This is a genomic window from Microbacterium sp., from assembly GCF_036566905.1.
Taxonomy (GTDB): Bacteria; Actinomycetota; Actinomycetes; order Actinomycetales; family Microbacteriaceae; genus Microbacterium.
This window is the reverse complement of the sequence record NZ_DATCVK010000060.1, coordinates 1-57,671: the sequence shown is the minus strand read 5'-3', so window position 1 is coordinate 57,671 and position 57,671 is coordinate 1. Positions and strand designations below refer to the sequence as shown.

35 protein-coding genes and 1 pseudogene (1 of these 36 running past the window's edge) are annotated in these 57,671 nt (G+C 71.2%); 26 read left to right on the top strand and 10 right to left on the bottom strand.

Annotation, left to right across the window (positions count from 1 at the left end; translation table 11 throughout):
- Positions 1 to 224, bottom strand: the 5' portion of a protein-coding gene (locus VIP82_RS05120; RefSeq protein WP_331906311.1) for a GNAT family N-acetyltransferase. 97 nt of this gene lie to the left of the window's left edge; 224 of the gene's 321 nt are visible here — the first part of the coding sequence; the start codon lies at positions 222 to 224; its stop codon lies off the left edge, out of view.
- Positions 225 to 394: 170 nt separating this feature from the next.
- Here VIP82_RS05120 and VIP82_RS05115 point away from each other — a divergent pair, with 170 nt between their 5' ends.
- Positions 395 to 1,234 (top strand): SGNH/GDSL hydrolase family protein, encoded by an 840-nt coding sequence (locus tag VIP82_RS05115; RefSeq protein ID WP_331906309.1) that lies wholly within the window; start codon positions 395 to 397, stop codon positions 1,232 to 1,234.
- A 166-nt stretch (positions 1,235 to 1,400) separates the two neighbouring features.
- Positions 1,401 to 3,968 (top strand): DEAD/DEAH box helicase, encoded by a 2,568-nt coding sequence (locus tag VIP82_RS05110; protein WP_414684613.1) that lies wholly within the window; start codon positions 1,401 to 1,403, stop codon positions 3,966 to 3,968.
- Between the two features lie 17 nt (positions 3,969 to 3,985).
- On the opposite strand, the gene VIP82_RS05105 is transcribed toward VIP82_RS05110, so the two are convergent.
- On the bottom strand, positions 3,986 to 4,858 hold the full coding sequence (locus VIP82_RS05105) for an SDR family oxidoreductase (protein ID WP_331906307.1): 873 nt from the start codon (positions 4,856 to 4,858) through the stop codon (positions 3,986 to 3,988).
- A 239-nt stretch (positions 4,859 to 5,097) separates the two neighbouring features.
- Here VIP82_RS05105 and VIP82_RS05100 point away from each other — a divergent pair, with 239 nt between their 5' ends.
- From VIP82_RS05100 to VIP82_RS05090, 3 genes are all read left to right on the top strand, one after another.
- Positions 5,098 to 5,634, top strand: a complete 537-nt coding sequence (locus tag VIP82_RS05100) for a DUF1697 domain-containing protein (protein WP_331906305.1) — start codon at positions 5,098 to 5,100, stop codon at positions 5,632 to 5,634.
- A 249-nt stretch (positions 5,635 to 5,883) separates the two neighbouring features.
- The gene (recQ, locus tag VIP82_RS05095; RefSeq protein ID WP_331906303.1) at positions 5,884 to 7,893 is read left to right on the top strand and encodes a DNA helicase RecQ; all 2,010 of its coding nucleotides are present in this window, start codon (positions 5,884 to 5,886) and stop codon (positions 7,891 to 7,893) included.
- A gap of 194 nt (positions 7,894 to 8,087) precedes the next feature.
- Positions 8,088 to 9,116: an NAD(P)-dependent alcohol dehydrogenase gene (locus VIP82_RS05090; RefSeq protein WP_331906301.1), complete on the top strand. Its 1,029-nt coding sequence runs from the start codon at positions 8,088 to 8,090 to the stop codon at positions 9,114 to 9,116.
- A gap of 60 nt (positions 9,117 to 9,176) precedes the next feature.
- On the opposite strand, the gene VIP82_RS05085 is transcribed toward VIP82_RS05090, so the two are convergent.
- Entirely contained in the window at positions 9,177 to 10,457 is a 1,281-nt protein-coding gene (locus VIP82_RS05085) for a TetR/AcrR family transcriptional regulator (RefSeq protein ID WP_331906299.1), read from the bottom strand.
- Between the two features lie 162 nt (positions 10,458 to 10,619).
- On the opposite strand from VIP82_RS05085, the gene VIP82_RS05080 reads away from it, so the two are divergent.
- Both VIP82_RS05080 and VIP82_RS05075 read left to right on the top strand, forming a co-directional pair.
- Positions 10,620 to 11,924, top strand: a complete 1,305-nt coding sequence (locus VIP82_RS05080; protein ID WP_331906297.1) for an MFS transporter — start codon at positions 10,620 to 10,622, stop codon at positions 11,922 to 11,924.
- Entirely contained in the window at positions 11,924 to 13,720 is a 1,797-nt protein-coding gene (locus VIP82_RS05075; protein WP_331906295.1) for a glycoside hydrolase family 3 protein, read from the top strand. Before VIP82_RS05080 ends, VIP82_RS05075 begins: the two co-directional genes overlap by 1 nt.
- 133 nt (positions 13,721 to 13,853) lie before the next feature.
- Here the strand turns inward: VIP82_RS05075 and VIP82_RS05070 are convergent, their stop codons facing one another.
- Entirely contained in the window at positions 13,854 to 14,315 is a 462-nt protein-coding gene (locus VIP82_RS05070; RefSeq protein WP_331906293.1) for a GNAT family N-acetyltransferase, read from the bottom strand.
- 204 nt (positions 14,316 to 14,519) lie between these two features.
- Here VIP82_RS05070 and VIP82_RS05065 point away from each other — a divergent pair, with 204 nt between their 5' ends.
- The gene (locus tag VIP82_RS05065) at positions 14,520 to 16,229 is read left to right on the top strand and encodes a formate--tetrahydrofolate ligase (protein ID WP_331906291.1); all 1,710 of its coding nucleotides are present in this window, start codon (positions 14,520 to 14,522) and stop codon (positions 16,227 to 16,229) included.
- 34 nt (positions 16,230 to 16,263) lie between these two features.
- Here VIP82_RS05065 and VIP82_RS05060 read toward each other — a convergent pair whose 3' ends face one another.
- Positions 16,264 to 17,535 carry a GNAT family N-acetyltransferase gene (locus VIP82_RS05060; protein WP_331906289.1) on the bottom strand — a complete coding sequence of 424 codons (1,272 nt, stop codon included), beginning with the start codon at positions 17,533 to 17,535 and terminating at the stop codon, positions 16,264 to 16,266.
- A 78-nt stretch (positions 17,536 to 17,613) separates the two neighbouring features.
- On the bottom strand, positions 17,614 to 17,970 hold the full coding sequence (locus VIP82_RS05055) for a VOC family protein (RefSeq protein WP_331906287.1): 357 nt from the start codon (positions 17,968 to 17,970) through the stop codon (positions 17,614 to 17,616).
- Positions 17,971 to 18,164: 194 nt separating this feature from the next.
- Here VIP82_RS05055 and VIP82_RS05050 point away from each other — a divergent pair, with 194 nt between their 5' ends.
- Positions 18,165 to 20,270: an acyl-CoA dehydrogenase family protein gene (locus VIP82_RS05050; RefSeq protein ID WP_331906285.1), complete on the top strand. Its 2,106-nt coding sequence runs from the start codon at positions 18,165 to 18,167 to the stop codon at positions 20,268 to 20,270.
- 114 nt (positions 20,271 to 20,384) lie between these two features.
- Here VIP82_RS05050 and VIP82_RS05045 read toward each other — a convergent pair whose 3' ends face one another.
- Positions 20,385 to 20,789, bottom strand: a complete 405-nt coding sequence (locus VIP82_RS05045; RefSeq protein WP_331906283.1) for a glucose-6-phosphate dehydrogenase — start codon at positions 20,787 to 20,789, stop codon at positions 20,385 to 20,387.
- 173 nt (positions 20,790 to 20,962) lie between these two features.
- Here VIP82_RS05045 and VIP82_RS05040 point away from each other — a divergent pair, with 173 nt between their 5' ends.
- From VIP82_RS05040 to VIP82_RS04975, 14 genes are all read left to right on the top strand, one after another.
- Positions 20,963 to 21,532 carry a DNA-3-methyladenine glycosylase I gene (locus VIP82_RS05040; protein ID WP_331906321.1) on the top strand — a complete coding sequence of 190 codons (570 nt, stop codon included), beginning with the start codon at positions 20,963 to 20,965 and terminating at the stop codon, positions 21,530 to 21,532.
- A 39-nt stretch (positions 21,533 to 21,571) separates the two neighbouring features.
- Positions 21,572 to 22,180 (top strand): TetR/AcrR family transcriptional regulator, encoded by a 609-nt coding sequence (locus VIP82_RS05035; RefSeq protein ID WP_331906281.1) that lies wholly within the window; start codon positions 21,572 to 21,574, stop codon positions 22,178 to 22,180.
- Between the two features lie 9 nt (positions 22,181 to 22,189).
- Complete coding sequence (locus tag VIP82_RS05030) at positions 22,190 to 24,463, top strand: LLM class flavin-dependent oxidoreductase (protein WP_331906279.1); 2,274 nt, start codon at positions 22,190 to 22,192, stop codon at positions 24,461 to 24,463.
- Between the two features lie 179 nt (positions 24,464 to 24,642).
- A complete protein-coding gene (locus VIP82_RS05025; RefSeq protein WP_331906277.1) occupies positions 24,643 to 27,018 on the top strand; it encodes an ATP-binding cassette domain-containing protein in 2,376 nt (791 codons plus the stop codon).
- Between the two features lie 227 nt (positions 27,019 to 27,245).
- Positions 27,246 to 33,314, top strand: a complete 6,069-nt coding sequence (locus VIP82_RS05020; RefSeq protein ID WP_331906275.1) for an Ig-like domain-containing protein — start codon at positions 27,246 to 27,248, stop codon at positions 33,312 to 33,314.
- A 244-nt stretch (positions 33,315 to 33,558) separates the two neighbouring features.
- Positions 33,559 to 39,627 (top strand): Ig-like domain-containing protein, encoded by a 6,069-nt coding sequence (locus VIP82_RS05015; protein WP_331906273.1) that lies wholly within the window; start codon positions 33,559 to 33,561, stop codon positions 39,625 to 39,627.
- 41 nt (positions 39,628 to 39,668) lie between these two features.
- Positions 39,669 to 40,640 carry an AAA family ATPase gene (locus VIP82_RS05010; RefSeq protein ID WP_308866111.1) on the top strand — a complete coding sequence of 324 codons (972 nt, stop codon included), beginning with the start codon at positions 39,669 to 39,671 and terminating at the stop codon, positions 40,638 to 40,640.
- On the top strand, positions 40,640 to 41,902 hold the full coding sequence (locus VIP82_RS05005) for a DUF58 domain-containing protein (RefSeq protein ID WP_331906271.1): 1,263 nt from the start codon (positions 40,640 to 40,642) through the stop codon (positions 41,900 to 41,902). The genes VIP82_RS05010 and VIP82_RS05005 overlap by 1 nt, the downstream gene beginning before the upstream one ends.
- Positions 41,899 to 44,418: a transglutaminaseTgpA domain-containing protein gene (locus VIP82_RS05000; protein WP_331906269.1), complete on the top strand. Its 2,520-nt coding sequence runs from the start codon at positions 41,899 to 41,901 to the stop codon at positions 44,416 to 44,418. The genes VIP82_RS05005 and VIP82_RS05000 overlap by 4 nt, the downstream gene beginning before the upstream one ends.
- Entirely contained in the window at positions 44,415 to 45,767 is a 1,353-nt protein-coding gene (locus VIP82_RS04995) for an RDD family protein (protein WP_331906267.1), read from the top strand. Before VIP82_RS05000 ends, VIP82_RS04995 begins: the two co-directional genes overlap by 4 nt.
- Complete coding sequence (locus tag VIP82_RS04990; protein ID WP_331906265.1) at positions 45,767 to 46,621, top strand: PP2C family protein-serine/threonine phosphatase; 855 nt, start codon at positions 45,767 to 45,769, stop codon at positions 46,619 to 46,621. The genes VIP82_RS04995 and VIP82_RS04990 overlap by 1 nt, the downstream gene beginning before the upstream one ends.
- Complete coding sequence (locus VIP82_RS04985) at positions 46,621 to 48,033, top strand: FHA domain-containing protein (RefSeq protein ID WP_331906263.1); 1,413 nt, start codon at positions 46,621 to 46,623, stop codon at positions 48,031 to 48,033. Before VIP82_RS04990 ends, VIP82_RS04985 begins: the two co-directional genes overlap by 1 nt.
- Entirely contained in the window at positions 48,030 to 49,733 is a 1,704-nt protein-coding gene (locus VIP82_RS04980; protein WP_331906261.1) for a serine/threonine-protein kinase, read from the top strand. Before VIP82_RS04985 ends, VIP82_RS04980 begins: the two co-directional genes overlap by 4 nt.
- The gene (locus VIP82_RS04975; RefSeq protein ID WP_331906258.1) at positions 49,730 to 50,482 is read left to right on the top strand and encodes a hypothetical protein; all 753 of its coding nucleotides are present in this window, start codon (positions 49,730 to 49,732) and stop codon (positions 50,480 to 50,482) included. Before VIP82_RS04980 ends, VIP82_RS04975 begins: the two co-directional genes overlap by 4 nt.
- 45 nt (positions 50,483 to 50,527) lie before the next feature.
- On the opposite strand, the gene VIP82_RS04970 is transcribed toward VIP82_RS04975, so the two are convergent.
- From VIP82_RS04970 to VIP82_RS04960, 3 genes are all read right to left on the bottom strand, one after another.
- Entirely contained in the window at positions 50,528 to 51,001 is a 474-nt protein-coding gene (locus VIP82_RS04970; RefSeq protein WP_331906319.1) for a recombinase family protein, read from the bottom strand.
- 93 nt (positions 51,002 to 51,094) lie between these two features.
- Complete coding sequence (locus VIP82_RS04965) at positions 51,095 to 52,936, bottom strand: cation:proton antiporter (RefSeq protein WP_331906256.1); 1,842 nt, start codon at positions 52,934 to 52,936, stop codon at positions 51,095 to 51,097.
- A gap of 37 nt (positions 52,937 to 52,973) precedes the next feature.
- Entirely contained in the window at positions 52,974 to 53,996 is a 1,023-nt protein-coding gene (locus VIP82_RS04960) for a malate dehydrogenase (protein ID WP_331906254.1), read from the bottom strand.
- A gap of 92 nt (positions 53,997 to 54,088) precedes the next feature.
- On the opposite strand from VIP82_RS04960, the gene ypfJ reads away from it, so the two are divergent.
- The 3 genes and pseudogenes from ypfJ to VIP82_RS04945 all read left to right on the top strand — a co-directional run.
- Complete coding sequence (gene ypfJ, locus VIP82_RS04955; protein ID WP_331906252.1) at positions 54,089 to 54,958, top strand: KPN_02809 family neutral zinc metallopeptidase; 870 nt, start codon at positions 54,089 to 54,091, stop codon at positions 54,956 to 54,958.
- Positions 54,955 to 55,923 (top strand): annotated as a pseudogene (gene pip, locus VIP82_RS04950) (prolyl aminopeptidase); the annotation flags it as partial. The gene ypfJ and the pseudogene pip, both read left to right, overlap by 4 nt.
- Positions 55,924 to 56,342: 419 nt before the next feature.
- On the top strand, positions 56,343 to 57,671 hold a 1,329-nt coding region (locus VIP82_RS04945; protein WP_331906250.1), incomplete at its 3' end, for a DEAD/DEAH box helicase.

The following is a 57,671-nucleotide window of genomic DNA, read 5'->3' as shown; positions in this document are numbered from 1 at the left end:
GTCTCGCCACGGCGCGCGGCATCCGCCATCGCCTCGCCCACGACGGTCTGCGCGAGGCCGCGTCCGCGGAAGGCCGGGTCGACCTCGGTGTGCGGGAAGTGCAGGCGTCCGCGGGCGTCGGCGCGGAACACGGTGAACCCTGCGAGCACATCGTCGACGTGCACCTCGTATCGGCGGTCTTCGTCGTTGCGGGTCACGAGGACCTGGGCATCGGTGTCGGTCACGGGAATCCTTCCGTCGTCCTTCTCAACGTACGTCTCCGCCGCGTGATTCCGCCAGCGGAAGTGCACGCGCACCCCTGGCGGGACGGATGCCGCAGGTCTATCGTCGGCATCACCGCGGTGTGCGGTTCGATTCGGGGGAATCGATCCTGTCAGGGATTCGAAGGGGAATCATGAAACGACGTCTTTTGGCCGCGCTCGCGGCCGTCGCACTCGGAGCCGGCATGCTCATGGCAGGTGCGGCCGGGCCCGCCACGGCGTCACCGCTGATGGTCGCCAAACACGTCGCGCTCGGCGACTCGATCGCCGCGGGCCAAGGCGGTGGCGCCCCGCTGGACGCGTGCGTCCGGACCGACGGCGGCTACGCGGCGCAGCTCGATGAGGAGCCGAAGTTCAACCTGCTGCGCAATGCGGCGTGCAGCGGCGCGACGATCGCGGACACCCTGTCTCAGCTGTCGCAGCTGAACCGCGGGACGACCGTCGTGACGCTCACTGTCGGCGCGAACGACCTCGGTCTGGATCAGGTCTACGCGACCTGCTCGATCGCCGCTGCCGGCGGAGATCCCGCGCCCTGCCTCGCCGCGATCCAGAGCGCCATCAGCTCGGCACCGGGGATCGTCGCTCCGCTCACGTCCCTGATCGGCGCGATCGCCGAGCGCGCGCCGGATGCGACGATCGTCGTCACCGGCTACCCGTATCTGCTCGAGTCGCCGCCGGACCTTCCGCAGTTCGCTCAGCTCGCCGCGCTCGTCGCCGCGGTGAACGGTGCGACCGACGCGCTCAACGCCGCCATCCAGGCCGCCGTCGCCACCGCTGCTGCCGGTGGTATCGACGTCGTCTACGTGGACGTGGTCGACGCCTTCGCGGGGCACGGCGTGCAGCTCGTGCCGGGTGTGCCCAGCGATCCGTGGTTCGGAGTCGACCCGGTGGGCGACCCCGCCGGCTACCTCCACCCGACGTACGAGGGGTACACCGCCTACACCGACGTCATCCTCGAGCAGCTGGGGCGCTGAACGGTGCTGCGGCGGCAGCGCCGCAGCATCCGCCTTCGTCTGAGCCGCCGGGCGCCGCCACCGCTTCCGGAGGGGCGGCGTCCTCCGTCTCCGCGTCCCGGAACGGGCCCGCTTCGACCGACTTCGTGACACCGGCGCGGATGCTGCGACCTGGCAGACTCGGACGGTGACGCTTCTCGAGACCATCGCGACCGCAGCGGAGGCGTCCGGCGCGCGCGCAGGTGGCCCCGACGCCGACGCGCTCTACGACGCGTTCGTCGAGTGGGCGGCAGACGAGGGCTTCGCCCTGTACCCCGCACAGGACGAAGCGGTCATCGAGATCGTGTCGGGCTCGCACGTGATCCTGTCGACGCCGACGGGCACGGGCAAGTCGCTGGTGGCCGTCGCGGCGCACGCCGCGTGCGTGGCCCGCGGTGGCCGCACTTATTACACGGCGCCGATCAAGGCGCTCGTGAGCGAGAAGTTCTTTGCGCTCGTCGACATCTTCGGCGCCGCGAACGTGGGCATGGTCACCGGTGATTCCTCGGTGAACCCCGATGCGCCGATCGTCTGCTGCACGGCCGAGATCCTCGCCAACCTCGCCCTCCGCCAGGGTGCGGGAGCCGGCGTGGACCAGGTCGTGATGGACGAGTTCCACTATTACGGCGACCCCGACCGCGGCTGGGCCTGGCAGGTGCCGCTGCTGCTGCTGCCGCGAGCCCAGTTCGTGCTGATGTCGGCGACCCTGGGCGATGTCTCCGCGATCGCGGAGGACCTGGAGCGCCGGACCGACCGGGTCGTCTCGCGGATCACCGGCGTCGATCGCCCCGTGCCCCTGCACTTCTCCTACGCCCGCACGCCGGTGCACGAGACCGTCGAGGAGCTGCTGCAGACCGGTGAAGCGCCGGTGTACATCGTGCACTTCTCGCAGGCTGCCGCGATGGAGCGGGCGCAAGCCCTGTCGAGCATCCGGATCGTCTCCCGCGAGCAACGGGACGCCATCGCCGAGGCGATCGGCGGGTTCCGCTTCACGACGGCGTTCGGCCGCATCCTGTCGCGGTACGTGCGTGCCGGCATCGGCGTGCACCACGCCGGAATGCTGCCGCGGTACCGCCGGCTCGTCGAGACGCTCGCGCAGCGGGGTCTGCTGCGCGTGATCTGCGGCACCGACACGCTGGGCGTCGGCATCAACGTGCCCATCCGCACGGTGATGATCACGGCGCTGTCGAAGTACGACGGCACGAAGATGCGCCAGCTGTCGGCGCGCGAGTTCCACCAGATCTCGGGCCGCGCCGGCCGGGCCGGCTACGACACCTCGGGCACCGTCGTCGTGATGGCGCCCGAATGGGAGATCGAGAACGAGGCCGCGCTGCGCAAGGCCGGCGACGACGCCGCGAAGCGCAAGAAGATCGTGCGCAAGAAGGCTCCGACCGGCGTCGTCAACTGGGGGCTCGGCTCCTTCGAGCGCCTCGTCGACGCCGATCCCGAGCCGCTCGTGCCGCAGCTCTCGCTGACCGCCGCGATGCTCATCAACGTCATCGCTCGCGGCGGCGACGTGTTCGAGAACGTGCGGTCGCTCGTCTTCGACAACCACGAGCCGCGCGCCAGGCGCTACGAGCTCGCACGCCGGGCGATCGCGATCTTCCGCACGCTGCTCACGGCCGGCGTGGTCGAGATCGACCGGGGCGGAGGCACGGATGCCGCGGGCCGCGGCATCCGGGATCAGATCCGCCTCACCGTCGACCTGCAGCCGAACTTCGCCCTCAACCAGCCGCTCTCGCCGTTCGCGCTCGCCGCGATCGGGCTGCTGGACCCCGAGGACGCACCGGGCGCGGCCGGGACCGGCCACTATGCGCTCGACGTCGTGAGCGTCATCGAGGCGACGCTCGACGATCCGCGCCAGATCCTCTCGCAGCAGGAGTACCGCGCGCGCGGCGAGGCCGTCGCGGCGATGAAGCAGGACGGGCTCGACTACGACGAGCGCATGGCTGCGCTCGAGGAGGTCACGTACCCGAAGCCGCTCGAAGAGCTGCTGGGGCAGGCCTTCGAGGTGTTCGCGTCGAGCCAGCCGTGGATCCGCGACTTCGAGCTGTCGCCGAAGTCGGTGGTGCGCGACATGTTCGAGCGGGCGCTGTCGTTCTCGGAGCTCATCTCGCTGTACCAGCTGTCGCGCAGCGAGGGGCTCGTGCTGCGGTACCTGTCGGACGCGTACCGCGCCATCCGGCAGACCGTGCCGACCGAGGCCCAGACCGACGAGCTGCACGACATCGTCGCGTGGCTGGGCGAGGTCGTGCGGCAGGTCGACTCGAGCCTCGTCGACGAGTGGGAGGCGCTCGTCAACCCCGTCGAAGACCCCACAGCACCCGTCGTGCCGCCGGCCCCGCCGTCGGTGCTGACCAACCGGCGCGCGTTCGGCGTCCTGGTGCGCAACGAGCTGTTCCGCCGGGTACAGCTGGCCGCGCTGCAGCGCGACGACGAGCTCACCGAGCTCGATCCCGACGTCGACTGGCCGGCCGCGCTGGACGCGTACTTCGACGAGCACGACGAGATCCTCACCGGCGGACCCGCCCGCTCGCCGCGACTCGTCACGGTGGACGAGACGGATGCCGCGACATCCGGTGTCTGGCGCGTCGAGCAGACGATCGACGACCCCGCCGGTGACCACGACTGGCGCATCCGCGGCGTCGTCGAGCTGGCGGCATCCGAAGAGACCGGCGCGGCCGTGGTGCGCGTGACCGAGGTCGTCCGGCTCTGAGCCGCGCAGGCGGGGGCTCAGCCCAGGCCGAGACCGCCGTCGGTGGAGAGCACCTGGCCGACCACCCAGGCCCCTTCGGGTGTGGCGAGCCAGCCGATGAGCCGCGCAGGATCGGCGGGCTCGCCGTAGCGGCCGAACGGGGTCGACCGCATCCACTCCTCGATCTCCTCCAGCGGCCGGTCGGTCGTCTCGGGGTCGAGGTATCCGGTGTTGACGGGGCCGGGGTCGATCGTGTTGAGGATGATGCCGAGATCGAGCAGCTCCGCCGCCACCGTCTTCGTGACGCCGGCGAGGGCCGCCTTGCTGGCCGCATACGCGACCTCACCGCGCATCGGACCGTGGATCTGCCCGGACGTCATCCAGAACACCCGCCCGACCGGCTCGGCGAAGGGGCCGCGACGTTCGACGCGCTCGCCGGGCCGGGCGGCGATCCCGTCGCCGGCGTGCAGCGCGGCGAACTCGCGCGTGAGCAGGATCGTCGAGCGGGCGTTGGTCTGCCAGAACGCATCGAGCCGGTCGGCCGTCATGTCGAGGATCGATCCGTCGTCGCCCGACTGCGCGTGGTTGCACACCAGGATGTCCAGTCGTCCGGTGAGTGCCCGCGCCGCGTCGACGACGAGCGGGACGGATGCCGCCTCCCGCAGGTCGGCGCTCACGTCGCCGAGCTGCGCGCCCGTGGTGAGCTCGGCCCGGAGGCCCTCGCGCACGGCGTCGAGGTCGTCGCCGCCCCACGGCAGACGCGTGTCGTGCGGGCGGTAGTGGTGGAGGAAGACGTCGGCGCCGAGCCGCGCGAACTGCGTCGCGACGGCGTAGCCGATGCCGCGCCGGCGCGAGACGCCGGTGACGAGGGCGGTCTTGCCGCGCAGCGGCAGGGACGTGGAGGAGAACATGCGATGCCTTTCAAGGACGTCCGGGTTGGTGGGGGCCACCGGCTGAGCGCCTGACGCGGAGCGACGAGCGTCGCGAGACGGTCCGGAACCAGCGACCGTGCGGATCGCTGCGTACGAGTGGGTGACGGAGGCGGGTCACAGGCATTGCATGACGATGACGATAACGGATGCCATTAGGTCTCTGCACCTGGTCGGCGCGGGTTGAGGCAGGGGCCCGGCGCGTCCGCGATGATGACGGTATGCCGACCTATGTGGCGTTCCTGCGCGCGATCAACCTCGGCGCCAACCGGAAGTTCGCGAAGGACGACATCCGGCGGGTGGTCGAGAGCATCGGATTCACCGATGTCGAGACGCACATCAACACCGGCAACGTGCGGTTCACCACCCCGATGCGTTCGCGGGCGAAGATCGAGAAGGCGCTCGAGGAGGCCTTCGCCGCCGACCGCGGCTTCGACGTGCCCACGATGGTGTTCTCCACGGCCGAGGTCACCGAGATCGCGCGCGAGGCAGCCGCCCTCAGCGCCGAGTGCCCCGGACTCGAGCGGCACTACGTCTATCTGCTCAAGGATGAGCTGCCGCCCGACGTCGTGGCGCGAGTGGAAGGGCTCGCAACGGATGCCGGCGGCATGGTGGTGCGCGGACGCGTCGCGCACGCCCTGCTCGGGCCCGGCTATCAGGCCGGCACGGTCGATCCGCTCGGTGCGGCGAAGCTGCTCGGCGTCGCCACCAACCGCAACCTCAACGTCATCACCGCTATCGCGGCCAAGTGGTGCTGAGTGTCCGATGGCCCTGAGCTGAGAGCTGTGCCGAGCTGAGGAGCGGCCAGCAGTGTGTCGGCCCGCATCTCGGCTACGTTCCTCAGATGAGGATCGGTGCCGGACGTTGATCTCTGGCGGGATCCTCAGTTGAGGATCCGGGCGATGCGCCTCCTCCCCAGCAGCGCCCCGCGGCCGATGCAGCCGGCGTTCTCCGCCAGGCCGCTTGCAGAGGGGACGGCGTCGGGTGCCGCGGCTACGCTGGGACGGGTGACCATCCCGCAGGGCGACCCGTACGCCGACCTCGCGTGGGAGCCCGGCCTCCTGCCTCCCGAGTTCGGCGATGCCCCACCGCCGGATGACGCGTGGGCGCCCCCGGAGGACGGCTGGCGGCCACCGCCCGACTTCGGCGCCGGCGGCTCGGCCGACCTCGACCCGTTCGCCGGTGCGGGGCCCCGACGCGACTTCACCGGCGCCGACCCGCGCACCGTGCTGCGAGAGGTCTACGGGTACGACGCGTTCCGCGGCGAGCAGGCCGCGATCGTCGACCAGGTCATCTCAGGCGGCGACGCCGTCGTGCTCATGCCCACCGGCGGTGGCAAGAGCGTCTGCTACCAGGTGCCGGCGCTGGTGCGTCCGGGTACCGGGCTCGTCGTCAGTCCGCTCATCGCACTCATGCACGACCAGGTCGATGCGCTCGTCGCCAACGGCGTGCGCGCCGCCTATCTCAACTCGACGCAGGCGCCGCCCGAGCGTGCTGCCGTCGAGCGCGCGTACCTGGCCGGCGAGCTCGATCTGCTGTACGTCGCTCCCGAGCGGCTCAACACCGAGACCACGCTGCGGTTCCTCGGCCGCGGCAAGCTCAGTGTGATCGCGATCGACGAGGCGCACTGCGTGTCGCAGTGGGGCCACGACTTCCGGCCGGACTACCTGGCGCTCGGAGCCCTGGCCGAGCGATTCCCCGGCGTGCCGCGCCTCGCGCTGACCGCGACCGCGACGCCCGCCACGCACCGCGAGATGACGGAGCGGCTGCAGCTGCCGCGGGCCCGGCACTTCGTGTCGAGCTTCGACCGGCCGAACATCCAGTACCGCATCGAGGCGAAGTCCGACCCACGGCGCCAGCTCGTCGCCTTCGTCCGCTCGCAGGGCGTCGGATCGGCCGGCATCGTCTACGCGTTGAGTCGCAAGTCGGTCGAGCAGACCGCCGAGTTCCTGTCCGCGCAGGGCGTCGACGCGCTGCCGTATCACGCGGGTCTTCCTGCCGAGACGCGCGCCGCCAACCAGTCGCGGTTCCTGCGCGAGGACGGAGTCGTCATGGTCGCGACGATCGCCTTCGGCATGGGCATCGACAAGCCCGACGTCCGGTTCGTCGCGCACATCGACCTCCCCAAGTCCGTCGAGGGCTACTACCAGGAGACCGGCCGGGCGGGCCGCGACGGCGAGCCGTCGGTCGCCTGGATGGCCTACGGGCTCGGCGACGTGGTGCAGCAGCGGCGCATGATCGATCAGTCGCCGGGCGACCGCGCCTTCAAGACCCGTCTCGGTCAGCACCTCGACGCGATGCTCGCTCTGTGCGAGACGATCGGATGCCGGCGCCAGAACCTCCTCGACTACTTCGGCGAGGCCTCCTCTCCCTGCGGCAACTGCGACACCTGCCTCGAAGCGCCCGAGACCTGGGACGGCCTCGTCCCCGCTCAGAAGCTGCTGTCGACGATCGTGCGGCTGCAGCGTGAGCGCGGCCAGGCGTTCGGAGCCGGCCACCTCATCGACATCCTGCGCGGCGGGTCCACCGACCGCGTCCGCCAGCAGGGTCACGACAAGCTCTCGACGTACGGGCTCGGTGCCGACCTCAGCGAGCAGGACTGGCGCAGTGTCATCCGGCAGCTGCTCGCCCGCGGCATCCTGGTCGCTCGCGGCGAGTACGGAACGCTCGCTCTGGGTGAGCCTGCCGCCGGGGTGCTGCGTGGCGAGACCCCGGTGCCGCTGCGCCGGGACGTCATGGGCCGCTCCGGCGGTGTCGCCCGCGTGCGCAAGACCACCGCGCCCGAGAACCTCGACCCCGCGAACCTCGGCGTGTTCGAGGCGCTGCGCGCCTGGCGCGCCGGAGTCGCGAAGGAGCTCGGCGTGCCCGCCTACATCGTCTTCGGCGACGCCACGCTGCGCGCCCTCGCCGAGCGCCGCCCCGGCAGCCTCGCCGATCTGGACGGTGTCTCGGGCATCGGGGCGAAGAAGCGCGAGGCCTACGGCGAGGCCGTGCTCGAGGTCATCGCCGCCGCCTGAGCGGCAGACCCACACCGATGGGCGCCGATCCGGCCCTCCCCCGAGCGGCTGGTGATTCCGGACCGTGGCGGCCGAGGCGGTGACAAACGCGGTCATATCGGGAAGGATCGCGCTCGGACTGTCCTGGCCGATGCGCATCGAAGCGAGGGACGGAAGATCTTGAGCGGGACCTTCGTCCCGCAGGAAGGAACGCGATGAGCAATCTCGCAGCCGTCATGCCGGAACTGGGCCGCATCGAGATCCGCGACCTCCCCGAGCCGCAGCCCGGGCCACGCGAGGCCGTCGTCTCGATCGAGGCGGTCGGAGTCTGCGGGTCCGACACCGCGTACTTCACGCACGGCCGGATCGGCGACTGGGTGGTCGATGGTCCGCTCATCCTCGGCCACGAGGTGTCGGGCCGGGTGGTGGCGATCGGCGACCGCGTGAGCCAGGTCGTCGTGGGCGACCGAGTCGCCATCGAGCCGGGCACGCCGTGCCGCGACTGCGAGGACTGTCTCGCAGGGCGCTACCACCTCTGCCCGCGTCTGAAGTTCCTGGCGACCCCGCCCTACGACGGCGCGCTGGTCCAGCGGGTCGCGCTCGACGAGCGCAATCTCTTCGTCGTGCCGGACGGCATGTCGTACGAAGAGGCCGCTCTCTGCGAGCCGCTGTCCGTCGGCATCTGGGCGTGCCGCCGAGCCGACCTCCGCGCCGGCGAACGGGTGCGGGTGTCGGGCGCGGGGCCGGTCGGCATCCTCGCGGCGCAGGTCGCACGAGCGCTCGGAGCATCGTCGGTCGTGGTCAGCGATGTCGCCGAGTTCCGCCTCGACAAGGCCCGCGAGCTCGGCTTCGAGGTGGAGCACAGCGGCGCCGTCGGCGAGGGGCCCGGGCACGAGGACGCGGACGTCCTCCTCGAGTGCTCGGGTGCGCCGGGCGTGCTGGCGCAGGGCCTGTGGCGGCTGCGCAACGGCGGACGGGCGGCGATGGTCGGGATGCCGAAGCAGGACGTGTCGCTCCCGCTGTCACGGCTGAACGTGAAGGAGATCTCGATCGCGCTCGTCAACCGGTACGCGCACACGTGGCCCACCGCGATCTCGCTCGTCTCCTCGGGGCGCGTGGACGTGTCGGCACTCGTCACGCATCGCTTCCCGCTCGAGCAGACCCAGGACGCACTCACCCTCGCGTCTCGCGTGCCCGACTCGCTCAAGGCTGTCGTGTACCCGCAGGGGAGTCCGCCCAAGTAAGCCGTGGTGCGAGAGCAGGGCCGTCTCGGCGCGCAGTCTGCGGCGACCGACTGACCCGCCTCAGCCCCGCGGGAGCACGTCGTCGAGGTGGGCGTCGAGGTGGGCCGCGACATCCACCGCGTCGCGGTCGTAGAGCCACTGGTACTGCAGCCCGTCCCACAGCGCGGTGAGCCAGACCGCCTCGAACTCGGGATCGCGGTGGGCGGGCAGATCGCCGTCGTCCTGAGCCGTACGGAAGAGCTCCGCGAAGTGGTCGACGACCCCGCGGAAGCGCTCCTCGAAGTACGCATGCGCCGGGTGGTCGGCAGGCACGGCCTCGCACGAGAGCACGGCGTACACCTCGATGAGCCCAGGCGCCTTCGCAGCGTTCTCCGTCGCCCCGCGAGAGAGGGCTCGCAGCTCGTCGGCCGCGCGGTCGGCGGGCGTGTACGAGTCGCGCGACTCGATGAGGCGATCGCGGTGACTGAGCACGGCGCTCAGCAGCTCCTCCTTCGAGCCGTAATAGTGCAGCAGCGTCGACTTCGAGACGCCGACGCGCTCCGCGATGTCACGGAGGCTGGTGTCTCCGTATCCCTCCTCGGCGAAGAGCGCGGTCGCGCCGTCGAGGATGAGCCCGCGGCGCTCGCGGCCGACCCGGTAGCCCGACGGCGATTCCGTCGCAGCCGGCATGAACGACGGCATCGACGGCACCGGCGCCGGGGTGTCCGTCGGCGCGGGATCGTCGGGGTCGCGCCAGCCGACGGGCAGGGCCAGTGATGCCTCGTGGGTCTCCAGCGCCCCGACGATGTCGACGCGATCGGGCAGGTACTGCGCCAGCAGCTGCAACCCGTCCCAGGCGGCCGCGACGCGCACCGCCTCGCCCGCCGGGTCGCGGTCGGCCGCGACCGTGTCCTGCGCGATGGCTTCCTCGATCACGTCGGTCGACTGGTCGCGCAGGCGCGCGTAGCGGTCTCGCATGATCTGATGCGCAGGATGGCGGGGAGTGGATGCCTCGCCCGTGAGCGCCGCGAACAGCGCGAGGTAGCCGGGCACCGTCTCGTTGCGCCGTGCGACGTCGCTGTACGCGAGGGTCCCCGGGTCCTCGGCGGCCATCTGCTCGAGCAGCTCGAGCTCGTTGTCGCGTTCGAAGAGGTCCACGACGGCGGCGAGCACCTCGTCCTTGGTCGCGAAATGGCGGAGGAGTCCCGGGTGGCTGATGCCGGCGGCAGCGGCGACATCGCGGAGCGAGGTGGCGCGGTATCCCCGCGCCACGAAGGCATCGTGCGCCGCCGCGACGATGGCGGCGCGCGTCCGCTCGGTGCGCGCGGTGCGGATGGCGCCCGGCGCCGCAGTGGTGGTCACGTCCTGGCACCGCCTCTCCGCATCTCGCCGCTGTCGATTCATCCTATCGCTGCAGTCTTACCAATCGGTCGAGTTTCAGTTACCAATCGGTCGGGATTCATGTATCGTCGTGCAGTGACGCGCGTCGGAGCCGACGCGCGCCGCACCCGAGAAAGGACTCCGATGACAGAGCTGTCGCCCGCCGCGACGATCGCGGCCGCCGGCACGACCGGCTTCAAGGCCCCCGGCACCACGCCCGACAAGACACCGCGCGGCTACACACCCGGCCTCGCCGCTGTGAACTTCGGCGTCTACCTCGCACTGCTCACGCCGGTGCTCGTGTCGATGGCGTTCAAGGTGCAGCACATCACCGCGACGCCCGAAGAGGCGACGGCCCAACTCGGCCTGATCATGGGCGTCGGCGCGCTGTTCGCCCTCATCGCGAACCCGCTCGCGGGCCGCCTCTCGGACCGCACGACGTCGCGCTTCGGCATGCGCCGGCCATGGATCCTCGGCGGCACGCTCGTCGGACTCGGCGGGTTCGCCCTCATCGGCGTCGCGAACTCGGTGTGGATCGTCCTCATCGCGTGGTGCCTCGTGCAGGCCTCGATGAACGCGGTCCTCGCTGCGGCGAACGCGACGCTGCCCGACCAGGTGCCGGTCACCGGCCGTGGCAAGGTGTCGGGCATCATCGGCCTGACGACGCCCCTCGGCATCCTCGCGGGCTCGTTCCTGGTGAACTTCCTGTCGGACGACTTCGCGCGCTTCGTCGTGCCGGCCGCCATCGCCACGGTGCTCTCGGTGCTGTTCGTCCTCGTCCTGAAGGACCGCCGCCTCGACGAGAAGCCCGCGCACAGGTTCACGGTGGGCCAGTTCTTCGGCTCGTTCGTCTTCAACCCTCGCAAGCACCCCGACTTCGGCTGGACCTGGCTCACCAAGTTCCTCGTCATGTTCGGCTACGCCGGCATCGCGACCTTCCTGCCCTTCTACCTCACCGAGAAGTTCGGCCTCGACGAGCAGGCTGCGATCTCGACGATCCTCGTCGCCAACCTCGCGTCCATGCTCGCCATGGCGATCTCCGGCCCGCTCGGCGGCGTGCTGTCCGACAAGATCGGCAAGCGCCGCCCGTTCGTCGCGCTCGCGGGCGTCATCATGGTGATCGGGCTCGTGACCCTCGCGTTCGCGCCGAGCGTCGCCGTCGTGCTCGTCGCCCAGGCGATCATCGGCTTCGGCGCCGGCTCGTTCATGTCGGTCGACCTCGCCCTCGCGACCGAGGTGCTGCCGAACCCCGACGACACCGCGAAGGACCTCGGCGTGCTGAATATGGCCAACGCGCTGCCGCAGTCGATCGCCCCCGCCATCGCGCCCGGCATCATCGCGATCGGCGCGACCACTGCGCTCGGCGGCTACACCACGTATTACCTCTTCGGCGCGCTCGTCGCCCTCGCCGGCGCCGTGCTCGTCTACCGCATCAAGGGAGTGAAGTGATGACCGACGCCACCACGACGGATGCCGCGACCCCGGCCGCCGCACATCGCCCGTGGCTCGACGCGAGCCTGTCCGTCGCGGAGCGCGTCGAGCTGCTGCTCGCTGAGATGACGCTGGAAGAGAAGGCCGGCCTCCTCTTCCAGACCATGATCACGATGGGCGAGGACGGCGAGCTCGCCGAGGCCGACCCGGTGTTCGGGCTGCCGTCGAACCGCGCGTACGTGCTCGAGAAGGGCATGACGCATTTCAACCTTCTCGGCGTCGCACCCACGGCGGGCGCGATCGCCCGCTGGCACAACAAGCTGCAGGAGCTCGCGGCATCCACCCGTCTCGGCATCCCCGTGACGATCTCGACCGATCCGCGCCACTCGTTCACCGAGAACCCCGGCGCCGCGATGCTCGCGGGCCCGTTCTCGCAGTGGCCCGACGCGCTGGGCCTCGCCGCGACGCGCGACGCCGCCCTGGTCGAGCGGTTCGGCGACATCGCGCGCCAGGAGTACACCGCGGTCGGCATCCGCGTCGCACTGCATCCGCAGGTCGACCTCGCGACCGAGCCCCGCTGGTCGCGCGCGCTCCAGACCTTCGGTGAGGACGCGGAGCTCTCGGGCGAGCTCGGCGCGGCGTACATCCGCGGGTTCCAGAACGGCGAGTCGTTCGGTCCCGGCGCGGTGTCGGCGATGGTCAAGCACTTCCCCGGCGGCGGCCCGCAGAAGGACGGCGAAGATCCGCACTTCGCCTACGGGCGCGAGCAGGTCTACCCGGGCGGGCAGTTCGAGCTGCACCTGAAGCCGTTCGAGGCGGCCTTCGAGGCGGGCGTCCGCCAGGTCATGCCGTACTACGGCATGCCGGTCGGCACCGAGTATGAGGAGGTCGGCTTCGGCTTCAACAAGTCGGTGCTCACCGGGCTGCTGCGCGAGCGCTACGGCTTCGACGGCATCGTGTGCACCGACTGGGGCCTCGTCAACGACGCCGCGATCTTCGGCCAGCCGTTCCCCGCCCGCGCGTGGGGTGTCGAACACCTGACGCCGGCCGAGCGTGTGCTGAAGATCCTGGATGCCGGCGCCGACCAGTTCGGCGGCGAAGCGTGCCCCGAGCTCGTCGTCGAGCTCGTGGGTGAGGGCCGTATCGCCGAGGACCGCCTGGACGTCTCGGCGCGCCGCCTGCTGCGCGAGAAGTTCCTGCTCGGCCTGTTCGAGAACCCGTTCGTCGACGCTGAGGCCGCCGACGCGATCGTGGGCTCGGCGCAGTTCCGTGCCGAGGGCGATGCGGCACAGCGCGCGTCGATCACCGTCCTGGCGAACCGCGAGGCGGCGCTGCCGTTCGCTCGTGGGGCGAAGCTGTACGTCGAGGGCATCGCCCCCGAGGCGGCCGCGGCGTATGGGGAGGTCGTCGCGTCGCCCGCCGAGGCGGATGTCGCGATCCTGCGCCTGCAGGCGCCGTTCGAGCAGCGCGAGACGATGTTCGAGAACTTCTTCCACGCCGGCTCGCTCGACTTCCCCGCCGACGTGCTCGCGCACATCGCGGAGGTCGCCGCGGCGGTGTCGACGGTTGTCGACGTGTTCCTCGATCGCCCCGCGATCCTCGGCCCCGTCGTCGAGACCGCGCACGCGGTCGTCGGCAACTGGGGTGCGAGCGCCACGGCCCTGCTCGACGTGCTGAGCGGCGCCGCGCCCGCGCAGGGCAAGCTGCCGTTCGACATCCCCTCGTCGATGGCGGCGGTCGAGGCTTCGCGCCCCGACGTGCCGTTCGACACCGCCGAACCGCTGTTCCGCTTCGGGCACGGGCTGTCCCTCTGAACCGCTGAGACGGATGCCGCGTCGCGACCTCGCGGCGCGGCATCCGTCCATGCAGCCGGCGGCTCGACGTGCCGGCGCGACCGGGAAGCCCGCGGACCACGCACCGCGTTGCCGCAGGACGTGCAGCTTCGGCTCACAGCTCCTGGAAGAAGTAGTACGCCCGCTCGTCGGTCTGTGGATCGGAGCCGTGGAAGCCGTGGCGTTCGTAGAAGCGCTGAGCGTCGACGTCGCCCTCGTCGACGTTGATCTCGATCGCCGACACCCCGCCGCGGCGGCAGTCGGCGACCAGGCGCTCCACGATCGCTCCGCCGATGCCGTCGCCGCGCGCCTGCGGCGCGACGTACATCTCGTCGAGCAGTGCCACCGGGCCCGGGTACCAGACGTTGGGGCGCAGCGTCACGAGCGCGATGCCGACCGCGGGCTCCCCTCCCAGCAGCGCGAACGTCTGCGTCCCGGCGAGCAGGCTGCGCAGGCGCTCGGCCAGCACGACCGGTCCCGGTGAGTCGGTGTCGAACTCCGTGTTGAAGTCGTGCAGCAGCCCGGCCACACGGTCGGCGTCGTCGACCGTTGCCCTGCGCACCTCCGGGGTCGCCATGGCTCCACCGTAGAGACCGCCGCGACGCCGCACCAGCGAGCCGAGCGCGGGCTCCGCGCTCGAACTCGTGCGGCGCGTCCTGTGCCTGCCGGTGCGCATCCGCGGCGTGCGGCGCCTCCCCCCATAGGCTGGCGCGTGCGGGCGACGGCGCCCGCGACGGTGCCCGCTGGCGGTGCCGGGGACGGTGCGTCGAGGGAGTGCCGCGTGGCCACGAGCAACATCGAGATCGCACAGCAGGCCGACCTCTGGCCGATCGGGCGGATCGCCGAGGATCTCGGCATCCCCGACGACGAGCTGGAGCCGTACGGCCGCTACAAGGCGAAGGTGTCGCTGCGGCATCTGCGCACTCTGCGCGACAGGCCACGCGGGCGACTCGTGCTGATGACGGCGGTCTCGCCGACGCCCGCCGGTGAGGGCAAGACCACGACGACCGTCGGGCTCGGTGACGCGCTCAGGCGCATCGGCGAACGGGCCATGATCTGCCTGCGCGAGCCTGCGCTCGGGCCGGTGTTCGGCATGAAGGGCGGCGCCGCGGGCGGCGGGTATGCGCAGGTCGTGCCCATGGAAGACATCAACCTGCACTTCACCGGAGACTTCTCGGCGATCGCGATCGCCACGAATCTGCTCGCCGCGCTGATCGACAACCACGTGCACCACGGCAATGCGCTCGGCATCGATGTGCGGCGCGTGACGTGGCGGCGCGTGCTCGACGTCAACGACCGCGCGCTGCGCGACACCGTCATCGGCCTCGGCGGGCCTGGCAACGGCTACCCGCGCGAGGGCGGCTTCGACATCGTCGTGGCCAGCGAGGTGATGGCCATCTTCTGCCTCGCCACCGACCTCGCCGACCTCAAGGAGCGTCTCGGCGAGATCGTCGTCGCCTACACCCGCGACCGGACCCCGGTGCGCGCCCGCGACCTCAGCGCCCACGGTGCGATGGCGGCGGTGCTGCGCGACGCGCTCGCCCCGAACCTCGTGCAGACCCTCGAGCACACGCCGGCGTTCGTGCACGGCGGCCCGTTCGCGAACATCGCCCACGGCTGCAACTCGTACCTCGCCACCGACTCCGCGCTGCGCATGGCCGACTACGTCGTCACCGAGGCCGGATTCGGCGCCGACCTCGGCGCGGAGAAGTTCGTCGACATCCTTTGCCGCACGACCGGCCTCCGGCCCGACGTGGCCGTGGTCGTGGCGACCGTGCGCGCGATGAAGTACCACGGCGGTGTGGCGGTCGCCGATCTGGCGCACGAGAACGTCGCGGCGCTCCACCACGGCACGGCCAACCTGGTGCGGCACCTGACGACGATCCGCGAGACGTGGGGGATCCCGGCGGTCGTCGCGATCAACCATCGCGCGGAGGACACGGATGCCGAGATCGCGGCGCTCGTCGCCGCGTCGGAGGCGGTCGGGGTCACAGCAGTGGTCGCGAAGCACTTCGCCGAGGGCGGCGCGGGCGCGGAGAGCCTTGCGCGCGAGGTCGTACGGCTCTGCGGTCCCCTTCGACAGGATCCGGGACGGGGTGCGGACCAGGAGTCCAGGGGTCTTCGCTTCACCTACCCCGACGACGCGACGCTGTGGCAGAAGATGAGCGCGATCGCGACCCGCATCTACGGGGCCTCGGAGGTGACGGCCTCGACGGCGGTGCGGGCGCAGATCAAGCGGCTGCAGGAGGACGGCTACGGCGGCTACCCGGTGTGCGTCGCGAAGACCCAGTACTCGTTCTCGACCGACCCGAAGCTGCGCGGTGCGCCGACCGGACACGCCGTCGACATCCGCGAGGTGCGCCTCGCCGCCGGCGCGCGGTTCGTGGTGATGGTCTGCGGCGACATCATGACGATGCCCGGACTGCCGGCGGTTCCGGCCGCCAACACGATCGACGTCGACGACGACGGGCGCATCGTCGGGCTCTTCTGACGCCGACGCCGGCGCCCGTGCAGCCCCGCGGGCGTCACGCCGGCGGGAACGTCCGCACGCGGTCGACCCGCAGCACGTGGGGGAGCGCCGCGAGGTCTCGCGTGCCGTCCGCGCGGGGGAACTCGTAGATGTCGAGCATGAGCTGCATCGGGTAGTCGATCGTCTGGGTCACGGTCTTCACCCACCGGTGGTCGATGAAGAAGCGCAACCCGTCCGGCGTCCACTCCACGGCGTAGTCGTGGAAGCCGGCGAGGTCGCCGTCGACGCGGATCTTCTCGAAGTCCGTGTGCAGACGCGGATCGTTCTGAGACTTCACGCCGACGCCGACCCAGCCGCCGTCGTCGTCGATCTCGGATCCGAAGATCTCGGCGATGCAGATCTCGCCGCAATCGTCGGGCCGCTCCTCGAAGCCGATCGGCCAGAAGGCGACCATCGCGTCGGGATGCCGCACGGCGGCCATCCGCACCTCGATCACGCCGTAGCGCGGCAGATGCAGGCGGCGCTCGGGCTGCGCCTCACGGACGACGAGTCCGTCGCGGAAACGATGCTGCCCGATCGAACCGCCCACTGGTCCCGAGTACTGGCCGGTCTGCAGGTGCGACACGCGATTCCCGCCGTCGAACTCCGGCGACCACGCGGGCGTGTCTGCGTCGATGCGCAGCTCGAGTCCTTCCGGAGCGACCGAGTACCGCGCCGCCGCGCGCTCGCGCGCCGACCAGTGCGCGAGGTAGTACGGCCACCACACCTTCTCGTCGAGCACGCCTTCATCGAACCGCTCGTCGAGGTCGGGCCCTCGGGCGTCGAGGTCGAGCGGCGCCATGTCGAGCACCCAGATGTTGAAGGCGAGCTCGCCGCCGCGCCACGGCATGCTCCCCGATCCGCGATGCGCGAATCCGGCGGTGCGGCACAGCGCGTTGGACGAGGGATTGTCGACGCCCGGGTAGGCGACCAGCAGATCTCGCTCGCCCCGGGCGGCGACCAGCCGGATGACGAGCCGCAGCGCTGCGCGGGCGACGCCCCGCCCCTGCCATTCGGGGAAGACGTTCCATCCCGTCTCCCACGCCGGCGTGCCCTCGTGCTCGACCTGCCAGTACCCGATGCCGCCGACGGGCGTGCCGTCGAGCTCGATCCGGTACATCGCGGCTTCGCCCGCCGCCGCGAGGCGCAGGTAGCGCTGCTGCCGCTCCTCGAGCTGACCCGGCGTCTCGGGGCCACCCAGATGGGCCGTCATCTCGGGCGTGTTGGCGCGCTCCAGCAGCGGCAGGTCGGCGGGACCCCACGGTGCGAGCGTCACGGCTGCGTTCATCGCGCCCATTGTGCGCCGTCTCCCCGACACCGCACCACCCGTGCGTGTCCGCGCCACCGGCCGGCCGGCATCCGCAGCTCAGCGATCGGTCACGAGAAGCGTGTTGCCGTCGGGATCCGTCGCGGTGAAGAACAGGCAGCGGTCGGGGTCGCCCAGCATGTCGCCGGGGTGCGCGCCGAGTCGGGCGAGCCGCTCGTGCACCGACGCGAGATCGTCGACACGGAAGTTGCACGTAGCCCACGGCAGTCCGGGCTCGACGCGGATGCCGCTCTTCGGGCCCATCAGCGTCACCTGGCCGTGCGACCCGGCGAGCACGCTCGAGAAGTCGGTCTCCTCGGTGATGCCGAGGCCGAAAGCGTCGGCATACCAGTGCGCCCCCGCACGCGCGTCGCGGACGGGGATGAACGCGGTCGTGATGGCAGTAGGAGGCGTCATGGCGCCGAGCCTACGGCGGTCCACCGTCTGGCACACCGGGGCGATCGCGCCCACCTGTGCGTCTCGCACAACGCCAGGACGACCCGTCTCGCATCCGAGTTGTGGACATCCGCCAGCCGCTTTGAGCCTGGCTTGTGGGAGTCCTACGGTCGAGGTGACCTTCCTTCTGTCCATCGCACCGAAAGGTGATGCACATGGCCGACGCCGCCGTCCGCACCAAGAAGCCCGCCACCAGCAAGCGCACCCCCGCCGGTGGCGCCCCGACAGCACCGCACACGGCGGCCGAGGCATCCGAGCCCCGCATCGACATCGCTGCTGTCACCGACCTCCTCCTCGGCACGTGGGGCGATACCCGCCGCGAGGCCCGAGAGATGATCAAGGACCCCGCCTTCTGGCGCATCGACGGGCAGCCGATGCCCGAGCACCGCGAGCGCGTCCTGACGCAGCTGCACCTGCTGGTCGAGCACGGCGGCTCGCACCGCGCCTTCCCCGAGGAGTACGGCGGCCTGAACGACAACGGCGCGAACCTCGCGGGCTTCCAGGAGCTCGTGCTCGCCGACCCCAGCCTGCAGATCAAGTCGGGTGTGCAGTGGGGGCTCTTCGGGTCGGCGATCTTCCAGCTCGGCACCCAGAAGCACCACGAGGCATGGCTGCCGGGCGTCATCGACGTGAGCCTGCCGGGCGCGTTCGCGATGACCGAGACCGGCCACGGATCGGATGTCGCCGCCATCGGCACGACTGCGACCTACGACGCCGACACCGAGGAGTTCGTGATCCACACGCCGTTCCGCGGCGCGTACAAGGACTACCTCGGCAACGCGGCGCTGCACGGCAAGGCCGCGACCGTGTTCGCGCAGCTCATCACCGGCGGCGTCAACTACGGCGTCCACTGCTTCTTCGTGCCGATCCGCGATGACGAGGGCGACATGCTCCCGGGCATCATCAGCGAGGACGACGGCGTCAAGGGCGGCCTCAGCGGCATCGACAACGGCCGGCTCGCGTTCGACCAGGTGCGGGTGCCGCGCTTCAACCTGCTCGACCGCTACGGCCAGGTCGCCGCGGACGGCTCGTACACGTCCGACATCCCGAGCCCCGGCCGCCGCTTCTTCACGATGCTCGGCGCGCTGGTGCAGGGTCGCGTGTCGCTCGACGGCGCCGCCACCACCGGCACCGCGCTCGCCCTCCACATCGCCCTGACGTACGCGAACCAGCGCCGCCAGTTCGATTCGGGCGCCGGCACCGAAGAGGTCGTGCTGCTGGACTACGGCAAGCACCAGCGGCGCCTGCTGCCCCTCCTTGCGCAGAACTACGCGCAGTTCTTCAGCCACGACGAGCTGCTGAGGAAGTTCGACGGCGTCTTCTCCGGGCGCACCGACACCTCCGAAGAGCGCGAGGATCTCGAGACCCTCGCGGCGGCGCTGAAGCCGCTCAGCACCTGGAACGCGCTCAGCACGATCCAGGAGGCCCGCGAGGCGTGCGGCGGCTCGGGCTTCCTCGCCGAGAACCGCCTGGTCGGTCTGCACCAGGACCTCGACGTCTACGTCACTTTCGAGGGCGACAACAACGTCCTGCTCCAGCTCGTCGGGAAGCGCCTCCTGTCGGACTACGCCAAGCAGTTCAAGGGGGCGGATGCCGCGAAGCTGGCCCGCTTCGCCGTCGGGCAGACCGCCGGCAAGCTGTTCCACGGCGCAGGGCTGCGACAGCTCGGCCAGTCGGTCGCCGACTTCGGCTCCACGGCGCGCTCGGTCGAGCTGGGCCTGCGCGAGGACCAGCAGCACGAACTGCTCGCCGGTCGCGTGCAGCGGATGGTGGCCGATGTCGCGGCGGCGCTGCGCCCGGCGTCCAAGCTGTCGCCGGCAGAGGCCGCGGCGCTGTTCAACAGCCACCAGGCCGAGCTCATCGAGGCGGCCCGCGCCCACGCGGAGCTGCTGCAGTGGGAGGCGTTCACCGACGGGGTCCACCGCGTCTCCGACGAAGGCACCAAGCACGTGCTGACCTGGCTGCGCGATCTGTTCGGGATGCACCTGATCGAGAAGCACCTCGCGTGGTACCTCATCAGTGGGCGGCTGTCGGCGCAGCGCGCGGCATCCGTCTCCCGTTACATCGACCGCCTGTGCGCGCGGCTCCGCCCCCACGCGCAGGACCTGGTCGACGCCTACGGCTTCGCGCCCGAGCACGTGCGGGCGCCCATCGCGTCGGGTGCTGAGCGCGCGCGTCAGGACGAGGCTCGCGAGTACTACCGCGCGCTCGCCGCGTCGGGTGACGCGCCGGTGTCGGAGAAGTCGCTCAAGAAGAAGTGACCGAAGGGCGGCCGATCGCGAAGGTCACGGAACGGTAACGATGCGCGGGAGGGTGTCCGGAATCGGGGGGTTCCGGACATGTCCCTCGTGAAGGCGGCTTCCGAGTCGTCCGGGTCAGGCGGCCCAGCCGCACATCCCGCACTCGCCCGTCGCCGAGACCTCGACGAAGCAGTTCGGGCACATCGCGCGTACACGGTCGGGGATCGTCGGCTTCGAGACGCGGCGCTCGGCCGCAGGGCGCGATGCAGGTCGCCCGGTTCCGCGCGCCGGGGCGAGGGATGCCGCAGCCAGCGGCCGCTGGATCGCCGGGCGGTGCTCCGCGCAGTAGAACCGCACGTAGCCGTCGTGGTTCTTGGGGTGCCGGTGCTTGTATGCCCAGAGCTCGGTGCGCTCGCGCGGTTCGGAGTCCGCGCCGCACGTGAAGCACCGCGTCGGCTCGCCGGGCACGACGTCTGCGACCAGCACGAGAGTGTCGAAGGGGATGGCGTCCCGCCAGTCCGACGAAGCGACGATCTTCATGGCGTTTCCTCCCAGCGCGGGCCGCCAGAGGCCCGACATTCCACGGTAAGCGACGGCGGAGGCATCCGGCGACCGAAGGTGCGACCTCCACATGAAGGTTGAGGGATGCCGTCGCGCGCCCGCACCGCCGCCGACCGCGAGTCGGTGCCCGCGCATAGTCTGACCGGGTGAGCATCGACGTCCGCCTCGGAGCCGACGGCCGCGCGCGCTGCGCGTGGGTCGGCGACGACCTCGAGTACGCCCGCTACCACGATGAGGAGTGGGGCGTACCGCTGCACGGCGACCGGGCTCTCTTCGAGAAGATGAGCCTCGAGGGCTTCCAGGCCGGCCTCTCGTGGATCACGATCCTGCGCAAGCGTCCGCGGTTCCGCGAAGTGTTCGCGGGCTTCGCGCCCGAGGTCGTGGCGGCGTTCGGCGAGGACGACATCGCACGACTGATGACGGATGCCGGCATCATCCGCAATCGCGCCAAGATCGAGGCCACGGTCTCCAACGCGCGGCTCGTGCTCGACCTCGAACCGGGTGAGCTCGACGCGTTCATGTGGTCGTTCGCGCCGGCATCCCACCGTCGCCCGGCGACGTTCGCCGAGGTGCCCGCCACCACTCCCGCATCGGACGCCCTGAGCAAGGCCCTGCGCAGGCGCGGCTTCCGGTTCGTCGGACCGACGACGATGTACGCGCTGATGCAGTCGGCCGGCATGGTCGACGACCACGTCGACGGCTGCTGGCGGGCGTCCACCTAGAAACGGATACTCTATCCGTTTCGGGTGTACGCTGGAGGCATGAGCCCCCGAGCCGATGCCGTTCGCAGCCGTGAGCGCATCCTCGAGGTCGCGCGCCGGCACGACGCACGCTCCCTGCGCCTCAACGACATCGCCCGCGATGCCGGCGTGGGCATCGGCACCGTCTACCGCCACTTCCCGACCGTCCGGGCGCTGATCGAGGCCCTCAGCGTCGATACCCTCGTCCGGCTGGGCGCCGCGGCCGACCGCGCGATCGCCGAGCCCGATGCGCACGCCGCGTTCCGGGGGTTCCTCGAAGACGCGGTCATCCTGCAGCTCCAGGACGGCGGCCTCGAGACCGTGCTCACGGACCTCGCCCTCACCGATCCCGACCTGCACGACGAGTGCTCCGTCGCACGAGGAAAGGTCTTCGCGGGGTACGACGCGGTGCTCTCCCGCGCGCAGCGGGACGGTGTGGTGCGCGACGACCTCTCGGTCGCCCAGTTGCAGCGCCTGATCTGCGGGGTCGAGCACGCCGTGCGTCTCGGCGCTCCCGCCGATCGCGAGCTGCTGCTCGACATCCTGGTCTCGGGCATGCGCCCGGGAACCCTCGACTCACCGGCCGCGACCACGGCCGCGCCGATCCGCCGCAGTGCGGCCACCGGCTGAAAGGACCCCATGGACTACGGACACCCTCTCGAATTCGGCGCCTTCATCACCCCCGCGGCGGCGACCCCCGAGGCCCCGGTGCTGCTGTCGCAGGTGGCCGAGGCGTCCGGGCTCGATCTCGTCACCTTCCAGGACCACCCGTACCAGCCGGCTTTCCTCGACACGTGGACGCTCATGTCGTTCGTCGCGGCGCGCACCGACTCCATCCGGATCGCGCCGAACGTGCTCAACGTGCCGTTGCGCCCGCCGGCGGTCATCGCCCGATCGGCGGCGAGCATCGACCTGCTCTCGGGCGGGCGCTTCGACCTCGCACTCGGGGCCGGCGGGTTCTGGGACGCCATCGAGGCCATGGGAGGCACGCGCCTCACCCCCGGTCAGGCGGTGACGGCCCTCGAAGAGGCGATCGACGTCATCCGGGCGCTCTGGCGCACCGACGAGCGGGGCGGCGTGTTCACCGACGGCCGGTACCACCGGGTGCACGGCGCGAAGCGCGGCCCTCGGCCCGCGCACGACATCCCGATCCATATCGGGGCGTACAAGCCGCGCATGCTGTCGCTGACCGGCCGCAAGGGCGACGGCTGGCTGCCGTCGCTCGGATACATGCAGCCCGGCGACCTCGCGAAGGGCAACGCTGCCATCGATGAAGCCGCGGAGTCCGTCGGCCGCGATCCGCGCGAGATCCGGCGCCTGCTGAACGTCGGCCAGCTCGCCGCCGATCCCCGGGAGTTCGCCGAGCGCCTCGCCCGCCTCGCGCTCGACGACGGCATCGGCACCTTCATTCTCGCCGGTGACGACCCGAACCTGCTGCAGCGCTTCGGCGAGGACGTGGCCCCCGCTGTCCGCGAGCTCGTGGCGGCCGAACGCGGCACCCGCGGTGTCTCGGCGGCGCCGGTGAGGTCGTCGTCGGCGCTCGCCGCCCGGCGCGACGGCATCGCGTACGACGACGTTCCGGCAGGACTCCACGCGATCGAGCCCGGCGACTTCGGCTACGGCGACGTCCGCGCGACCTACATGCGCGGCGGCGCACCGGGCCTCGTGCTGCAGCCGGAATCGGCGGAGCAGGTCGGGCAGGCGATCGGCTTCGCGCGGCGGCATCCCGAGCTGCCGCTCTCGGTGCGCAGCGGCGGGCACGGCATCAGCGGCCGCAGCACGAACGACGGCGGCATCGTGATCGACCTCCGGCGGCTCGACGAGATCGAGGTGCTCGACGCCGGGCGGCGTCTCGTGCGGATCGGACCCGGCGCACGCTGGGCGCAGGTCGCCGCCGTCCTGGGCGAGCATGGCTGGGCGCTGACCTCGGGCGACTACGGCGGCGTGGGGGTCGGCGGTCTCGCCACCGCGGGCGGCATCGGCCTGCTCGCGCGCGAGCACGGTCTCACGATCGACCACCTGCGCGCGGCCGAGGTGGTGCTCGCCGACGGCTCGATCGTGCGGACGGACGCCTCGACCCGCCCCGACCTGTTCTGGGCCGTCCGCGGCGCCGGCGCCAACGTGGGCGTCGTCACCGCCTTCGAGTTCGAGGTCGACGAGGTCGGTCAGGTGGGCTACGCGCAGCTCGCGTTCCAGGTCGACGACGTCGCGGCGTTCCTCGAGGGCTACGGCCGCATCGTGGAGTCGTCGCCCCGCGATCTCACGCTGTTCCTGCTGACCGGCGGCCCGCGACCCGGGCAGCCGCAGGTGGTGCAGCTGTACGGGGTCGTCGACTCCGACGATCCCGACACGATCATCGCCCGCCTGCAGCCGTTCGCCGAGCTCGCCCCGCTCGTGCAGCAGTCGGTGCAGCTCACGACGTACGCGCAGATCATGGGGAATGCCGACCTCGGCCCGCAGCACGGCGCCGGCGAGCCGCACTCGCGGTCCGGCCTCATCGAGCACGTCACACCGGCATTCGCCGCGGCGGCGGCACGGATGCTGCAATCCGGCGCCGTGCCCTTCTTCCAGCTCCGCGCCGTCGGTGGAGCCGTGGCCGACATGGCCGAGGACGCGACCGCGTACGCGCACCGCTCGGCGAACTTCTCGGTGGCCGCGCTCGGATCCCACCCCGACCGCCTCGACGCCCAGTGGCGCGCGCTCGCCGCGCACGTCGAGGGCATGTACCTGAGCTTCGACTCGTCCGAGCGGCCGGAGCGGATCGCCGAGGCGTTCCCGCCCGCGACGCTCGCCCGGCTGCGCGCGATCAAGGCGGCGTACGACCCGGCCTGCGTCTTCCGCGACAACTTCGCGGTCGAGCCCGCCGCCGACGCCGCCGTCTCCGCCCACGCCGCGGAGTCCGACGCAGCCTGACGTCTGCGGAGATCTCGAGGCGTTTCGTCTCGCTTCGCTCGCTCAACGACCGGTTGCTCGGTCCCGGTCGTTGAGCGAGCGGGGGACGAGCGAGACGAAACGCGCCGAACCCGGCGGCGACTCCGGATCGAGCAGGATTCAGGAAGCGCGGTGTCCGCATCGCCGGGCAGACTGTGGGCATGGCAGAGAACCCCCCTTCGCACGTCGCCGATTCGCACGAGGTCATCCGCGTCGTGGGTGCGCGCGAGAACAACCTGAAGAACGTGTCGGTCGAGATCCCGAAGCGCCGGCTCACCGTCTTCACGGGGGTGAGCGGCTCGGGCAAGTCGTCGCTGGTGTTCGGCACCATCGCGAACGAGTCGCAGCGGCTCATCAACGAGACGTATCCGACGTTCGTGCAGCAGTTCATGGGGCAGCTCAGCCGGCCCGACGTCGACGCGCTCGAGAACGTCAGTCCCGCGATCATCGTCGATCAGGAGCGCATGGGCTCGAACGCCCGGTCGACCGTCGGCACCGCGACCGACGCGCACGCGATGCTGCGGCTGCTGTTCAGCCGACTCGGGCAACCGCACGTCGGCTCGCCACAGGCCTTCTCGTTCAACATCCCGTCGGTCTCGGGCGCAGGTGCGGTGACGATGGAGAAGGGCGGCAAGAAGGTCAAGGAGCGCCGCTCGTTCGAGATCACCGGCGGCATGTGCCCGCGCTGCGAGGGCCTGGGTGAGGTGAGCGACGTCGACCTGGACGAGCTGTACGACAAGACCAAGTCGCTCGCCGAGGGTGCGATGACGGTGCCGGGCTACAACGTCGACGGCTGGATGGTGAAGGGGTTCACCGAGTCCGGCTTCGTCGACCCGAACAAGGCGATCCAGGACTACACCGAGCAGGAGCGCGAGGACTTCCTCTATAAGGAGCCGACGAAGGTCAAGATCAACGGCATCAACATGACCTACGAGGGTCTCGTGCCGAAGATCACCAAGTCGTTCCTGCAGAAGGACCGCGACTCGCTGCAGCCGCATGTCCGCGCGTTCGTCGACCGGGCGGTGAAGTTCATGCCGTGCCCCGACTGCGGCGGCTCGCGGCTGAACGAGGGCGCGCGGTCGTCCAAGATCCTGGGGCTCAGCATCGCGGATGCCGCAGCCATGCAGATCACGGATCTCGCGGCGTGGCTCGACACCGTGAACGACCCGTCCGTCGCGCCGCTCATGGCCGGTCTGCGTCAGACGATCGCGTCGTTCATCGACATCGGTCTCGGCTACCTGTCGCTGGACCGATCGTCGGGCACGCTTTCGGGCGGCGAGGCGCAGCGCACCAAGATGATCCGTCACCTCGGGTCGCCGCTGACCGACATCAGCTACGTCTTCGACGAGCCGACCGCCGGTCTGCACCCGCACGACATCGCCCGCATGAACCGGCTGCTCAAGCTGCTGCGCGACAAGGGCAACACCGTGCTCGTGGTGGAGCACAAGCCCGAGGTGATCGAGATCGCCGACCACGTCGTCGACCTGGGGCCGGGTGCAGGGCGCGCGGGCGGCGAGGTGCAGTACGAGGGGGATGTCGCGGGCCTGCGCGCGTCCGGCACCATCACCGGCCGCCACCTCGACGACCGCGCGCGGCTGAAGGCGTCGACCCGGGCGGCGAAGGGCGCGCTCGAGATCCGCGGAGCGACCCAGCACAACCTCAAGAACGTCGACGTGGACGTGCCGCTCGGCATCCTGACTGTCGTGACCGGCGTCGCAGGCTCCGGCAAGTCGTCGCTGATCCACGGTAACGTGCCGGCCCTCGACGACGTCGTCGTCGTCGATCAGTCGCCGATCAAGGGCAACCGGCGCTCGAGTCCCGCCACATACACCGGCATCCTCGACACCGTCCGCTCGGCGTTCGCCAAGGCCAACGGGGTGAAGCCGGCGCTGTTCAGCGCCAACTCCGAGGGTGCCTGCCCGGCCTGCCGCGGGCTCGGCGTGATCATCACCAACCTCGGCTTCACGCAGACCGTCGAGACGCTGTGCGAGCTGTGCGAGGGGTCGGGCTTCAGCGATGAGGTGCTCGAGTACACGCTCGACGGCAAGAACATCGCCGAGGTGCTCGCGATGTCGGCCTCCGACGCGGCGGCGTTCTTCGCAAAGGGCCCGGCGCACACGACGCTCGTGCGCCTGATCGACGTGGGGCTGGGCTACCTGACGCTGGGTCAGGCGCTCAACACGCTGTCGGGCGGTGAGCGTCAGCGCCTCAAGCTCGCGATCTCGATGGCGAAGAAGGGTGCGATCTACGTGCTCGACGAGCCGACGACGGGCCTGCACCTCGCGGACGTCGACAACCTGCTGGCACTCCTCGATCGCCTGGTCGAAGCCGGCAACAGCGTGATCGTGATCGAGCACCACCAGGCGGTGATGGCGCACGCCGACTGGATCATCGACATCGGTCCCGGCGCCGGCCACGACGGCGGCGCGATCGTGTTCGAGGGCACCCCGGCCGACCTCGTCCAGGGCGCCGACACGCTCACCGCGCAGCACCTGCGCGAGTACGTCGGCGCTCCGCAAGGCGTGGCGGCTTCCTGACGCGTCGAGGGGACCGGCCGCCGAGAGACGGTCGATGGGTGTTTGTCCCCATCGATCGGCTCGGGCTCGGTGGATACGATTCGGTCGTTGGCACTACCCGTCTCATCGCACGGATGCGCCGGGTTAGGCTGAACTGATCCCCCTACGTCTTCGGTGAGCGCCGGACGCCCCACGTCCCGTCTCGACGCCACGCAGAGACACGACACCCCGCAGGAGGCCGAGGCTCGATGAGGTCCTCCGCATGGCTGCGCGCTCGTCCGCGCGCGCTCGCATCGGCGGGTGCGGTCACGGCCGCTGCCGTCACGCTCACGACGCTGGCCTTCGTCTACCAGGGCGTTCCCACCACCGAGGTCGACCTCCATGACGGCGGCGTGTGGGTGACGAAGCAGTCGAGCCTCATGGTCGGTCACTTCAACCACGAGTCTCAGGTCCTCGACGGAGGTCTGCGGACGACCAGCGACGACTACGACATCCTCCAGTCGAGCGGCACCGTCCTCCTCGTCGACAACGCCGGCTCCGCGGTCAGCGTGATCGACCCGGGAATGGTCGCGCTCGCGGGCGCGGCGAGCATCCCCGGCGATGCGGAAGTGGCGCTCGGGGCCTCGACCGTCGCGATCCTCGACCGCGCGTCCGGGGATCTGTGGGTGCTACCCGCCGCCAGCGCCGGCGCCTTCCAGATCGAGGGCACGGACCCCGTCGTCAACGTCGGAAAGGGCGCGGATGTCGCCGTCGGCGTCGACGGAGTGGTCCACGCGGTCTCGTCCGACAGCTCCGAACTCGTCACCGTGCGGCTCGCGGCCGACGACACGCCGGAGGAGCCGATCCGCAGCGGGCTCCCGGATCTCGACGACAAGGCGGAATTGTCGGTGACCGCGGTCGGCGACAAGCCGATCGTGCTCGACGCCGCCACCGGCACCGTCATCGCGGACGGCCGCGCGACGGTCGTCGACGGCGGCCGCAACGCCGTCCTGCAGCAGCCCTCCGCGTCGTCGGATGCGGTGTCGCTCTCGACGGCGTCGACGTTCGTGCGCGTGCCGTTCGACGGCTCCGAGCCCACGACGGTGAAGGCCGGCGGCGAGGGGGCGCCGGCCGAGCCGGTGTGGCTCGACGGCTGCGGCTACGCCGCCTGGACCGGCTCGGGCCGCTTCGTGCGCGACTGCGCCGGCGACGGCGACGACCTCGCGGTCGACATCGACGGCATCGAGCCGACGTCGCTCCTGAAGTTCCGCGTCAACCGCGATGTCGTGGTGCTCAACGACATCGTCGGCGGCGCCACGTGGATGGCCGTCGAAGACCTCCAGCGTGTCGACAACTGGGACGAGATCACCCCTCCCGAGGGCGAGACCGAGGACGACGAGCAGACCACCGAGGAGACGACCGAGACGGTCCTCCCGGAGCGCTCCGACATCAACACGCCGCCGGACGCGAACGACGACGACCTCGGTGTCCGTCCGGGCCGCACCACGATCCTTCCGCTCCTGGACAACGACAGCGATCCCGACGGGGATGTGCTGACGACCCGGGTGCTCGACGGGGGGCCGTCCGTCGGCGAGGTGCAGTCGATCGACAACGGCCGTGCGCTGCAGATCGCGGTCCCCGAGGACGCCTCGGGGACGACCTCCTTCAGCTACGAGGTCTCCGACGGCCGCGGCGGCACCGACACCGCGAAGGTGTCGCTCGCGGTGCACGGCTGGGACGTCAACGCGCCGCCGACCCAGAAGCGCGTGACAACCGTGGCGGTCGAGGCCGGCGGCACCATCACCTACAACGTCCTGCCCGACTGGATCGACCCCGACGGCGACGACGTCTTCCTGAGCTCGGTCGCGCCAGCTCAGGGCGACGAGGCCGACTTCACCTCGGACGGACGCATCACCTACCGCGCGGTGGGTGGCACGCAGGGCCGGAAGGATGTCGAGATCTCGGTCTCCGACGGCTCCGATGCGACCGCAGGCACCGTTCGCTTCGACGTGCGACCGGTCGGTTCGATCGACCCGGTCACGAACGCGGACTATGTCGCGGTGCGCGCGGGACAGACTGCCACGGTCTCGCCGCTGGCCAACGATGTCGGCGCGGGGCGCGAACCGCTGCGACTGGCGCGGGTCGACCCGGTTGCAGGGGCCGACACGGTGCCCGACTACGCGAACAAGACCTTCACCTTCCGCTCCGCGACCCCGGGCACCTACTACGTGCAATACCTGGTCGCCGCGGGCGCCGCCGGCGTCCCCGGCATCGTGCGGGTCGACGTGATCCCCGAGGGGGAGACCGACCTGCCCCCAGTCGCGGTGCGCGACGTCGCGCTGCTGCCGAGCGGCGGCGAGGTGCTGGTCAACGTGCTGACCAACGACTCCGATCCGTCCGGCGGCATCCTGGTGGTGCAGTCCGTCACCGTGGAGCCGAACTCCGGCATCGCCGTGGCCGTGCTGAACCACGAGACGCTGCGGATCAGCGATCAGGCGGCGCTGTCCGAGCAGGTGCGCATTTCGTACCGCATCTCCAACGGCTCGCAGTCGGCCGAGGGCGACGTCATCGTCATCCCCATCCCCGCACCCGCGCAGCTGCGTCCGCCCGTCGCGAACGACGACCAGGTCGTGGTGCGTGCGGGCGACGTCGTGACCATCCCGGTGCTCGACAACGACTACCACCCGAACGGCGACGCGATCCATGTCGCCCCGGATCTCGTGCCCCCGCTGGTCGAGCCGGAGGACGGCGAGGTCTTCGTCTCGCAGGACACCGTGCGCTTCCGGGCGTCGGAGAAGCCGGGCACCGTCTATGCGACCTATGAGGTCGTCGACAGCACCGGCCAGAAGGACGCCGGCTACATCACCATCCAGGTGCTCCCCGTGAACGAGGAGACCAATGCCGCTCCCCGACCGCGCGACCTCACCGCTCGCGTGCTCGGCGGCAGCCGTGTGCGCATCGCGGTGCCGCTGGACGGCATCGACGCCGACGGCGACTCGGTCGAGCTGGTCGGCCTGGCATCATCGCCGAGCAAGGGCCGCGTCGTGGAGACCGGCCCGGACTACCTCGTGTACGAGGCGTTCGACGACACCGCCGGGGTGGACGCCTTCACGTACCGCGTGCGCGACCGGCTCGGCGCGGAGGCCACCGCGAGCATCCGGGTCGGCGTCGCGCCGCCCGAGGGTGTCAACCAGGCACCGTATGCCGTCAAGGACTCGGTGCTCATGCGGCCAGGCCGCTCGGTCGCCGTGCCGGTGCTCGCGAACGACTCCGACCCCGACGGCGACAGGTTCGGCATCGTCGAGGACGGCATCATCCTCCCCAGCGGGACGGATGTGAAGGCGAGGGTCGAAGGCAACCGCGTCGTCGTGACCTCTCCGTCGGAGCCGGTCGAGACGTCGCTCCAGTACACGATCCGCGACGCTCGCGGCGCCGAGGCGAAGGCCGTGCTGCAGATCACGGTGGCGGAGGACGTTCCGCTGCAGAAGCCGATCGCGCGCGACGACTACGTGCGCGCCGCCGACGTCGAAGACGGCGTGGTCGATCTCGAGGTGCTCGCCAACGACGAGGATCCGGACGGCACGGTGGACGATCTCGAGCTCAAGGTCGCCGACGCGGAATCGCGAGTGCTGGCCGACGGCAAGGTCCGCGTGACGCTGGGCGACGCCGACCGGCTCGTCACCTATACGATCACCGACCGTGACGGGAACGCGGCATCCGCCTTCATCCACATCCCGGCGCTGTCCTCCTTGCCGCCCACCCTCCTCTCGGCCGAGCCGATCGAGGTCAAGAGCGGCGAGACCGTGGAGCTGGCCCTCGCCGACCACGTCCGGTCCGCTGACGGAGGCAAGGTCATCATCACGGAGGCCGCCAAGGTCACTGCGGCGCACAACGACGGATCGTCGCTGATCAAGGACCAGACCACCCTCGTCTACACCTCGGCCGGCGGGTACTTCGGGGCGGACGCGATCACGTTCGAGGTCACCGACGGCACCGGCCCCGACGATCCCGAGGGCCGCAAGTCGACCCTCACGCTGCCGATCACCGTGCTGCCGCCCGAGAACCAGCAGCCGACGTTCGTCAACGGGCAGATGGATGTCGCACCCGGCGAGGACGCCACGTCGCTCGACCTCGGCGGTCTCACGACCGACCCGGACCCCGAGGACGCGGACCGCCTCGAGTACGAGATCGTCGGCGGGTCGCCCGACGGCATGACCGCGTCGATCCAGGGCGATGAGCTGCGCGTGAGTGCGGCGGCCGAGACCAAGAAGGGCACCGCGGCCACCATCCGCGTGCGCATCGACGACGGCACCACCGAGCCGATCGAGGGCGTGGTCAACGTCCGCGTCATCGCCTCGACCCGCGAGCTCCCGACGGCGAACGACGACATCGTCCCCGAGGCGCATCAGGGCAAGACCGTCACGGTGCCCGTGCTGAGCAACGACGTGAGCCCGTTCCCCGACAAGCCGCTGAAGGTGACGACGGCCATCCTCGAGACCGGTCAGGGCGATGTGGAGGTCGTCGGCGACGAGGTGAAGGTGACGCCCGACGCGAAGTTCTTCGGCACGATGGTCGTGCGCTATCGCGTGCAGGATGCGACGGGCGACCCTGACCGTGAGGTCGAGGGCCGCATCCGGCTCACGGTGCAGGGCAAGCCCGACGCTCCGGGCACGCCGACGGTCTCGAGCGTGCAGGACCGCACGGTGGTGCTGTCGTGGACGCCGCCGGCGAACAACGGCGCTGAGATCGAGCGCTACCTCGTCTCGTCGACCGCCGGGAACTACGAGAAGGAGTGCCTCGCCACCACCTGCACGCTGGACGGCCTGACGAACAACGTGAAGTACAACTTCACCGTGGTGGCCGAGAACCGGGTCGGCCCCTCCGACCCGTCAGCACCCTCCGAGGAGGCGCGTCCCGACGCCCGTCCCGACACGCCCGCGGCGCCGACCCTGGTCTTCGGCGACAAGAGCCTCGCGGTCTCGTGGGTCACCCCGACCACGCCCGGTTCGCCGGTGCAGAAGTACACGCTGGAGATCTCGCCGGCGCCGCCGTCTGGCATCGGTCAGAAGACAGAGATCACCGGCAACTCGCTCACGTGGGACGGCCTGCAGAACGGCGTCGCCTACCAGGTGCGGGTGCAGGCGCACAACCTCGCCCCCGAGCCGTCGAGCTGGAGCCCGTGGTCCGTGAGCGAGATCCCCGCCAAGGCGCCCGAGGCGCCGGCCGCTCCCTCGGTGAACCGGCTCGACCCGGTGGGCGACCAGGCGCAGCTCGAAGTGGTCTGGGGCGCCCCGGTCGACAACGGCGACGCGATCTCGGGCTACGAGCTGCAGGTGATGCAGGGCTCGTCCGTCGTGCGTACGGTCACCGGCATCCCCGGTTCGCAGCTGCGTCAGGCGCTCAATGTGACGACGTCGACGAGCGACTACACGTTCCGTGTGCGCGCCTCGAACAAGGCGGGGTGGAGCGCCTGGGGCGCAGCCTCCGCACCGCGCCGCGCGTTCGGAGTGCCCGGCGTGCCGACGGGCGTGTCGCTGTCGACGCCGAACAACAACAGCGCGGTCGTCGTCGCGTACGGCGCTGCTCCGGGTAACGGTGCGACCGCGACCGAGGTCCAGTACGAGTACTCGCTGAACGGCGGCAACTGGGCAGCCATGCCGGCGAACAACACGATCGGCAGCCTGTCGAACGGCACGACGTACACGATCCGCGTCCGTGCGTACACCTCGATGGACGGCGTCCGCTACACCGGTGAGCCGTCCGCGCAGTCGAACGGCGCCATCCCTTACGGGCCGGTTCGGGCGCCGAACGTATCCGCGAGCGCGAGCGGGACGTCGATCACCTTCAAGTGGTCGCCGCCCGCAACGAACGGCCGCGACATCGTGAAGATGGAGATCGCGATCGAAGGCGTCAGCGGCTGGCACCCGGTCTCGCTCAGCGGCTCGGAGACCCACGGATTCGGCTACAGCGCGAACCGGACGATTCAGGCCAGGGTGACGGATGCCGCAGGCCAGGTCTCGTCGGTGGCATCCGCCTCCGCCACGACCGTCGCGCCGCCGCAGCCGCGAGCGTGGACCAGCCGTGGCTCCAGCGCGGTGGGCATGCCGAACTGCAGCAGCGCAGGCTGCTCCTACTTCGTGTTCAACGTGGAGAACTGGGTGGCAGGCACCTACACCCTGAGCTGCAACGACGCCGAGGGCCGGTGGAGCAGCAACTCGTACTACGTCGGGGCGAACGACAGCGTGCAGCTGAGCTGCTACTCGGGCTACGCCGGGGCGAAGTGGGTGAGCTACAGCGGGCCAGGCGGCTCCGGCGACGCCGAGTCCACCGCCTGGTAGCGGCCGGGCGCACGCCCGATTCCGCCCGGAATTCCGCTGGGCCGATCGATGGGTGTTTGTCCCCATCGATCGGCTCTGATCAGGCGGATTAGCATCGTCGTAGTTGACACTTCCCGTCCAATCGCGTTCCGTGTGTCGGGTTAGGCTGGACCGTTCCCTGATGTCTTTGTGAGCGCCCGACGCCCCACGTCCGGTCTCGACGCCACGTAGAGACGCACGACACCCCGGAGGAGGCCGAGGTTCGATGAGGTCTTCCGCATGGCTGCGCGCCCGTCCGCGTGCACTCGCATCGGCGGGCGCGGTCACGGCCGCGGCCGTCACCCTCACGACGCTGGCTTTCGTGTACCAGGGCGTGCCCACCACCGAGGTCGACCTCCACGACGGCGGCGTCTGGGTCACGAAGCAGTCCAGCCTCATGGTCGGTCACTTCAACCATGAGTCGCAGGTGCTCGACGGCGGTCTGCGGACGACCAGCGACGACTACGACATCCTCCAGTCGGGGGCCACGGTCCTCCTGGTGGACAACGCCGGCTCCGCGGTCAGCGTGATCGACCCCGGGATGGTCGCGCTGTCGGGGGCTGCCAGCCTGCCCGGCGACGCGAAGGTGGTGCTGGGCGGCACGACGGCCGCCATCCTCGACCGAGCATCGGGCGATCTGTGGGTGCTGCCCGCCGAGAGCATCGGGTCTTTCCAGATCGAGGGTGCCGATCCCACGACGGACCTCGGCGAGGGGGCGGATGTCGCGATCGGCGTCGACGGCATCGTCCACGGCGCGTCCGTCGAGACCGCGGAACTGGTCACGATCCGGATGGGCGCCGACGACGCCCCCGAAGAGGCGGAGCGTGCCGCGCTGCCCGGCGTCGACGAGAAGTCCGAGCTGTCGATCACCTCGGTCGGCGACAAGGCCGTGGTGCTCGACACCTCCGACGGCACCGTCATCGCGGAAGGTCGGGAGACCGAGATCGACGGTGCGCGCGATGCCGTGCTGCAGCAGCCCTCCGCGGCCGCCGACGCCGTCTCGGTGTCGACGGCGTCCACGCTGGTGCGTGTGCCCTTCGACGGCTCCGAGCCCACGACCGTGAAGGCCGGCGGCGATGGCGCGCCGGCGTATCCGGTATGGCTCGACGGCTGCGCCTACGCCGCCTGGAGCGGCTCCGGCCGCTTCGTGCGCGACTGTGCGGGCGAGGCCGGCGATCTGGATGCCGACATCGACGGCGTCGAGCCCACCTCCCTGCTGCAGTTCCGCGTCAACCGCGATGTCGTGGTGCTCAACGACATCGTCGGCGGCGCCACGTGGATGGCGGCCGAAGATCTGCAGCGCGTCGACAACTGGGACGAGCTGACCCCTCCCGAGGGCGAGACCGAAGAGGATGAGCAGACCACCGAGGAGACGACCGAGACGGTCCTCCCGGAGCGCTCCGACATCAACACGCCGCCCGACGCGAACGACGACGACCTCGGCGTCCGTCCGGGCCGCACCACGATCCTCCCGCTGCTCGACAACGACAGCGACCCCGACGGCGATGTGCTGACGACGCGGGTTCTCGAGGGCGGCCCGTCGATCGGCGACGTGCAGTCGATCGACAACGGCCGTGCGCTGCAGATCGCGGTCCCCGAGGACGCCACGGGGACGGCATCCTTCACCTACGAGGTCTCCGACGGCCGCGGCGGCACCGACACCGCTCGCGTCTCCCTCTCTGTGCACGGCTGGGACGTCAACGCGCCGCCGACCCAGAAGCGTGTGACGACCGTCGCCATCGAAGCCGGCGGCACCATCACCTACAACGTCCTGCCCGACTGGATCGACCCCGACGGCGACGACGTCTTCCTCGGCGCGGTGACGCCTGCGGAGGGCGACGAGGCTGACTACACGTCGGACGGGCGCATCACCTATCGCGCCGTCGGCGGCACGCAGGGCCGGAAGGATGTCGAGATCTCGGTCTCCGACGGCACCGATGTCACGGTCGGCACGATCCGCTTCGACGTCCGGCCGGTCGGCTCCATCGACCCGGTGACCAACGCCGACTACATCGCCGTCCGCACCGGGCAGACGGCGACCGTGTCGCCGCTCGTCAACGATGTGGGCGCCGGTCGCGAGCCGCTGCGCCTCGCCCGCGTCGATCCCGTCTCGGGCGCCGACATCGTGCCGGACTACGCGAACAAGACTTTCACCTTCCGCTCCGCGACCCCCGGCACGTATTACGTGCAGTACATGGTGGCCGCGGGCGCCGCAGGTGTGCCGGGCATCGTGCGGGTCGACGTGATCCCCGAGGGGGAGACCGACCTGCCGCCGGTGGCGGTGCGCGACGTCGCGCTGCTGCCGAGCGGCGGTGAGGTGCTGGTCAACGTGCTGACCAACGACTCCGATCCCTCCGGCGGCATCCTCGTCGTGCAGTCCGTCACCGTGGAGCCGAACTCCGGCGTCGCGGTCGCGGTGCTCAACCACGAGACGCTCCGGATCAGCGACCAGGCCGCCCTCTCGGAGCAGGTGCGCATCACGTACCGCATCTCCAACGGCTCGCAGTCGGCCGAGGGCGACGTCATCGTCATCCCGATCCCCGCCCCCGCGCAGCTGCGCCCGCCCGTCGCGAACGACGACCAGGTGGTCGTGCGCGCCGGCGATGTCGTCACGATCCCGGTGCTCGACAACGACTACCACCCCAACGGTGACGCGATCCATGTCGCGCCGGATCTGATCCCGCCGCTGGTCGAGCCCGAGGACGGCGAGGTCTTCGTCTCGCAGGACACCGTGCGCTTCCGCGCGTCCGAGAAGCCGGGCACCGTCTATGCGACCTACGAGGTCGTCGACAGCACCGGCCAGAAGGACGCCGGCTACATCACCATCCAGGTGCTCCCGGTGAACGCCGAGACGAACGCCGCCCCCCGCCCGAGGGACCTCACCGCCCGTGTCCTCGGCGGCACGCGGGTCCGCATCGCGGTGCCGCTGGACGGCATCGACGCCGACGGCGACTCGGTCGAACTCGTCGGCCTGGCATCATCGCCGAGCAAGGGCCGCATCACCGAGACCGGCTCCGACTACCTCGTCTACGAGGCCTTCGACGACACCGCCGGGGTGGACACCTTCACCTATCGCGTGCGCGACAGGCTCGGCGCGGAGGCCACGGCGACGATCCGGGTCGGGATCGCTCCGGCCGAAGGTGTGAACCAGGCGCCGTACGCGGTCAAGGACGCCGTCATCATGCGGCCCGACCGCTCGGTCGCCGTGCCCGTGCTCGCGAACGACTCCGACCCCGACGGCGACGAGTTCGGCATCGTCAAGAACGGCATCATCCTGCCCGATGTCGCGGGCCTCGAGGCGAAGGTCGAAGGCAACCGCGTCGTCGTGACCTCTCCGTCGGAACCGGTCGAGACCTCGCTGCAGTACACGATCCGCGACACCCGGGGCGCCGAGGCGAAGGCCGTGCTGCAGATCACGGTGGCCGAGGACGTTCCGCTGCAGCGCCCGATCGCACGCGACGACTATGTCCGCGCCGCCGACGTCGAGGACGGGGTCGTCGACCTCGAGGTCCTCGCCAACGACGAGGACCCGGACGGCACCGTCGACGACCTCGAGCTGTCGGTGGTCGACTCCGACTCGCGCGTGCTGTCGGACGGCAGAGTACGCATCACCCTCGGCGACGCCGACCGCCTCGCGACCTACACGATCACCGATCGCGACGGGAACGCGGCATCCGCCTTCATCCACATCCCGGCGCTCTCGTCGCTGCCGCCGACGCTGGTCTCCACCGAGCCGATCGAGGTCAAGAGCGGCGAGACCGTGGAGCTGCCTCTCTCCGAGTACGTCCGGTCCGCCGACGGCGGCAAGGTCGTCATCACGGAAGCCGCCAAGGTCACTGCGGCGCACAACGACGGATCGTCGCTGATCAAGGACCAGACCACCCTCGTCTACACCTCGGCCGGCGGGTACTTCGGCCCCGACGCGATCACGTTCGAGGTCACCGACGGCACCGGCCCCGACGACCCCGAGGGCCGCAAGGCGACCCTCACCCTGCCGATCACCGTGCTGCCGCCCGAGAACCAGCAGCCCGTCTTCGTCAACGGACAGATGGATGTCGCGCCCGGCGAGGACCCGGCCACTCTCGACCTGGGCGGTCTGACGACCGATCCCGACCCCGAGGACGTGGACCGCCTCGAGTTCGAGATCGTCGGCGGCTCGCCCGACGGCATGACGGCCTCGATCGACGATGACGAACTGCGCGTCAGTGCCGCCGCGGAGACGAAGAAGGGCACCGCGGCGACACTCCGCCTCCGCATCACCGACGGCACCACCGAGCCCGTCGAAGGCACCGTGACGATCCGCGTGATCGCGTCGACGCGTGAGCTGCCTACGGCCAACGACGATGTGGTAGACGAGGCTCATCAGGGCAAGACGATCACGGTCCCCGTCCTGGACAACGACGTGAACCCGTTCCCCGACAAGCCGCTGAAGGTGACCACCGCCGTCCTCGAGACCGGACAGGGGGACGTCGACGTGGCCGGCGATCAGGTGCAGGTCACTCCCGACGCGAAGTTCTTCGGCACCATGGTCGTGCGCTATCGCGTGCAGGATGCGACCGGCGACCCCGATCGCGAGGTCGAGGGCCGCATCCGGCTCACGGTGCAGGGCAAGCCCGACGCTCCGGGCACGCCGACCGTCTCCAGCGTGCAGGACCGCACCGTCGTGCTCTCGTGGACGCCGCCGGCGAACAACGGCGCCGAGATCGAGCGCTACCTCGTCTCGTCGACCGCCGGGAACTACGAGAAGGAGTGCCTCGCCACCACCTGCACGCTCGACGGCCTGACGAACAACGTCGAGTACAACTTCACGGTCGTGGCCGAGAACCGCGTGGGCCCGTCCGACCCGTCGGCGCCGTCCGAGACCGCGCGGCCCGACGCGCGTCCGGACACACCGGCCGCACCGTCGCTGGTCTTCGGCGACCGGAGCCTCTCGGTCTCGTGGGTCACCCCGACGACGCCCGGCTCACCGGTCGAGAAGTACAACCTCGAGATCTCGCCGGCGCCGCCGTCGGGCATCAGTCAGAAGACCGACGTCACCGGCAACTCGACGGTGTGGGACGGCCTGCAGAACGGCGTCGCGTATCAGGTGCGTGTGCAGGCCCTCAACCGGGCGCCCGAGCCGTCGAGCTGGAGCCCGTGGTCGGTGAGCGAGATCCCGGCAAGGGCGCCCGAGGCGCCCGCCGCACCCACGACCGCGCGGCTGCAGCCGGTGGGTTCGCAGGCGCAGATGCAGGTGACCTGGAACGCACCCGCCGACAACGGCGATGCGGTCTCGGGCTACCAGCTCGACGTCCTCCGCGGATCGTCGCTGGTCAACTCCATCCCCGTCGCAGCGGGGCAGACGAGCCAGGCCGTCGTCGTGGACACCTCGACCACCGACTACACGTTCCGGGTGCGCGCGCAGAACAAGGCCGGCTGGGGTCAGTTCAGCGCGACCTCGGCGCCGCAGCGCGCCTTCACGCCGCCCGGGGCTCCGACGAACGTGACTGCGCGCGAGGGCGACCGCTCGCTCACCGTGAGCTACACGCCCGGCGCGTCCAACGGGGCGAACCCCGGCGAGCTGAGCTACCAGGCATCCGTGAACAACGGCGGCTGGCAGGCGCTGGCCGGCAACGGCGTCATCGGCGGACTCTCGAACGGGACGAGCTACACCGTGAAGGTGCGGGCCGTCGCGACGGTGAACGGCGTCAGCGAGCCCGGCGCCGAGTCCGCCCCCTCCAACGCCGTCGTCCCGTACGGGCCCGTCCGCAATCCGACGGTGAGTGCGACCGCGAGCGGAACGAGCATCACGTTCCGATGGAGCCCGCCGACCGAGAACGGTCGTGCGATCACGGCGATGCAGATCCGCATCGACGGCGGCTCGTGGCAGGACGTGGCGCTGAGCAACTCGCGGACCAACAACTACGGCTACAGCGAACGGCACACCATCGAGGCGCGCGCGCAGGATGCCGCCGGCCAGTGGAGCGGGATCGCGTCGGATGCCGCGACCACGGTGGCCGCGCCCCAGCCGAAGGTGTGGGTCACGAAGGGAAGCTCCGCGCAGGGGCAGCCCGGCTGCAGCACCGCGCAGTGCGCGTACTTCCTGGTCCACACCGAGAACTTCCCCGCGGGCGACTACTCCGTCTCGTGCAACGCCACCGGCCCCTGGGGCGGCACGCCCTTCGCCGGCGGGTCGACGAGGCACCTGCCCGCTAACGGGACCGTGCAGCTGGGCTGCTACTTCGGCGACGACGGCGAGCAGGTCTGGGTCTCGATCGGCGGCTGGGGCGACAGCGAGCGGCGAACCTGGCAGTAGCGAGAGCTGCGAAGACGACTCATGAAAAGGAACGAATCACGATGACGATGACCCCCGAACAGGCGGCCTGGTTCCAGGGCACCTTCGCACGACTGGTCGACAACGTCGACCAGGCCCTCATGGGCAAGCGCGAGGTCGTGGCGCTCGTGCTGTCGGCGATGCTCGCGGAAGGCCACGTCCTCCTCGAGGACGCCCCCGGCACCGGCAAGACGAGCCTGGCGAAGGCGCTCGCGGCGACGGTGCAGGGCACCAGCAGCCGCATCCAGTTCACGCCCGACCTGCTGCCGTCGGACGTGACCGGCGTGACGATCTACGACCAGGCGTCGCACCGGTTCGAGTTCCACCGCGGACCCGTGTTCGCCTCGATCGTCCTCGCGGACGAGATCAACCGCGCCTCGCCGAAGACCCAGTCGGCGCTGCTGGAGGTCATGGAGGAGTCGCGGATCACGGTCGACGGCGTCACCCACGATGTGGGCCGTCCGTTCCTCGTCATCGCGACCCAGAACCCCATCGAGCAGGCGGGCACGTACAAGCTGCCCGAGGCTCAGCTCGACCGCTTCCTGGTCAAGACCTCGATCGGCTACCCCGACCTCGCGGTGGCCGAGCGCATCCTCGCCGGAGCCGCCGACCGCAACCCGTCGGCGCACCTTCCCGCCATCATCACGACGGGCGCCGTCGCCGACATGGCAGACCTCGCCGGCACCGTGCACGTCGACCCCGCTGTCCTGCGCTACACGGCACAGCTGGCCGAGGCCACCCGCGACGACCAGGCCACGCGCGTGGGCGTCTCGGTGCGCGGTTCGCTCGCGATGATCCGCATCGCCAAGGTGTACGCCGCCGCACAGGGGCGCCACTTCGTGCTGCCCGACGACATCAAGGCGCTCGTCGCGCCGGTGTGGACCCACCGCATCGTGCTCGACCCCGAGGCGGAGTTCGCGGGCACGTCGGCCGAGACCGTCGTCGCGCGCGTGCTCGAGTCGATCGCCGCACCGCAGGCGAGGTCCGCGGCCTGATGACGACGGAGGCACTCGGGCAGGCGGCGGCCACGGAGGACCGCCGCGCCTGGTACGGGCAGCTGGCGCTGGACGCGCTGCGCCGCGCCGGCGGCGTGCTCGCACGCGTGTTCGCGGTCGTGCGCCCCGCCGCCTGGGTGCTTCTCGCGGGGGCCGTCGTGCTGTGGATCGCCGGGCGTTCGCTCGGCTGGTGGGAGCTGACCGTCGCGGCCGTCTCCGTCGCCGTCGTGCTGCTGCTGTGCCTGCTGTTCCTCATCGGACGCACCGCCTACGACGTCTCGCTCGACCTCAACCGCACGCGCGTCGTCGTGGGCGAGCGCGCCATCGGCGCGTTGACCCTCTCGAACACCGGCTCGCGCGCCATCCTGCCGTCCCGCGTGCTGCTGCCGGTCGGCGGCGGGCGCGGTGTCTTCGACGTGCAGCGGCTGGCGGCCGGCGAATCCGCGGAGGAGCTCTTCGCCATTCCCACGTCGCGCCGCGCCGTCGTCAAGGTCGGGCCGGTGAGCGTGGTGCGCGGCGATCCCCTGGGTCTGTTCGAGCGCGTGCACCGTCGTGACGAGCCGGTCGACCTGTTCGTCCACCCGCGCACCGTGCTGTTCGACGGCCAGTCTCTGGGGTTCCTGCGCGACCTCGAGGGCCTTCCTGCCACCGATCTCTCGCCCGACGACGTGTCGTTCCACGCCCTGCGCGAGTATCAGCCGGGCGACGACCTGCGCCACGTGCACTGGAAGTCGACCGCGCGCACCGGCCACATGATGGTGCGCCAGTACGAGGAGACGCGCCGCTCGCACTTCGTGATCGGCCTCTCCACGAGCCCCGCCGATTATCGCGACGACGCGGAGTTCGAGCTCGCGATCTCCGCCGCCGGCTCGCTCGGCCTGCGGGCACTCCGCGACTCGCACCGCGTCGAGGTGCGGGTGCAGGAGCGCGCCCTGCCGTCCGGCACGGGAAAGCAGTTCCTCGACTCCCTGTCGGCGCTCGCTCAGTCCAAGCCGCGGGCGGGCACGGTCGTCGACCTCGCCGGCGTGGTGGCGGCGACCCTTCCGCTCGCGAGCGTCGTGGTGCTCGTCTGCGGCAGCCGGGTCGACGCGAACGACCTGCGCGGCGCCTGCAGCCGCCTGCCGTTCGGTGCACGCGTCCTCGCAGTTGTCGCGTCGCCCGGCGAGGCCGCCCCGTCGCTGCGTCGCATCGGCGAGGCGGATGTCGTCACTCTCGGCGCGCTCGAGCAGCTGCCCAACGCGCTGCGGAAGGTCCTCGCATGACCGCCCCCGTCACCCCGCTGTCGCGTGGGGGATCCGCCCCGACGACGCGTGCCGCCGCGCCGCGCGTCTCCGCCCCGCGAGCCGCGGGGCAGTCCCTGCCGACGCGCCGGTGGATCCTCGACCTCGGCGCCGTGACGTTGTTGCTGCTCATCCCCGTCGTGGGGTTCTGGCCGACGTTCGACGGCGCACGCTATCTGGTCGCGGCCCTCGGCGGGCTCGTGCTGGGCATGGCGCTGGGCATCCTGGGCACGCTCTTCCGGTGGGGCATCCTGCTCCTCACAGGCGCCACCGTCATCGTCTACTTCCTGTTCGGCGGCGCTCTCGCGCTGCCGCACACCACGGTCGCCGGCGTCGTACCGACGCTCGAAACCCTGCGCCTGCTCGCCCTCGGCACTTTCATGTCGTGGAAGCAGCTGCTCACCACGATCGCGCCGGTGGCGACCGACGACGGCCACCTGATCGTGCCGTTCATCCTCGCGCTGGTCGCGTCCGTGCTGACGACGTCCCTCGGACTGCGGCTGCGCAGCGCGGCGTGGTCGCTGATCCCCGCGGCCGCGTTCCTCGCGATCGAGATCGCGCTGGGCACCTCCGAGCCGTTCGTGCCGGTCGTCCAGGGCGTCGTGTTCGGGCTCGTCGCCGTAGTCTGGCTGGCCCTGCGCCAAGCCTGGCAGCCGCAGGCGGCGGCGATCTCGGTCGGTGAAGGCTCGGCGAGCTCGGGCGCGGGCATCCGCAGGGTGCTGTCGGGTGCGGCGGTCATCGCCATCGCCGCGGTGATCGGCATCGCCACGAGCGGCTTCGCGGCACCCACATCGCCCCGCTACGTCCTGCGTGACGTCGTGATCCCGCCGTTCGACATCCGGGAGTTCGCGAGCCCGCTGCAGTCGTTCCGCGCCTACGTCCGCGACCACCCGGAGGACGCGCTCTTCACGGTCAGCGGCCTCCCCGAGGGCGCGCGTGTGCGCCTGGCCACCATGGACGCGTACAACGGCACCGTCTACAACGTCTCGGACGAGGGCAGCGGATCCTCCAGCGCGTTCTCGCCCGCCCGTACCAACATGTCCGCCGATGCGGAGGGCACCGAAGCGCAGGTGCACGTCGAGATCGGCGTCCTGGAGAGCGTGTGGATGCCGGATGCCGGCGCCGCCCGCAGCGTCACGTTCGACGGCGACCGCGCCGACGACCTGCGACGCACCGCGCACTACAACGAGGCGACGGAGACGGGCGTGGTGACGGCCGGCCTCGAGAAGGGCGACGCCTACACGATCGACGCGGTGATTCCCGAGGTCCCGAGCGACGAGCAGCTCGCCGACCAGGCGTTCGCACCGCTGAAGATGCCGAAGCAGGAGGGCGTGCCCGAGAGTCTCGCCGAGATCGCGTCGAAGACCGTCGCCGAGGCGACGACCCCCGTCGAGCAGGTGCGCGCTCTGCAGCTCATGCTGTCGGAGGGCGGCTATTTCAGCCACGGCCTCGCCGGTCAGCCGCTTTCGCGAGCCGGCCACGGTGCCGAGCGGATCGCGACGCTGCTCGGCTCGCAGCAGATGGTGGGCGACGACGAGCAGTACGCCACCGCGATGGCGCTCCTCGCCGCACAGGTGGGCATCCCCGCGCGGGTCGTCATGGGGTTCTATCCCGACGAGGACGCCGCCGACGCGCCGGTCTTCACCGCGACGGGCGACAACCTGCACGCGTGGGTCGAGGTCGCGTTCGACGACGCCGGCTGGGTGCCGTTCGACCCGACGCCCCCCGACGACCAGGTGCCGAGCGACCAGACGACGAAGCCGAAGGCCGACCCGAAGCCGCAGGTGCTGCAGCCGCCGCCGCCGCCGGCCGAGCCCGTCGACCTGCCGCCGACCGTCGCGGACGACCGCGGGTCGGAGGACGAGGACGGCCTGGACCTGGGCCTGCTGTGGACCATCGTGTCGATCGGCGTCGGCGTACTGGGGCTCCTCGCGGTCCTGCTCGCGCCGTTCATCGTGATCGGGGCGCTCAAGGCCACCCGCCGCCGTCAGCGTCGCGACGCCGAGCGCGCGTCCGACCGCATCAGCGGGGGCTGGGACGAGCTGGTCGACCGTGCGACGGACTATGGGGCTCCGGTTCCTTCCGGCGCGACGCGCCAGGAGGAAGCGGGCGTGCTCACGGCAGCGCTCGCCGAGCCGCGCGTCGCGACGCTGGCGACCCGGGCGGATCTCGAGGTCTTCGGTCCGACCGAGCCGACGCCCGATGACATCGAGGCCTTCTGGACGCAGGTCGATGAGATCGTCGGCGGCATGGGCAAGGAGCGGTCGCTGTGGCAGCGGCTTCGCGCGCGGCTCAGCATCCGATCTCTGCTCGAAGGCACCCGTTTCGCTCTGCCGGCACGTCTCACGCCCCCGCCGCGGGCCGCGAAGCCTGCGACGAAGGGCGCGGCGGCGACCGAGCCGGACGCGCCCGACGCCGCACCGTCGAAGCGTGCGCCTCGCCGCACGCGTGGGAGCCGCGCCGCAGAACCCGTCCATCCCCCGCAGGAGACCGAATGACCGCCAGCCCGCCCGTCGCCGCCCCCGCGGCGACCATCGGACGCCGTGTGGGGGCGTTCGCGATCGACCTCGGTGTCGCTTACGGCATCGCGGCCGTGCTGGTCGGGGTCGCGGTGCCCGTCGTGTTCGGCGTCGGCGCAACCGGGGACGCGGGGAGCATCGCGGTGGCCGTCGTCATCTCCTCCCTCATGGTCGGCGGTGCGCTGCTCGCCTGGTGGCTGGTGTACTCCGCCATGCAGGGTGGCAGCGGTTCGATCGGACAGCGCGCCCTCGGGCTCCAGCTGCAGGACGTCGACTCGCGCGATCGCATCGGGTTCTGGCGCGCGCTCTGGCGCAACATCGTGTTCGGGCTCGCGGGATCGATCGTCGTCGGCTACTTCTCGCCGCTGTTCGACTCCAGCGGTCGTCGCCAGGGGTGGCACGACATGGCATCGCGATCGATGGTCCTCGACATCCGGGACGGCCATGCGACACCTCGCCTCGATGCGACCGCATCGCTGGCCGAGAATCCCTACCTGGCGGCGGTGCGCCCGCAGGCCCCGCAGCCGCTGTACGCGGCGCCGATGGCCGACTTCCCGGTCGCGGCCGCATCGGCGCCGGCACCGGCAGAGGCGCCACCGGCGGTGGCGGGTCCCGCTCCGGCCACACGCCCCATCGCACCCATCCGTCCCGGTGTGATCGACGGCGTCCCGTGGGTGACCGGGGACGCGCCGGTCACGCGTGCGGTGCCGACCGATCACTTCCCGAGCATGACGATGCCGTTCCCGGCCGCGACGACGACCGAGCCGCTCGCCGCCCTGCTCGGCGCGGGCACGCCCGCTGCTCCCGCCCCGGCCCCGGTCTCTGCGCCCGCCCGGCCGTTCGCCTCCGTCGCGTCGGTCGTCGCTCCTTCGGCGGCACCTGCGCGGCCCCTCGCATCCGTCGTGGCCCCGGCATCGGTCGCCTTCGCGTCGTCGACGGACGACCTGGACGAGACGCGCATGGTCGTGCCGCCGCCCGCGGAGCGCGCGGCGCTGTACGACGAGGCGCCGGTGCTCGCCGTCCTCACCTGGGATGACGGGACGCGGATGGCCGTGTACGGGCGCACGCTCTACGGGCGCAACCCGGCGAACGAGCACGGTGCGGTCTCCATCCCCGTGCGGGACGAGACGCTGTCGCTGTCGAAGACGCATTTCGAGATCGGCGGCGACTCCACCGGCGCGTGGATCGTCGACCGCCACTCGACCAACGGCACCACGCTCGTGCGCGACGGCGCGCGGATCCCGCTGCTGCCCGGCGTGCGCACCAACGTGCGAGCCGGCGACACCTTCGAGTTCGGCGACCGGCGCGTCGCCGTGAGCGCCGCGTGATGACCGAACCGACGGCGCCGATCGCGGTCGCGTGCGGAGCGGCGACCGATGCCGGGCTGCGGCGACGCATCAACGAGGACTCCTACATCGCCGCCTCGCCGCTGTTCCTCGTGGCCGACGGCATGGGCGGTCACAACGCGGGCGAGATCGCCAGTGCGGCGGTCATCGAGGAGTTCGCGACGCTCGCCGGCCGCCAGAGCCTCACCATCGACGAGGTGCAGACGGCCGTGACGGCCTCGCGCCGCCGCGTCGCGATGCTGCCGCCCGGCGCCGGTGCGGGAGCCGGCACGACTCTGGCGGGTGTCGTCATCGCCGATGTGGACGGCGAGGGCTACTGGCTGGCCATCAACCTCGGCGACTCGCGCACCTACCGCCTCAGCGAGGGGCGATTCGAGCAGGTGAGCGTCGACCACTCCGTGGTGCAGGAGCTCGTCGACAGCGGGCAGCTCGCCGCCGATGCGGCCGAGCGCGACTCGCGACGCAATGTCATCACCCGGGCCATCGGTGCCGGAAGCGACTCCGAACCGGACTACTGGCTGCTCCCGGCGGAGGAGGGCGACCGCATCCTCGTCTGCTCGGACGGCCTCTCCGGCGAGCTGGATCGCGACGCGCTCCACGCCATCCTGCTCACCGAGACCGATCCGCAGGCCGCGGCGACGCGGCTGGTGCACGAGGCGATGGTGCGAGGCGGCCGCGACAACATCACCGCGCTGGTCGTCGACGCCCTCGCGGTGCGCACCCGCACGAACCGGACGTGGGAACGCGATACGGTGCCGGTGAGCGCCCCCGCGGATCCGCCCGCCGACATCGACGGCGACACGCTGCCGCGCGCGGTCGCCACAGGAGGATTCTGATGCCGACGCTGTACGCCCCCGGAACCACGCCGATCGCGGTGACGCCGCGCGGTTTCGCGGTGCTCGAACCGGGAACCTCGGCAGCACTTCTCGGGCGCATCCGCACCCTCGTCGCCGACGGGCGCGGACTGGGCGGCGTCATCGAGGCTCTCACAGGCGCCTACGGCGCGTCGCTGACAGCGATCCCGGCCTTCGCGGTGGCGCTTCCCGAGGGTGACGGCATCCGCATCGCCGTTCGGGGCGATTTCGCTTTCGAGGTCGACGCGGCGACGCCTGAGCGCGTCACGGGCACCGGCGTCACGACGTGGACCGAGCGGGTGATCCCTGCGGTCGTGCGCGTGGCGTTGACGACGTCCGAGCCTGACGCCTCGTCGCCCGCCGAGTGGGAGATCGCCGACGGCGTCGTGCTGGCCGGCGGAATCGTGTGGGATGCCGCAGCCCCACGCCCGTCGGCGGCACCGGCACTGGCGAAGCGCCCGGAACCCGCCTCCGCCCCGGCGGCCGCTGCCGCACCGGAGGCTCCGGCTGCGACCGCGGGGGCCGCCGAGGCCCCCTCCGAGCCCTCGGCCGAGACTTCGGCTGAAGCGCCCGGCGCGGAGCCGACCTCCGCGGTTCCCGCGACCCCCCGCGCCGCGGCGCCCCCGGTGCCCGCGAACGCCGTGCCCGCCGGAGGGCTCATCGACTCCGTGCCGTCGCTCGCCGATGCCGAGACGCTCCTGCCGTCCGACTCCGCGCTCTCGCCGGACGACGTCGCGCCGGCGCGAAGCGGCCTCGACGCCTGGTTGATGGACGAGGACGAAGACGACGAGGATGCCGCCGTCGGCGCTGCCGGCTTCGACGAGCTGATCGGTGCCACCGTGATCCGCTCCGCCGACGACGTCGAGCGGCAGGAGGCACCGGCACCGGCTCCGGCGCCCGGCCCGGCCGTCGCCGGCGATCACGACGGCGCGACGATCTCGCTCGCCCAGGCTCGCGCGCTGCGTGCGGCGGCATCCGGTGTGGAAGGTTCGAACCCGGCGCCCTCCGCCGCGGACACTCCTCTCGACCCGCTCGCCCCACCGCGCCCGCCCGCACCCGGGCGCGTGCGGATGTCGACGGGGCAGGTGATCCCGCTCGACCGCACCGTCGTGATCGGGCGACGCCCGCGCTCCACGCGCGTGAGCGGCACCGACCTGCCGCACCTGGTTGCCGTCGACAGCCCGCAGCAGGACATCTCGCGCAGCCACGTCGAGCTGCGGGCCGAAGGTGAGAGCATCGTCGCCACGGACCTCCGCACCACCAACGGCACCACGCTGCTGCGTCCGGGAACGGACCCCGTGCGGCTGCACCCGGGTGAGGGCACGGTGGTCGTCCCGGGCGATGTGCTGGATCTCGGCGACGGCATCACGGTCGCGATCGAAGGGATGTCGTGAGTCCCAAGCGCGCGCCGATGGCGCCGCCCGATCTGCCGGGCTTCACCTATGTCGATCTGCTCGGGTCCGGCGGCTTCGCCGACGTGTACCTCTACGAGCAGCAGCTTCCAAAGCGACGCGTGGCCGTCAAGGTGCTGCTCACGGAGCGCATGTCGAGCGGCTCGGTCGAGGAGTTCACCGCCGAGGCCAACGTCATGGCCATGCTCTCGACGCACCCGGCGATCGTCACGATCTACCAGGCCGGCGTCGCGCAGGACGGGCGCCCGTACCTCGTGATGGAGTACTGCCCGCGCCCGAACCTGCAGGTGCGCTACCGGCGGGAGCCCTTCTCGATCGCCGAGTCGCTCCGCGTCGGCGTGCAGGTCGCCGCCGCCGTGGAGACCGCCCACCGCGCCGGGGTGCTCCACCGCGACATCAAGCCCGCCAACATCCTCGTCACCGAGTACAACCGTCCGGCGCTCACCGACTTCGGGATCGCGTCGACGACGAATGCAGCCGCCGAGTCGGCGGGTCTGTCGATTCCCTGGTCGCCGCCGGAGTCGTTCGCCGATGTGCCGCGCAGCGACCCGCGCTCCGACGTGTGGGCGCTCGGGGCGACCGTCTACACGCTCCTCGCCGGCCGGTCGCCGTTCGAGCTGCCGGGTCAGCGCAACACGGCCGCCGAGCTCATCCACCGCATCGAGACGCTCGCGCTGCCGTCTCTCGGCCGCGCCGACGTGCCGGTGTCGCTGCAGCGGGCGCTCGATCGGGCGATGGCGAAGTCACCCGCCGATCGGTACGAGAGCGCACTCGCGTTCGCGCGTGCGCTGCAGACCGTGCAGATCGAGCTGTCGCACTCCGTGACGGCGATCGACATCCTCGACGACCAGCTTCCGGACGACATCGAGGAGGACGAGGACGACGGGCTCACGCGCGTGCGCGGCGTCGTCAGCATCAACCCCGAGACGACTCCGGCAGCCGGCATGACGCGTCCGTCGGCGGTCACCGCCCCGGCGGCGTCGCGGTTCGAGCCGGCGCCCGTCGACGAGACGGTCGCGCGGTCGATGACCCCGACGTCGGCGTACGAGCAGACGCAGCTCCGGAGCCCCGCTGCTGCCCCGCCGGTGTCGCTCGACGAGACGGTGCTCCGCGCCCCCGCGACCACCGGATTCGCGACGACCGACGCGACGACCGTGTCTCGGAGCACCCTCGACAAGCAGGGGGCTGAGGCGAGCGTGCCGGGGATGTTCACCCTCGGCACGGATGAGGTCGTCGCATCCGACCCCGACGAGATCGCGCCGCGCCGGCGCACCGGGCTGTGGATCGGGCTCGGCGTCGGTGCCCTGGTGATCGTCGCGGTGATCATCGGAGTGTCGCTTCCCGGCCTGCTGTCGGGCACGTCCCAGGACCCGCCGACACCCTCCGCCTCGTCGAAGCCGCAGGATCCGATCTCGATGGTCGTGCCGCCCGTGGATGAGGTGGCCGGTGCGGTCGTCGACGGGGGTGTGCGCTTCACGTGGACGAATCCAGATCCGCAGGACGGCGACAGCTACATCGTCGAACCGGTCTCGGCGAGCGACCCCACCACCGAGTCCCAGTCCGTCGACACCGCCGAGGTCGTCGTGCCCGCCGTGACGTCGGGGCCGACGTGCATCGACGTCACCCTCGTGCGTGAGAACGGCCGGGCCCAGCAGACGCCGAGCCGGGGGTGCGCACCGTGACCGCTGCCGTTGCCGACACGCTGAGGGTCGAGTTCGCCGGCGAGGAGTTCTCGGTCGCGCCCGACACCGTGTTCACGGTCGGACGTGAGGGCGACCTCGCGATCGACGACAACCTGTTCCTGCACCGAAATTTCCTCACGATCCAGAACGTCGAGGGCCTCTGGCTGCTCTCCAATGTCGGCTCGCGCCTGTCGGCGACAGTCACCGACACCGGTGGCCGCGTCCAGGCGTGGCTGGCACCGGGCGCGCGCCTGCCGCTGGTCTTCGCCGCGACATCCGTCATCTTCAGCGCGGGGCCGACGACGTACGAGCTCACGATCCACGCCGCCGAGCCGACGTTCCGCGACACGCAGCCGCCGCCCGACGACGACGGGCTGAGCACGATCGGCGACGTGCCGCTGACCCACAGTCAGCGCGTCATGATCCTCGCGCTCGCCGAGCCGGTGCTGCGCCGCGAGGGAACCGGCATGAGCGAGCTGCCGACCTCGGCGCAGGCCGCCGAGCGGCTGGGCTGGACGCTCACCCGCTTCAACCGCAAGCTCGACAACGTGTGCGACAAGCTGGACCGCATCGGGGTTCCGGGCATGCGCGGCGGCGTCCGCTCGTACGCCACCAACCGCCGGGTCCGGCTCGTCGAGCACGCGCTCGCAGCGCGCCTGGTCACGCGCGACGATCTGCCGCTCCTGGACGAGGAGCGCGCGAACGCCCTCAGCGGGGAACGCGACTCCCGCGCCGACGACGACGCCTGAGCGCCAGGTGAGCGCGCCGGCGCTGCCGACCTCCAGCCGGCGAGGTCAGCGTCCGGCGTCGTAGAGGTGGCGGCCGCCGTGGCTGACGACCTTCACGACGACGCCCCGCCGGTGCAGCTCGGCGACGGTGCGGGCCTCTTCGTCGATGTCGCGGCCGAGGGCGTGCACGTTCGCGACGACGAGCACATCGCCGCGTCGCAGCGTGCCGAAGAGGCGCACGAGGCGCTCCTCCCACGACTCGAGCGTCTCGGGAGCCGGATGCCGGAAACCTTCGATCGTCACCCCGAAGCGCGTCAGTTCATTGCGCTGTTCGACGACGAAGGGCATGTCGTCGCGGGCGATCACGAGCCCGACCAGCCGTGAGCCCGCGGGCCGGGCCTGCCACCAGTCGCGGTTCTGCTGCAGCTCGGTGAAGCACTTCGGGCAGTCCGCAGCCGGGTGCGGCAGGTGCAGCGGCGCGGTGTCGGCCGCGGCCGACCCGGTGACGGGAGCCGCGTGCGTATGCGCGGCGTCCGGCATCTTCGTCGTCTCGCTCATGTGAGGCCCCCTCGCTCGATGCCCATTCTCTCACCGGGCGAGGCTGGCGCCGCGCCTAACCGGAGGATCAGCCGCTCAGTCCTCGTCGTCGAGTCGCAGCTCGAGGCTCAGCTGGTCGGCGTCGAGCTCGGCGAGCGCGTGGCGCAGGGCCGGCGTGCTGTAGCCGCCGCCGGACGAGAGCCGGTTGAGGCGCGTGCGCATCGCCTCGATCATCGCGAGGCGGAGCTCGAGCAGGTCGCGGGTGGGAAGGGTGTCGGTCTCGTCGGGCGGATCGACCATGCGGCTGCCGACCACCTCGACGAGGTCGTCGGTGAACTCCGTCCCGTCGCGGCGGCGCAGGGCCGGACTCGACAGCGCGGCCACGGCCGCGTCGCGCAGCTCGTCATCGAGGGCGGACTGCTCCGCCTTGTCGAGACTGTCGTCGCCCGATCGCTCGAGCCGCAGCACGCTGACGAGCCACGGCAGCGTGAAGCCCTGCAGCATGAGGCTGCCCACGGCGACGGCGAAGGCGATGAAGACCAGCAGTGCCCGGTCGGAGGTGTCGTCGCGCGGCAGCGTCTGCGCGGCGGCCAGCGTCACGACGCCCCGCATGCCCGCCCACACGATGATGGCGCCGTGCTTCCAGCCGAGCGGCGACGCCTGGTAGTAGTCGAGGTCGCTCATCGCGCGCGACACCCGCTCGCGCATCGCCGAGAGCCGCCGCTGGGCCCGGGGGCTGTCGAGGTTCACCTCGTCGCGCCGGTTACGACGGCGACGACGGGATGCCGTCGGTCGCGCCGCGCTGTCTCGCGAGGCGGCGGCATCCGTTCCCCGTTCCGCCTCGGCGCCGGAGCGCACTGCGCCGCCGCTGGCGATCTCGTCGATCCTGGCCGACATCGCCTCGAGCCGGCTTCGCTGGCGACCTCTGGCGCGCCGGCTCTGCAGCCACACGAGGAGCGACACGTACCCCGCGCGCACCGCGATGATGATCGCGAGCGCACCAGCCGCGATGCCGAGACCGGTGCCGAGGCCGTTATGGTCCTGCACGTTCTGCGTGACGATGTCGCGCAGCTCGAGCCCCATCACCAGGAAGACGGCGCCCTCGAGCACGAGCTCGATGGTCTGCCAGTTGTGCTCGTCCGAGCGGCGCTGCTCGGGGGTGAACCAGCGCGCCGCGCCCTGCCCGGTGACGATGCCGGCGACGACGGCGGCCACGAGCCCGGACCCGCCGAGCTCCTCGGTGGGGATGTAGGCGATGAAGGGCACCACGAAGCCGACCGCGGTGTTGGCGGCGGAGTTCTTGATGAGGGCCCGCAGCCGCAGGTTGAGGAAGCCGATGATAGCGCCGACCACGACGGCGACGAGCACACCCCATGCGAAGGCCGGCAGGAACCCCACGCCGACGGTGGTGTCACCGGCCACCGTCGTGGCGACCGCGACCGAGGCGATCATCGTGCGCAGCAGCACGAGCGCCGTGGCGTCGTTGAGCAGGCTCTCACCCTCGAGCATCGTCACCACGCGCCGGGAGACGCCCAGTCGTTTCACGATGGACGTGGCCACGGCATCCGTGGGGCTCAGGATCGCGCCGAGGGCCACGGCGATGGCGGGATGGATGCCGGGGATCACGGCGATGAAGAAGACGCCCAGCACGACGGAACTCAGGATGACGAGCAGGAAGGACAGCCCCGCGATCGGCCCGAAGTCGCGGCGGAACTCGATCGCCGGCAGGGCGACCGCGGCCGAGTAGAGCAGCGGCGGCAGCACGCCGACCAGGATCCAGTCCGGATCGATCTCGGGGACCTCGACGAACGGCAGCAGGCTGACCGCGCCCCCGATGAGCAGCAGGATCAGGGGTCCCGCGATGCCGAGCTTCGGGGCGACCGCCGTCGCGAGCGCGATGACGATGATCGCGACGATGACGACGATCAGCACTTCCACGACTCAGAGCCTATTGCCGGGCTCTGTCGGCGAATGGTCAGAGCACTCCGAGGTCGCGCACGGCGTCGCGCTCGGCCACCAGCTCGGCCACCGAGGCGTCGATGCGACCGCGCGCGCGATCGTCGAGGTCGAGCCCCTCGACGATGCGGTAGCCGGCTCGGTCGCCGCGCGAGGTCACGGGGAATGAGCACACGAGGCCCTCGGGCACGCCGTACTCGCCACGCGAGAGCACCGCGGCCGACGTCAGTCCGCGCCTGGACCCCAGCTGCTCGTCGCGGACGTGGTCGATCGCCGCGTTCGCCGCCGAGGCGACCGACGACGAGCCGCGCACCTCGATGATCTCAGCACCGCGCTTGGCGACCCGCGGGATGAAGACCTCGTCAAGCCATGTCGTCGCCGCCTCGCGGCCCCCGAGACGCTCGGCGAGAGCATCGAGCACCGGCATGCCGTCCGCGAGGATCGCGTGCGAGACGTCCGGGAACTGCGTCGCGGAGTGGTTGCCCCACACGATGACATCGGCGATCTCGTCCGCCGCGACCTGCAGCGCCTCGGCGAGCTGGCCGACGGCGCGGTTGTGGTCGAGGCGCGTGAGGGCGCTGAACCGGTCGGCCGGCACGTCGGGAGCAGCGGATGCCGCGGCGATGAGTGCGTTCGTGTTCGCGGGGTTGCCCACCACGACCACGCGCACGTCTTCGTCGGCCACGGCGCCGATCGCCTTGCCCTGCGGGCCGAAGATGCCGGCGTTCGCCGCCAGGAGGTCGCCGCGCTCCATGCCGGCGGCGCGGGGGCGCGCACCGACGAGCAGGGCGATGCGGGTGGAGTTGAAGGCGGTCAGCGGATCGTCGGTCACGTCGACGTCGACCAGCAGCGGGAACGCGCAGTCCTGCAGCTCCAGCGCCGCGCCCTCGGCGGCCCGCATGCCCTGCGGGATCTCGAGCAGCCGCAGCCGAACCGGACGATCGGCTCCGAGCATGTCGCCGGCCGCGATGCGGAACATCAGCGCGTAGCCGATCTGGCCGCCGCCGCCGGTGATGGTCACGGTCGTGGGTTCGCTCGCCATGCCACGAGCCTATGCCCGCGGCATTGTACGCAATCCGCGCGAATCTGTGGCGTTCCTGTGTGCGATCAGGCGATCGGGGTACCGTGACAGGCATGACGTTCAATGAGAACGCCAACGTCGGGGGGAACACGGCGCGGCGTCGAGGAGCGGGCGCGGCGGTGGCGGGCGGTGGCATCGCCGGCATCGGCGCGATCGCCGTACTGCTGTTCCAGCTGTTCACCGGACAGGACCTGTCGAGCATCCTTCCCGGGACACCGCAGGCCGGCGCAGGCGAGGAGTCCGAGATCGAGCAGTGCGAGACCGGTGCCGATGCGAACCGCAATGACGCGTGCCGCCTCGCCGCCGGCAGCGTGGTGCTCGACGAGTACTGGACGACGCAGATGCAGGGGTACCGCGCTCCCCAGCTCGTGATCGTCGACGTGCAGACCCCGACCCAGTGCGGCACGGCATCCAATCAGACGGGCCCGTTCTACTGCCCGCCGGAAGAGACCGTCTACATCGACCCGACGTTCTTCGGCCTCCTGCGCCAGCAGTTCGACGCGTCTGCGGGGGAGCTGGCCCAGCTCTACGTGCTCGCCCACGAGTACGGGCACCACGTGCAGCACCTCGCCGGGATCATGGAGCAGCATCCGAACAACGGCACAGGTCCCGACAGCAACAGCGTGCGCACCGAGCTGCAGGCTGACTGCTTCGCCGGCGCCTGGGTCGGCGGCATGACCGAGGAGGTCGACGACAACGGCGTGCCGTATCTGCAGGAGCCGACGCAGCAGCAGATCACCGACGCGCTCAACGCCGCGGGCACCGTCGGCGACGACCACATCCAGCAGGAGTCCGGGGGCGGCGTGAACCCCGAGTCCTGGACGCACGGCTCCAGCGAGCAGCGTCAGCGCTGGTTCGAGGCGGGGTACCAGGGCGGCGTGTCCGCCTGCGACACCTTCAGCGTGTCGGGGAGCAGCCTGTGAACGAACACCTCGACGACATCCTCTATCCGCCTCTCGAGCCGTACGACACCGGCATGCTCATCGCCGGCGAGGGCAATCGCATCGCGTACGAGCAGAGCGGCAACCCCGAGGGCAAGCCGGTGGTGTTCCTCCACGGCGGCCCGGGCGCCGGCACGTCGCCCTGGCACCGCCGATTCTTCGACCCCGAGCGGTACCGCATCATCCTGCTGGACCAGCGCGGCTGCGGGCGCTCCACCCCGCACGCGAGCGACCCGGACGCCGACCTCCGTCACAACACCACGTGGCACCTCGTCGCCGACATCGAGCTGCTGCGCAAGAACCTCGGCATCGAGCGGTGGCAGGTGTTCGGCGGATCGTGGGGGAGCGCCCTGGCCCTGGCCTACGCCGAGGCGCACCCGCAGGCGGTGACCGAGATCGTGCTGCGCGGCGTCTTCACGCTGCGCCGCCACGAGCTGGAGTGGTTCTACGAGGGCGGTGCGGCATCCGTCGTCCCCGACCTCTGGGAGGACTTCATCGCCCCCGTCCCCATCCTCGAGCGCTCGCAGCTCATGCAGGCGTATCACCGCCGCCTCGCCGACCCCGACCCTGCCGTGCACGTGCCGGCGGCCGTCGCCTGGACGCGATGGGAGGCGGCGAACCTCACGCTGCTGCCGGACCCGGAACTGGTCGAGGCGATGTCCGAGCCGCGCGCCGCCGTGGCGTTCGCGCGCATCGAGAACCACTACTTCCTGCACGGCGGCTGGTTCGCGCCGGATCAGCTGATCTCCGGCGTCGACCGCATCCGGCACATCCCCGCCGTCATCGTGCAGGGCCGCTACGACGTGTGCACGCCGGCGATGACCGCGTGGGACCTGCACCGCGCGTGGCCCGAGGCCGACTTCACGATGGTCCCGGATGCCGCCCACGCGGCGTCCGAACCGGGGATCGCCGCCGCGCTCCGCGCCGCGACCGACCGCTTCGCCGCGGACGCCCCGGCGGAGGACGAGGTCGTTTCGTCTGCCGAGGTGGCGGAGCCTGAAGATGGCGAGGAGGGGAAGGGCGGAGAGTCCCGGAACTCCGAGCCCGCTGAACCCGCGTCCGACGAGACCGCGGCCGAAGAGCCCGAGTTCGAGGTCGAGGAGCACGCACAGGCGGAGGACGCACCGTCTCGCTAGCCCTCGCTCGGCGACCTGGTCGCGACCGCCGCTCGGGAGAACACCCAGGTGCACACTGCTAGGGTGGTGAGTCTTGCAGCGCTTCTCGCGCTTCTTGCGTCGTAGAACGCTTCCCCTCCCGCCGCCGCCCGGTTCGACCGCGCGATGCCGGTGATGACTTTCGTACGGCGACCCGCGGGCGAAATACGCCCCGGCCACCGACAGGGCACTCGAATGCCCGGAGATCCTCCATGACTGAAACCACTTTCGGCGCGCTCGGCGTGCCGCAGCCCCTCGTCGACGCGCTTGCCGCGGGCGGCAAGACCACCGCGTTCCCGATCCAGGTCGACACGCTCCCCGACACGCTCGCGGGTCGCGACGTGCTCGGACGCGGCAAGACCGGCTCGGGCAAGACGCTCGCCTTCGCCATCCCGATGGTCGCCCGCCTCGGCGGCAAGCTCGCCGGCGGCCCGCGTCGCAAGGGCCGCCCGCTCGGCCTCGTGCTGGCGCCGACCCGCGAGCTCGCGACCCAGATCGACGCGACCCTCGCGCCGCTCGCGAAGGCCTACGGCCTCACCACGACCACCATCTTCGGCGGCGTGAACCAGAACCGTCAGGTGCAGGCGCTGAACGCCGGCGTCGACATCGTCGTGGCGTGCCCCGGCCGCCTCGAGGACCTCATGAAGCAGGGCTTCGTGCGCCTCGACGCGGTGGAGATCACCGTCATCGACGAGGCCGACCACATGGCCGACCTCGGCTTCCTGCCGGGCGTCACGCGCATCCTGAACGCGACCCCCGCCGGCGGCCAGCGACTGCTGTTCAGCGCGACCCTCGACAACGGGGTCGACAAGCTCGTCAACCGCTTCCTGCAGAACGAGGTGCTGCACTCCGTCGACGAGGCGCACTCGCCGGTCGCCGCGATGACGCACCACGTCTTCACGCTCGCCGACGCCGACGCCAAGAAGGACGTCGTCAAGGCTCTCGCGTCGGGCACCGGTCGCCGCATCCTGTTCATGCGCACGAAGCACCAGGCCAAGAAGCTCGCCAAGCAGCTCACCGGCCAGGGCATCCCCGCCGTCGACCTGCACGGCAACCTGTCGCAGGCGGCGCGCGACCGCAACCTCGCGGCGTTCTCGTCGGGCGGCGTCAAGGTGCTGGTGGCGACGGATGTCGCGGCCCGCGGTGTGCACGTCGACGACGTCGAGCTCGTCATCCACGTCGACCCCCCGACCGAGCACAAGGCGTACCTGCACCGCTCGGGCCGCACGGCCCGTGCCGGGGCCGAGGGTGCCGTCGTCACGCTCGTGCTTCCCGAGCAGAAGCGCGACGTGTCGCAGCTCCTGCGCAAGGCGTCGATCTCGGTCGAGCCCGTGACCGTGACGGATGCCTCGCCCGAGGTGACCGCGCTCGTCGGCCAGGTCGCCCCGTACGTCAAGCCGGTTCCCGTGGCCGAGACGCCGCGCGGCACGAGCCAGGGTGCGAACGCGCAGCGCAAGCGCGCCGCGCGCGATGACCGCCAGGGTGCTGAGGGTTCGGGTCGCTCCGGCTCAGGCGCGGGTGGTTCCGGTCGCTCGGGCTCG

Coding starts and splice junctions, on each gene's coding strand:
- VIP82_RS05055 (WP_331906287.1), bottom strand. CDS start 17,970: ATGACGCCTCCTACTGCCATCACGACCGCGTTCATCCCCGTCCGCGAC.
- VIP82_RS05115 (WP_331906309.1), top strand. CDS start 395: ATGAAACGACGTCTTTTGGCCGCGCTCGCGGCCGTCGCACTCGGAGCC.
- VIP82_RS05090 (WP_331906301.1), top strand. CDS start 8,088: ATGAGCAATCTCGCAGCCGTCATGCCGGAACTGGGCCGCATCGAGATC.
- VIP82_RS05010 (WP_308866111.1), top strand. CDS start 39,669: ATGACGATGACCCCCGAACAGGCGGCCTGGTTCCAGGGCACCTTCGCA.
- VIP82_RS05030 (WP_331906279.1), top strand. CDS start 22,190: ATGGACTACGGACACCCTCTCGAATTCGGCGCCTTCATCACCCCCGCG.
- VIP82_RS05075 (WP_331906295.1), top strand. CDS start 11,924: ATGACCGACGCCACCACGACGGATGCCGCGACCCCGGCCGCCGCACAT.
- VIP82_RS05015 (WP_331906273.1), top strand. CDS start 33,559: ATGAGGTCTTCCGCATGGCTGCGCGCCCGTCCGCGTGCACTCGCATCG.
- VIP82_RS04960 (WP_331906254.1), bottom strand. CDS start 53,996: ATGGCGAGCGAACCCACGACCGTGACCATCACCGGCGGCGGCGGCCAG.
- VIP82_RS04970 (WP_331906319.1), bottom strand. CDS start 51,001: ATGCCGGACGCCGCGCATACGCACGCGGCTCCCGTCACCGGGTCGGCC.
- VIP82_RS04995 (WP_331906267.1), top strand. CDS start 44,415: ATGACCGCCAGCCCGCCCGTCGCCGCCCCCGCGGCGACCATCGGACGC.
- VIP82_RS05025 (WP_331906277.1), top strand. CDS start 24,643: ATGGCAGAGAACCCCCCTTCGCACGTCGCCGATTCGCACGAGGTCATC.
- VIP82_RS05000 (WP_331906269.1), top strand. CDS start 41,899: ATGACCGCCCCCGTCACCCCGCTGTCGCGTGGGGGATCCGCCCCGACG.
- VIP82_RS05050 (WP_331906285.1), top strand. CDS start 18,165: ATGGCCGACGCCGCCGTCCGCACCAAGAAGCCCGCCACCAGCAAGCGC.
- VIP82_RS05100 (WP_331906305.1), top strand. CDS start 5,098: ATGCCGACCTATGTGGCGTTCCTGCGCGCGATCAACCTCGGCGCCAAC.
- VIP82_RS05035 (WP_331906281.1), top strand. CDS start 21,572: ATGAGCCCCCGAGCCGATGCCGTTCGCAGCCGTGAGCGCATCCTCGAG.
- VIP82_RS05105 (WP_331906307.1), bottom strand. CDS start 4,858: ATGTTCTCCTCCACGTCCCTGCCGCTGCGCGGCAAGACCGCCCTCGTC.
- VIP82_RS05060 (WP_331906289.1), bottom strand. CDS start 17,535: ATGAACGCAGCCGTGACGCTCGCACCGTGGGGTCCCGCCGACCTGCCG.
- VIP82_RS05020 (WP_331906275.1), top strand. CDS start 27,246: ATGAGGTCCTCCGCATGGCTGCGCGCTCGTCCGCGCGCGCTCGCATCG.
- ypfJ (WP_331906252.1), top strand. CDS start 54,089: ATGACGTTCAATGAGAACGCCAACGTCGGGGGGAACACGGCGCGGCGT.
- VIP82_RS04985 (WP_331906263.1), top strand. CDS start 46,621: ATGCCGACGCTGTACGCCCCCGGAACCACGCCGATCGCGGTGACGCCG.
- VIP82_RS05045 (WP_331906283.1), bottom strand. CDS start 20,789: ATGAAGATCGTCGCTTCGTCGGACTGGCGGGACGCCATCCCCTTCGAC.
- VIP82_RS05005 (WP_331906271.1), top strand. CDS start 40,640: ATGACGACGGAGGCACTCGGGCAGGCGGCGGCCACGGAGGACCGCCGC.
- VIP82_RS05080 (WP_331906297.1), top strand. CDS start 10,620: ATGACAGAGCTGTCGCCCGCCGCGACGATCGCGGCCGCCGGCACGACC.
- VIP82_RS05070 (WP_331906293.1), bottom strand. CDS start 14,315: ATGGCGACCCCGGAGGTGCGCAGGGCAACGGTCGACGACGCCGACCGT.
- VIP82_RS04990 (WP_331906265.1), top strand. CDS start 45,767: ATGACCGAACCGACGGCGCCGATCGCGGTCGCGTGCGGAGCGGCGACC.